The 54,664-nt window shown below is 60.9% G+C and carries 56 protein-coding genes, 1 tRNA gene, 2 pseudogenes and 1 riboswitch (2 of these 60 only partly in view); of the genes and pseudogenes, 27 read left to right on the forward strand and 32 right to left on the reverse strand.

Annotation, left to right across the window (positions count from 1 at the left end; all coding sequences use genetic code 11):
- Positions 1-188, reverse strand: partial view of a uracil-DNA glycosylase gene (gene ung, locus ACYP2Q_RS24150; RefSeq protein ID WP_459732780.1) — the 5' portion only. The gene continues 505 nt to the left of window position 1, outside the view; the window shows 188 of its 693 coding nt (coding positions 1-188); the start codon lies at positions 186-188; its stop codon lies beyond the left edge, outside the window.
- Between the two features lie 133 nt (positions 189-321).
- Here ung and ACYP2Q_RS24155 point away from each other — a divergent pair, with 133 nt between their 5' ends.
- A complete protein-coding gene (locus ACYP2Q_RS24155; RefSeq protein ID WP_459732781.1) occupies positions 322-1,434 on the forward strand; it encodes an enoyl-CoA hydratase/isomerase family protein in 1,113 nt (370 codons plus the stop codon).
- Between the two features lie 119 nt (positions 1,435-1,553).
- Here ACYP2Q_RS24155 and ACYP2Q_RS24160 read toward each other — a convergent pair whose 3' ends face one another.
- A complete protein-coding gene (locus ACYP2Q_RS24160; protein WP_459732782.1) occupies positions 1,554-1,994 on the reverse strand; it encodes a hypothetical protein in 441 nt (146 codons plus the stop codon).
- A 336-nt stretch (positions 1,995-2,330) separates the two neighbouring features.
- A riboswitch (guanidine-I (ykkC/yxkD leader) is annotated at positions 2,331-2,431 on the forward strand.
- 60 nt (positions 2,432-2,491) lie between these two features.
- On the opposite strand from ACYP2Q_RS24160, the gene ACYP2Q_RS24165 reads away from it, so the two are divergent.
- The 19 genes and pseudogenes from ACYP2Q_RS24165 to ACYP2Q_RS24255 form a co-directional block, all read left to right on the forward strand.
- Positions 2,492-3,559, forward strand: coding sequence for a putative urea ABC transporter substrate-binding protein (locus tag ACYP2Q_RS24165; RefSeq protein WP_459732783.1), 1,068 nt, complete (start codon positions 2,492-2,494; stop codon positions 3,557-3,559).
- 15 nt (positions 3,560-3,574) lie between these two features.
- Entirely contained in the window at positions 3,575-4,390 is an 816-nt protein-coding gene (locus tag ACYP2Q_RS24170) for an ABC transporter permease (RefSeq protein ID WP_459732784.1), read from the forward strand.
- Positions 4,387-5,175: an ABC transporter ATP-binding protein gene (locus ACYP2Q_RS24175; RefSeq protein ID WP_459732785.1), complete on the forward strand. Its 789-nt coding sequence runs from the start codon at positions 4,387-4,389 to the stop codon at positions 5,173-5,175. The genes ACYP2Q_RS24170 and ACYP2Q_RS24175 overlap by 4 nt, the downstream gene beginning before the upstream one ends.
- A 13-nt stretch (positions 5,176-5,188) precedes the next feature.
- Positions 5,189-5,914: an urea amidolyase associated protein UAAP1 gene (locus ACYP2Q_RS24180; RefSeq protein WP_459732786.1), complete on the forward strand. Its 726-nt coding sequence runs from the start codon at positions 5,189-5,191 to the stop codon at positions 5,912-5,914.
- An 11-nt stretch (positions 5,915-5,925) separates the two neighbouring features.
- Positions 5,926-6,567, forward strand: coding sequence for an urea amidolyase associated protein UAAP2 (locus tag ACYP2Q_RS24185; RefSeq protein WP_459732787.1), 642 nt, complete (start codon positions 5,926-5,928; stop codon positions 6,565-6,567).
- Between the two features lie 253 nt (positions 6,568-6,820).
- Positions 6,821-10,447 carry an urea carboxylase gene (gene uca / locus ACYP2Q_RS24190; RefSeq protein WP_459732788.1) on the forward strand — a complete coding sequence of 1,209 codons (3,627 nt, stop codon included), beginning with the start codon at positions 6,821-6,823 and terminating at the stop codon, positions 10,445-10,447.
- Between the two features lie 24 nt (positions 10,448-10,471).
- Positions 10,472-12,250 (forward strand): allophanate hydrolase, encoded by a 1,779-nt coding sequence (gene atzF / locus ACYP2Q_RS24195; RefSeq protein WP_459732789.1) that lies wholly within the window; start codon positions 10,472-10,474, stop codon positions 12,248-12,250.
- Positions 12,251-12,395: 145 nt separating this feature from the next.
- Positions 12,396-13,889, forward strand: a complete 1,494-nt coding sequence (locus tag ACYP2Q_RS24200) for a sensor domain-containing diguanylate cyclase (RefSeq protein ID WP_459732790.1) — start codon at positions 12,396-12,398, stop codon at positions 13,887-13,889.
- Positions 13,876-14,094, forward strand: coding sequence for a cysteine-rich CWC family protein (locus tag ACYP2Q_RS24205; RefSeq protein ID WP_459732791.1), 219 nt, complete (start codon positions 13,876-13,878; stop codon positions 14,092-14,094). The genes ACYP2Q_RS24200 and ACYP2Q_RS24205 overlap by 14 nt, the downstream gene beginning before the upstream one ends.
- Positions 14,095-14,129: 35 nt before the next feature.
- A complete protein-coding gene (locus ACYP2Q_RS24210; RefSeq protein WP_459732792.1) occupies positions 14,130-14,822 on the forward strand; it encodes a pseudouridine synthase in 693 nt (230 codons plus the stop codon).
- A 312-nt stretch (positions 14,823-15,134) separates the two neighbouring features.
- Entirely contained in the window at positions 15,135-16,019 is an 885-nt protein-coding gene (locus ACYP2Q_RS24215; protein ID WP_459732793.1) for an alpha/beta fold hydrolase, read from the forward strand.
- Between the two features lie 173 nt (positions 16,020-16,192).
- Positions 16,193-16,266 (forward strand) — tRNA-Gly (locus tag ACYP2Q_RS24220).
- Positions 16,267-16,568: 302 nt separating this feature from the next.
- On the forward strand, positions 16,569-18,116 hold the full coding sequence (locus tag ACYP2Q_RS24225) for a Fic family protein (protein ID WP_459732794.1): 1,548 nt from the start codon (positions 16,569-16,571) through the stop codon (positions 18,114-18,116).
- Between the two features lie 68 nt (positions 18,117-18,184).
- Positions 18,185-18,367 (forward strand): annotated as a pseudogene (locus ACYP2Q_RS24230) (helix-turn-helix domain-containing protein); the annotation flags it as partial.
- Positions 18,368-18,715: 348 nt separating this feature from the next.
- Positions 18,716-19,579 (forward strand): RHS repeat-associated core domain-containing protein, encoded by an 864-nt coding sequence (locus ACYP2Q_RS24235; RefSeq protein WP_459732848.1) that lies wholly within the window; start codon positions 18,716-18,718, stop codon positions 19,577-19,579.
- 260 nt (positions 19,580-19,839) lie between these two features.
- Positions 19,840-20,019 carry a type II toxin-antitoxin system HicA family toxin gene (locus ACYP2Q_RS24240; RefSeq protein ID WP_077184214.1) on the forward strand — a complete coding sequence of 60 codons (180 nt, stop codon included), beginning with the start codon at positions 19,840-19,842 and terminating at the stop codon, positions 20,017-20,019.
- Positions 20,020-20,054: 35 nt separating this feature from the next.
- A complete protein-coding gene (locus tag ACYP2Q_RS24245; protein ID WP_274073492.1) occupies positions 20,055-20,462 on the forward strand; it encodes a type II toxin-antitoxin system HicB family antitoxin in 408 nt (135 codons plus the stop codon).
- A 413-nt stretch (positions 20,463-20,875) separates the two neighbouring features.
- Positions 20,876-21,145 (forward strand): short-chain dehydrogenase, encoded by a 270-nt coding sequence (locus ACYP2Q_RS24250; RefSeq protein WP_459732795.1) that lies wholly within the window; start codon positions 20,876-20,878, stop codon positions 21,143-21,145.
- A gap of 63 nt (positions 21,146-21,208) precedes the next feature.
- Positions 21,209-21,463: pseudogene (locus ACYP2Q_RS24255) on the forward strand (type II toxin-antitoxin system HicB family antitoxin); the annotation flags it as partial.
- 58 nt (positions 21,464-21,521) lie between these two features.
- On the opposite strand, the gene tam reads toward ACYP2Q_RS24255, so the two are convergent.
- Positions 21,522-22,292: a trans-aconitate 2-methyltransferase gene (tam, locus tag ACYP2Q_RS24260; protein WP_459732796.1), complete on the reverse strand. Its 771-nt coding sequence runs from the start codon at positions 22,290-22,292 to the stop codon at positions 21,522-21,524.
- A 439-nt stretch (positions 22,293-22,731) separates the two neighbouring features.
- Between tam and ACYP2Q_RS24265 the strand changes: the two genes are divergently transcribed.
- Positions 22,732-23,142 carry a low affinity iron permease family protein gene (locus ACYP2Q_RS24265; protein WP_323626666.1) on the forward strand — a complete coding sequence of 137 codons (411 nt, stop codon included), beginning with the start codon at positions 22,732-22,734 and terminating at the stop codon, positions 23,140-23,142.
- Between the two features lie 45 nt (positions 23,143-23,187).
- On the opposite strand, the gene ACYP2Q_RS24270 is transcribed toward ACYP2Q_RS24265, so the two are convergent.
- The 5 genes from ACYP2Q_RS24270 to ACYP2Q_RS24290 all read right to left on the reverse strand — a co-directional run bounded on the left by ACYP2Q_RS24270 (position 23,188) and on the right by ACYP2Q_RS24290 (position 26,990).
- Positions 23,188-23,691 (reverse strand): DUF4142 domain-containing protein, encoded by a 504-nt coding sequence (locus ACYP2Q_RS24270; protein WP_459732797.1) that lies wholly within the window; start codon positions 23,689-23,691, stop codon positions 23,188-23,190.
- Positions 23,692-23,765: 74 nt separating this feature from the next.
- Positions 23,766-23,921, reverse strand: a complete 156-nt coding sequence (locus ACYP2Q_RS24275; RefSeq protein WP_077184220.1) for a KGG domain-containing protein — start codon at positions 23,919-23,921, stop codon at positions 23,766-23,768.
- Positions 23,922-24,038: 117 nt separating this feature from the next.
- Positions 24,039-25,385 carry a sensor domain-containing protein gene (locus ACYP2Q_RS24280; protein WP_459732798.1) on the reverse strand — a complete coding sequence of 449 codons (1,347 nt, stop codon included), beginning with the start codon at positions 25,383-25,385 and terminating at the stop codon, positions 24,039-24,041.
- Between the two features lie 16 nt (positions 25,386-25,401).
- Positions 25,402-26,040 (reverse strand): LysE family translocator, encoded by a 639-nt coding sequence (locus tag ACYP2Q_RS24285; RefSeq protein WP_459732799.1) that lies wholly within the window; start codon positions 26,038-26,040, stop codon positions 25,402-25,404.
- Positions 26,037-26,990 (reverse strand): LysR substrate-binding domain-containing protein, encoded by a 954-nt coding sequence (locus tag ACYP2Q_RS24290; RefSeq protein ID WP_459732800.1) that lies wholly within the window; start codon positions 26,988-26,990, stop codon positions 26,037-26,039. Before ACYP2Q_RS24290 ends, ACYP2Q_RS24285 begins: the two co-directional genes overlap by 4 nt.
- A gap of 77 nt (positions 26,991-27,067) precedes the next feature.
- On the opposite strand from ACYP2Q_RS24290, the gene ACYP2Q_RS24295 reads away from it, so the two are divergent.
- On the forward strand, positions 27,068-27,556 hold the full coding sequence (locus ACYP2Q_RS24295; protein WP_459732801.1) for a DMT family transporter: 489 nt from the start codon (positions 27,068-27,070) through the stop codon (positions 27,554-27,556).
- Positions 27,557-27,634: 78 nt separating this feature from the next.
- Here the strand turns inward: ACYP2Q_RS24295 and ACYP2Q_RS24300 are convergent, their stop codons facing one another.
- The 4 genes from ACYP2Q_RS24300 to ACYP2Q_RS24315 form a co-directional block, all read right to left on the reverse strand.
- Positions 27,635-28,966 carry an MFS transporter gene (locus ACYP2Q_RS24300; protein WP_416127962.1) on the reverse strand — a complete coding sequence of 444 codons (1,332 nt, stop codon included), beginning with the start codon at positions 28,964-28,966 and terminating at the stop codon, positions 27,635-27,637.
- A 173-nt stretch (positions 28,967-29,139) separates the two neighbouring features.
- Positions 29,140-30,066 (reverse strand): hydroxymethylglutaryl-CoA lyase, encoded by a 927-nt coding sequence (locus ACYP2Q_RS24305; RefSeq protein ID WP_459732802.1) that lies wholly within the window; start codon positions 30,064-30,066, stop codon positions 29,140-29,142.
- The gene (locus ACYP2Q_RS24310) at positions 30,063-31,256 is read right to left on the reverse strand and encodes a CaiB/BaiF CoA transferase family protein (protein WP_459732803.1); all 1,194 of its coding nucleotides are present in this window, start codon (positions 31,254-31,256) and stop codon (positions 30,063-30,065) included. Before ACYP2Q_RS24310 ends, ACYP2Q_RS24305 begins: the two co-directional genes overlap by 4 nt.
- 222 nt (positions 31,257-31,478) lie before the next feature.
- Entirely contained in the window at positions 31,479-32,387 is a 909-nt protein-coding gene (locus ACYP2Q_RS24315; protein ID WP_459732804.1) for a LysR family transcriptional regulator, read from the reverse strand.
- Positions 32,388-32,522: 135 nt separating this feature from the next.
- On the opposite strand from ACYP2Q_RS24315, the gene ACYP2Q_RS24320 reads away from it, so the two are divergent.
- On the forward strand, positions 32,523-33,542 hold the full coding sequence (locus tag ACYP2Q_RS24320) for a DUF4917 family protein (protein ID WP_459732805.1): 1,020 nt from the start codon (positions 32,523-32,525) through the stop codon (positions 33,540-33,542).
- Positions 33,543-33,620: 78 nt separating this feature from the next.
- Here the strand turns inward: ACYP2Q_RS24320 and ACYP2Q_RS24325 are convergent, their stop codons facing one another.
- From ACYP2Q_RS24325 to ACYP2Q_RS24335, 3 genes are all read right to left on the reverse strand, one after another.
- Positions 33,621-33,965: a YegP family protein gene (locus ACYP2Q_RS24325; protein ID WP_459732806.1), complete on the reverse strand. Its 345-nt coding sequence runs from the start codon at positions 33,963-33,965 to the stop codon at positions 33,621-33,623.
- Positions 33,966-34,142: 177 nt separating this feature from the next.
- Entirely contained in the window at positions 34,143-34,448 is a 306-nt protein-coding gene (locus ACYP2Q_RS24330; protein ID WP_274073475.1) for a ribbon-helix-helix domain-containing protein, read from the reverse strand.
- Between the two features lie 14 nt (positions 34,449-34,462).
- A complete protein-coding gene (locus ACYP2Q_RS24335; RefSeq protein WP_459732807.1) occupies positions 34,463-35,044 on the reverse strand; it encodes a DJ-1/PfpI family protein in 582 nt (193 codons plus the stop codon).
- Positions 35,045-35,256: 212 nt separating this feature from the next.
- Here ACYP2Q_RS24335 and ACYP2Q_RS24340 point away from each other — a divergent pair, with 212 nt between their 5' ends.
- Complete coding sequence (locus ACYP2Q_RS24340; RefSeq protein ID WP_459732808.1) at positions 35,257-36,147, forward strand: DMT family transporter; 891 nt, start codon at positions 35,257-35,259, stop codon at positions 36,145-36,147.
- A gap of 6 nt (positions 36,148-36,153) precedes the next feature.
- Here the strand turns inward: ACYP2Q_RS24340 and ACYP2Q_RS24345 are convergent, their stop codons facing one another.
- The 3 genes from ACYP2Q_RS24345 to ACYP2Q_RS24355 all read right to left on the reverse strand — a co-directional run bounded on the left by ACYP2Q_RS24345 (position 36,154) and on the right by ACYP2Q_RS24355 (position 38,140).
- Positions 36,154-37,368, reverse strand: coding sequence for a class I SAM-dependent methyltransferase (locus ACYP2Q_RS24345; protein WP_459732809.1), 1,215 nt, complete (start codon positions 37,366-37,368; stop codon positions 36,154-36,156).
- Positions 37,369-37,496: 128 nt separating this feature from the next.
- Positions 37,497-37,859, reverse strand: a complete 363-nt coding sequence (locus ACYP2Q_RS24350) for a hypothetical protein (protein WP_459732810.1) — start codon at positions 37,857-37,859, stop codon at positions 37,497-37,499.
- Between the two features lie 2 nt (positions 37,860-37,861).
- The gene (locus ACYP2Q_RS24355) at positions 37,862-38,140 is read right to left on the reverse strand and encodes an Ogr/Delta-like zinc finger protein (protein ID WP_459732811.1); all 279 of its coding nucleotides are present in this window, start codon (positions 38,138-38,140) and stop codon (positions 37,862-37,864) included.
- Positions 38,141-38,440: 300 nt separating this feature from the next.
- On the opposite strand from ACYP2Q_RS24355, the gene ACYP2Q_RS24360 reads away from it, so the two are divergent.
- Entirely contained in the window at positions 38,441-38,866 is a 426-nt protein-coding gene (locus tag ACYP2Q_RS24360) for a helix-turn-helix domain-containing protein (protein ID WP_459732812.1), read from the forward strand.
- Positions 38,867-38,918: 52 nt separating this feature from the next.
- On the opposite strand, the gene ACYP2Q_RS24365 is transcribed toward ACYP2Q_RS24360, so the two are convergent.
- The 5 genes from ACYP2Q_RS24365 to ACYP2Q_RS24385 form a co-directional block, all read right to left on the reverse strand.
- The gene (locus ACYP2Q_RS24365; RefSeq protein ID WP_459732813.1) at positions 38,919-39,275 is read right to left on the reverse strand and encodes a putative holin; all 357 of its coding nucleotides are present in this window, start codon (positions 39,273-39,275) and stop codon (positions 38,919-38,921) included.
- Complete coding sequence (locus ACYP2Q_RS24370; protein ID WP_459732814.1) at positions 39,262-39,564, reverse strand: helix-turn-helix domain-containing protein; 303 nt, start codon at positions 39,562-39,564, stop codon at positions 39,262-39,264. The genes ACYP2Q_RS24365 and ACYP2Q_RS24370 overlap by 14 nt, the downstream gene beginning before the upstream one ends.
- Before the next feature lie 134 nt (positions 39,565-39,698).
- Positions 39,699-40,316, reverse strand: coding sequence for a TPM domain-containing protein (locus ACYP2Q_RS24375; RefSeq protein ID WP_459732815.1), 618 nt, complete (start codon positions 40,314-40,316; stop codon positions 39,699-39,701).
- 42 nt (positions 40,317-40,358) lie between these two features.
- Positions 40,359-41,111: a TPM domain-containing protein gene (locus tag ACYP2Q_RS24380; protein ID WP_459732816.1), complete on the reverse strand. Its 753-nt coding sequence runs from the start codon at positions 41,109-41,111 to the stop codon at positions 40,359-40,361.
- 71 nt (positions 41,112-41,182) lie between these two features.
- On the reverse strand, positions 41,183-41,788 hold the full coding sequence (locus ACYP2Q_RS24385; protein ID WP_459732817.1) for a LemA family protein: 606 nt from the start codon (positions 41,786-41,788) through the stop codon (positions 41,183-41,185).
- Between the two features lie 260 nt (positions 41,789-42,048).
- Here ACYP2Q_RS24385 and bglX point away from each other — a divergent pair, with 260 nt between their 5' ends.
- Positions 42,049-44,340 (forward strand): beta-glucosidase BglX, encoded by a 2,292-nt coding sequence (gene bglX / locus ACYP2Q_RS24390; protein WP_459732818.1) that lies wholly within the window; start codon positions 42,049-42,051, stop codon positions 44,338-44,340.
- 131 nt (positions 44,341-44,471) lie between these two features.
- Here bglX and ACYP2Q_RS24395 read toward each other — a convergent pair whose 3' ends face one another.
- The 9 genes from ACYP2Q_RS24395 to ACYP2Q_RS24435 all read right to left on the reverse strand — a co-directional run bounded on the left by ACYP2Q_RS24395 (position 44,472) and on the right by ACYP2Q_RS24435 (position 53,767).
- The gene (locus tag ACYP2Q_RS24395; protein WP_459732819.1) at positions 44,472-45,629 is read right to left on the reverse strand and encodes a phospholipase D-like domain-containing protein; all 1,158 of its coding nucleotides are present in this window, start codon (positions 45,627-45,629) and stop codon (positions 44,472-44,474) included.
- A 1-nt stretch (position 45,630) separates the two neighbouring features.
- The gene (locus ACYP2Q_RS24400; RefSeq protein ID WP_459732820.1) at positions 45,631-46,221 is read right to left on the reverse strand and encodes a YceI family protein; all 591 of its coding nucleotides are present in this window, start codon (positions 46,219-46,221) and stop codon (positions 45,631-45,633) included.
- A 72-nt stretch (positions 46,222-46,293) separates the two neighbouring features.
- A complete protein-coding gene (locus ACYP2Q_RS24405) occupies positions 46,294-47,064 on the reverse strand; it encodes an IclR family transcriptional regulator (RefSeq protein ID WP_459732821.1) in 771 nt (256 codons plus the stop codon).
- A 69-nt stretch (positions 47,065-47,133) separates the two neighbouring features.
- On the reverse strand, positions 47,134-48,576 hold the full coding sequence (locus ACYP2Q_RS24410) for an amidase (RefSeq protein WP_459732822.1): 1,443 nt from the start codon (positions 48,574-48,576) through the stop codon (positions 47,134-47,136).
- 2 nt (positions 48,577-48,578) lie between these two features.
- Complete coding sequence (locus tag ACYP2Q_RS24415; protein ID WP_459732823.1) at positions 48,579-49,889, reverse strand: citrate-proton symporter; 1,311 nt, start codon at positions 49,887-49,889, stop codon at positions 48,579-48,581.
- An 81-nt stretch (positions 49,890-49,970) separates the two neighbouring features.
- Positions 49,971-51,146, reverse strand: coding sequence for a M20 aminoacylase family protein (locus ACYP2Q_RS24420; RefSeq protein ID WP_459732824.1), 1,176 nt, complete (start codon positions 51,144-51,146; stop codon positions 49,971-49,973).
- Positions 51,147-51,294: 148 nt separating this feature from the next.
- Positions 51,295-51,618 (reverse strand): amidase, encoded by a 324-nt coding sequence (locus ACYP2Q_RS24425; protein WP_459732825.1) that lies wholly within the window; start codon positions 51,616-51,618, stop codon positions 51,295-51,297.
- Positions 51,615-52,709 carry a serine hydrolase domain-containing protein gene (locus ACYP2Q_RS24430; RefSeq protein WP_459732826.1) on the reverse strand — a complete coding sequence of 365 codons (1,095 nt, stop codon included), beginning with the start codon at positions 52,707-52,709 and terminating at the stop codon, positions 51,615-51,617. The genes ACYP2Q_RS24425 and ACYP2Q_RS24430 overlap by 4 nt, the downstream gene beginning before the upstream one ends.
- Positions 52,710-52,888: 179 nt before the next feature.
- Positions 52,889-53,767: an acyl-CoA dehydrogenase middle domain-containing protein gene (locus ACYP2Q_RS24435; protein WP_459732827.1), complete on the reverse strand. Its 879-nt coding sequence runs from the start codon at positions 53,765-53,767 to the stop codon at positions 52,889-52,891.
- A 155-nt stretch (positions 53,768-53,922) separates the two neighbouring features.
- Between ACYP2Q_RS24435 and olsB the strand changes: the two genes are divergently transcribed.
- Positions 53,923-54,664: the 5' portion of an L-ornithine N(alpha)-acyltransferase gene (gene olsB, locus ACYP2Q_RS24440; protein ID WP_459732828.1), read on the forward strand. Its footprint extends 14 nt past the window's final position; 742 of the gene's 756 nt are visible here — the first part of the coding sequence; its start codon is at positions 53,923-53,925; its stop codon lies off the right edge, out of view.

The raw sequence follows: 54,664 nt of genomic DNA on the forward strand, positions 1-54,664 counted from the left end.
TTGACCTTGTCCAGCGGCGTGGAATTGAGCGCGTTGAAAATCATCGGGCCCGGCGGATAGATCTCCTTGCCCGCCGCCCGCTCGTCCTGGAGGAATTTGCGCAACTCTGCCATGTAGGGCTGGTCGAATTCGGCACGCAGTGCCTCCTTCCAGCTCGGTTCGAGTTTGATACGGTCGTCAGCAGTCATGGTTACATCCGGCAAAAACAATGGGGCGAACCCTAGGAAAGCCCATCACGCTTGTCAATTGATCTGACGCAGATCCGGCACTTTCCCCCACAGCGATCATACTTAACCCTCAAATTCCCCAGCGAGGTCACCGATGAATCTGCATTTCGAAGAACTCACCGGCACTGACGGCGCCCGTATCGGCATTGCCACCCTGGATGCCGAGCAATCGTTGAACGCCCTGTCCCTGCCGATGATCAACGCCCTGCGCGACCGGTTGGACGCCTGGGCCAAGGAACCGCAAATCGTTTGCGTCATGCTGCGCGGCAAAGGCATCAAGGCCTTCTGCGCCGGGGGTGAAGTGCGCAGCCTGGTCGAGGCCTGTCGTGCCCATCCGGGTGAAGTGCCGCCCCTGGCCGCAAGTTTCTTCGCCGCGGAGTATCGGCTGGACTTCAGCCTGCATACCTATCCCAAACCGCTGATCTGCTGGGGTCACGGCTATGTGCTCGGCGGCGGCATGGGGCTGTTGCAGGGCGCGAGCATCCGGATTGTCACACCGAGCAGCCGGCTGGCCATGCCGGAGATCACCATCGGCCTGTACCCGGACGTCGGCGCCAGTTGGTTCCTGTCACGCTTGCCTGGCAAGCTCGGATTGTTTCTCGGCTTGACCGGTGCCCACATGAACGGTCGCGATGCAATCGACCTGGACCTGGCTGATCGTTTCCTGCTCGATGAGCAGCAACCAGACCTGATCGAAGGCCTGCTGCAGTTGAACTGGCAGGAACAGACGCCGATGCAGCTCAACAGCCTGCTCAAGGCCTTGCAGCAGGAGGCCGTTGCGCAGATGCCCGAAGCCCAGTGGCTGCCACGTCGCCAGCAGATCGATGCATTGCTGGATGTCAGTGATGTGCGCTGCGCCTGGAAGGCCATCAGCACACTGCGCGATCACACCGACCCGCTGCTCAACCGCGCCGCGCGCAACCTGATCGAAGGCTCGCCGCTGACCGCGCATCTGGTCTGGGAGCAGATCAAACGGGCCCGGCACCTGTCGCTGGCGCAAGTCTTCGAGATGGAATACACCCTGAGCCTCAATTGCTGTCGCCATCCCGAATTCAGCGAAGGCGTGCGCGCGCGGTTGATCGACAAGGACCAGAAACCCCACTGGCACTGGCCGGACGTCAGCAACGTGCCGGATGCCGTGGTGGAGGCGCATTTCCACAAAGTCTGGGAAGGCCGTCATCCGCTGGCGGATCTGTCGAATTACTGAAACAAAATGTGGGAGCGGGCTTGCTCGCGAAGAGGGAATATCAGTCGACATTACCGTTGTCTGACACTCCCTCTTCGCGAGCAAGCCCGCTCCCACAGGTATTGCGTTAATGCATGAGACTAGCGGTGGTTGCCCCGGCCGTTGTGGTCGCCGCGGCCGTTATGGTCAGCTCGACCGCCACGGTTGTTGTTGCGTCCACCCCGGTCATTGTTGTCCCAGCCGCCACGGTTACGGCCGTCCCAACCATGCGCCCGGTAATCTGGGCGAGCCTGGTAATAACGCGGTGCCGGTTGGTAATAACGCGGCGCCGGTTGATAAACCCGCGGCTGGTGGTAATAGCGCGGCGTTGGCTGGTAATACCGTGCAGGCGGCGCGTAGTACCTGCGCGGTGGCGTGTAGTAACCGCCACCGTTGGAGTAGTAGGAGCCTCCACCGGCGTAATAAGGTGCTGGCGAGGTGTAGACCTCGGAACTGTAGTAACTGGCTCCTCCATCGTAATAAGGCACGCAACCACTCAGGAACAAACCCAACACGGCAATCAGAAGAATTTGTCGATGCATAGCGGCCTCCTGGACCGCGAATGAGCCAAACCAGCGACGCTGGCAGGCGACAGTCAAATGTTCCAACTGTCGAAAGATCAGACCTTGAATTCGAGATCTGGTGCGTTCTTGCAATACGCTGAAACATCTCGCCGATGAAAGGTTTTTCATCTATCACGTTAGCCAACACGTTCCATTGCGGTGCGCCCGCGCACCATCACAAGGCATGCGAATGCAGCCTTCCTACTGAATCAGTCGACCAATCCCGCATGCCAGAGCGCTTCAACCGACTTGGCACGGCTCTCGCTTTAGCAAGTCCGTGCAGGAAGTCATCACAGGTTCGCGGCACCACAATTTGCAATGGCTGACTAGGGTTCCGGCTCGCAAGCGCGAGTGGCTGGTCCGAGAGTTGGCGACCTCCAGTTGAGGTTACACGGCGGGACAAAAGCCCGGGAGACAAGCCACCGTTCGCGGTGCCGCTGCCTTCCTGTCCGCCCTTGATCAACTGGAGAACCACCATGTCCCAGCATCGTTTACCCGCCCTGCTCGCCGCTGCCTTCGCAGCCCTCGTGAGCCTCTCATCCCACGCCGCCCAGAAAGACCAATTCAGCGTCTGCTGGACGATCTACGCCGGCTGGATGCCCTGGGAATATGCCGGCAGCCAAGGCATCGTCGACAAGTGGGCAAAGAAGTACGGCATCAAGATCGATGTGGTGCAACTCAATGACTACGTCGAATCGATCAACCAGTACACCGCCGGCCAGTTCGACGGTTGCACCATGACCAACATGGATGCGCTGACCATTCCGGCTGCTGGCGGCGTCGACAGCACTGCGCTGATCGTCAGCGATTTCTCCAACGGCAACGACGGCATCGTGCTGAAGGGCGAAGGCAAGAAAGTCGCCGACCTCAAGGGCACGGACGTCAATCTGGTCGAGCTTTCGGTGTCGCACTACTTGCTGGCCAGGGCCCTGGATTCGGTGGACCTCACCGAGAAAGACCTGAAAGTGGTCAACACCTCCGACGCCGATATCTCCGCCGCCTTCAACACCGATCAGGTCAGCGCCGTCACCACCTGGAACCCGATGCTTTCGGACATCAAGGCCAAGCCCGGGGTGACCGAGGTGTTCAATTCCAGCCAGATCCCCGGCGAGATCATGGACATGATGGTGGTCAACTCCCAGACCCTCAAGGACAACCCGGCCCTGGGCAAGGCGCTGACCGGCGCCTGGTTCGAAGTGGTCGAGTTGATGAACGCGAAAAACGCCGCGGGCAAAGCCGCACTGGAACACATGGCCAAAGCCTCGGGCACCGACCTGGCCGGTTTCCAGGCGCAACTGGACACCACCAAACTGTTCGCCACCCCTCAGGAAGCCTTGGCGTTTTCCACCAGCAAGCAACTGCCGGAAACCATGCGCAAGGTGGCCGAATTTTCCTTCCAGCACGGCTTGCTCGGTGAAGGCGCCAAAGACACCAGCGCGGTCGGCATGGCCTTCGCCAACGGCGTGACCAGCGGTGACAAGGGCAACCTCAAGCTGCGCTTCGACCCCAGTTACGTGCAGATGGCTGCCGACGCCAAGTTGTAACCAGAGGACTTGGCCATGCGCCTGATCAATCGCCACCCGGATCGCCCGAGTCGCCTGCTGCTGGTAATCCTGCCGTTCGCCCTGCTGTTGTGCGTCTACTTCATGGGCTCGACCGAGCGCCTGGCGGACAACCCCAACGACAAACTGCTGCCCAGCGCCGTGCAGATGAGCGACGCGGTGCAGCGCCTGGCCTTCGTGGCCGACAGCCGCACCGGCGAATACCTGCTCTGGCAGGACAGTGCATCGAGCCTGCGACGCCTGGCCATCGGCCTGGGCATCAGCGCGCTGGCCGGACTGTGCCTGGGCATCGCCGCCGGCACCCTGCCGTTGTTCGGCGCGCCGTTGTCACCCTTGCTGACCGTGTTGTCGATGGTGCCACCGCTGGCCATCCTGCCGATCCTGTTCATCGTCTTTGGCCTCGGGGAATTGTCGAAAGTGATGCTGATCGTGATCGGCATCACCCCGGCCCTGGCCCGCGACCTGGAACAGCGCGCCCGGGAAATCCCCGTGGAACTGTTGATCAAGGCCCAGACCCTCGGTGCATCGACCTGGACCCTGATGCTGCGGGTGGTGCTGCCGCAATTGCTGCCACGCCTGCTGATCTCGCTGCGCCTGATGCTGGGTTCGGCGTGGCTGTTCCTGATTGCCGCCGAAGCCATCGCCTCTACCGACGGCCTCGGCTACCGGATTTTCCTGGTGCGCCGCTACCTGGCGATGGACGTGATCCTGCCGTACGTGGTGTGGATCACCCTGCTCGCCTGGCTGATGGATTGGGGCCTCAAACGCCTGACCCTGCGTGCATTCCCCTGGTATGAAGGAGCGCGGGCATGAGTTTCATCACGGTGAAAAACGTCTGGCAGCAATACGCCGATCAGGTGGTGCTCGAAGGCTTGAACCTGACTGTCAACGAGGGCGAGTTCTGCACCCTGGTCGGCGCTTCCGGTTGCGGCAAATCGACCTTCCTGCGCCTGCTGCTCGGCCAGGAACGCGCCAGTCGCGGTGAAATCCTGCTCGACGGTCAGCCCTTGGCCGCGGAGCCGGACGCCAGCCGTGGCGTGGTGTTTCAGCGCTATTCGGTGTTCCCGCACCTGAGCGTACTGGACAACGTCGCCCTCGGCCTCGAACTGCCGCGATCGCCCTTGCTCGGACGCTTGTTCGGCAGCGCTAAAAAAGAAGCCCGGGAACAGGCTGCGGTGCTGCTGCACAAAGTCGGTCTCGGTCATTCGCTGGACAAGTACCCGGCGCAACTGTCCGGCGGCATGCAACAACGCCTCGCCATCGCCCAGGCGCTGATCATGAAGCCTCGGGTGTTGCTGCTCGACGAACCCTTCGGCGCCCTCGATCCGGGCATCCGCAAAGACATGCACGCCCTGCTGCTGGAGCTGTGGCGCGAGACCCGACTGACGGTGTTCATGGTCACCCATGACCTGTCCGAAGGTTTCAGCCTCGGTACCCGCCTGCTGGTGTTCGACAAGGTCCGCCTCGACCCGCACGCCCCCGGGGCCTATGGCGCGCGCATCACCTACGACATCCCTTTGAACAGCGACCGCCGCACCTGCCGTGCCGCCGTCGACGCCTTGCCCGTGCAACTGGCAGGCGCCCTTCGAACCGCTTGAGAGGACTTTCGACATGACTGATTCGACCCAACTGTTCCCGCCCTTCGCCGAAGAACTGCTGCCCGGCGGCGGCCATCGTTCCTTTGTATTGAAACGCGGCCAATTGCTGCGCCTGACCGACCTGCGCGGCGGCGCCAACGTCAGCCTGACGTTGCTCAACGCCCATGAAAAAACCGAACGCCTGAACCTGCCCGACAGCCTCAAATGCCAACACACCGCCAAGCTCACCGCCGGCCATTGCCTGTACTCGGACATGGGCCGCGTGCTGGCCGCCATCACTGCCGACACCTGCGGTTGGAGCGACAGCCTCGGCGGCGTGCTCTGCGCCGACGAAGTGGCAGAAAAATACGGCCAGGGCCGCTATCAGGAGTTGCGCAACGGCTTCTTCCGCAACGGCACCGACAACCTGTTGGTGGAACTGGGCAAGTGGGGGCTGGGCCTGTCGGATCTGCTGATGACCCTCAACCTGTTCAGCCGCGTCAACGTCGATGACGCCGGGCGCTTCCACTTCGTCGAGGGCAACTCCAAGGCCGGTGATTACATCGAGTTGTACGCACCAATGGACACCCTGGTGGTGCTCACCGCCCTGCAACACCCGATGGACCCGTCGCCGCAATACGCACCGAAACCATTGAAGTTGAGCTGGATGAACGCCGACCCCAGCGTCGCCGAACACTGCCGCACCTCACGCCCGGAAAACGAGCGCGGCTTCATCAACACCAACCGTCTGTTCGCCTGAGGATCGCTGCCATGTCACTCGCAATCGCCACCGCTCCACAGTCGCCTGAAACGGCCGTCTACCGCGCCACCATCCCCGCCGGCGAACCCTGGCTGATGGAGATCAAGGCCGGCCAGACCTTGCGCATCCTCGATCTGGAAGGCAACCAGGCGGTCGATACCCTGTTCTACAGCGTCGCCAATCCCAAGGAACGCTACGACGTGCAGCGCACCCTGCGCCGCCAGAACAGCGTGTACCTCACCACCGGCAGCGTGCTGTATTCCAACCTCGGCAAGCCGATGCTGACCATCGTCGCCGACACTTGCGGGCGCCACGACACCCTCGGCGGCGCCTGCGCGCAGGAGAGCAACACCGTGCGCTATGCCCTGGAAAAACGCCATATGCACAGCTGCCGCGACAACTACCTGCGCGCCTGCGTGCATGACGGGCGACTGGGTAAAGGCGACATCGGGCCGAACATCAATTTCTTCATGAACGTGCCGGTCACGGCGGATGGCGGGCTGACGTTCGAAGACGGGATTTCCGCACCGGGCAAGTACGTCGACCTGCGGGCCGAGATGGACGTGATCGTGCTGATCTCCAACTGCCCGCAACTGAACAACCCGTGCAACGCCTACAACCCGACCCCTGCGGAGCTGCTGGTATGGAACTGAAACTCGATCGCTTGCGCCGCTGGTTGTTTGCCCTGTGCCAGGCCCGCTCGAGCCAATGCCTTGTAGGAGCTGGCTTGCCAGCGAATGGGCCAGCACATTCAACAATGGTGTGACTGACACACCGCTTTCGCTGGCAAGCCAGCTCCTACAGGGGGCGGTGGTGTTTGAAGAAAGTTGATTTTCCCGTCGGGGACGACCCCGGCGCTCATCAAAAAACTGCGGGACGGCCCGCATCCCCTCCAGGGGTTATGCCATGTTCGAAAAAGTCCTGATTGCCAACCGTGGCGCCATCGCCTGCCGCATCCTGCGCACCTTGCGCGAACTGCAGGTTGCAGGCGTTGCCGTGTACTCCGAAGCCGATGCCGCCAGCCTGCACATCCTGCAAGCCGACGAGGCCCACTGCCTCGGTGAAGGCGCGGCGGCGGGCACCTACCTGGCGGTGGAAAAAATCCTCGCCATCGCCAAAGCCACTGGCGCCACGGCGATCCATCCCGGCTACGGTTTTCTCTCGGAAAACGCAGCCTTTGCCGAAGCCTGCGAAGCCGCCGACATCGCCTTCATCGGCCCGACGCCCGAACAGCTGCGGGTGTTTGGCCTCAAGCACACCGCCCGCGCCCTGGCCAAACAACACGGCGTGCCGATGCTCGAAGGCACCGAACTGCTCGACAGCCTCGACGCGGCACTGATCGCCGGCGAGCAAGTGGGTTATCCGGTCATGCTCAAAAGCACCGCCGGCGGTGGCGGTATCGGCATGCGCGTGTGCCGCAGCGCGACCGAGTTGAGCGAGTCCTTCGAAGCGGTCAAGCGCCTGGGCCAGAACAATTTCAGCGACGCCGGCGTGTTCATCGAGAAGTACATCCAGCGCGCCCGGCATCTGGAAGTGCAGGTGTTTGGCGACGGCCGTGGCGAGGTGATTGCCCTTGGCGTGCGCGACTGTTCGGTGCAGCGGCGCAATCAGAAAGTCCTCGAAGAAACCCCGGCGCCGAACCTGCCCGAGGGCATGGCCGATGAACTGTGCGCGGCAGCAATTAAACTGGCCAAGGCAGTGAATTACCGCAGTGCCGGCACCGTCGAGTTCGTCTTCGACAGCGAGGCCCAGCGGTTCTACTTCCTGGAAGTGAACACCCGGTTGCAGGTGGAGCACGGCGTCACCGAGCAAGTCTGGGGCGTCGACCTGGTGCGCTGGATGGTGCTACTGGCAGCGGGTGATCTGCTGCCGTTGAGCGTGTTGAGCCGAAGTCTGAAAGCTGACGGCCATGCGATTCAGGCACGACTGTATGCCGAAGATCCGGGGCGGGATTTTCAACCGAGTCCGGGCTTGCTGACTGCCGTTGATTTCCCCGTCGCCGACGGTAAACAGCTGCGCATCGACACCTGGGTCGAGGCCGGTTGCGAGATCCCGCCCTACTTCGATCCGATGATCGCCAAGGTCATCAGCTGGGCGCCGACCCGCGAAGAAGCCCGCGCCGAGCTGCATCAGGCATTGGGTGAAAGCCTGCTCTATGGGGTGGAAACCAACCGTGACTACCTGAGGCAGATTCTGCTCGATGTGCCTTTCGCCAGTGGTCAACCGTGGACCCGCTGTCTGGAAGGCCTGGTGTATCAAGCCAACACCTTTGAAGTGCTCAGCGCCGGCACCCAGACCAGTGTCCAGGACTACCCCGGCCGCCTCGGCTATTGGGCGGTCGGCGTGCCGCCATCGGGGCCGATGGACAGCCGTGCGTTGCGCCTGGGCAATCTCCTGCTGGGCAACGACGAAGGCGCTGCCGCGCTGGAAATCACCATGAGCGGGCCGTTGCTGCGGTTCAATTGCGATGCGGTGGTGGTGGTGACCGGTGCGGACATTGCGCTCACGCTAAACGGCGAATCGGTGCCGATGAACACCGCGCTGCTGGTTCCGTCCGGTGCGTCTTTGAGCCTCGGCACGATCGTAGGCGCTGGCGCGCGCAGCTATCTGTGCCTGCGCGGCGGCTTGCAGGTTCCGGATTATCTGGGGAGCAAAAGCACCTTCACCCTCGGCCAGTTTGGCGGGCATGGCGGACGTGCCTTGCGGGCAGGTGATGTGTTGCATCTGCCGGCGTTGAACGACCGTAGCGTCGGTGCGCAACTGCCTGAAATCGCTGAGTTGCCTGCCGTACGGCAAATCCGCGTCATCTACGGCCCCCACGGCGCACCGGAATACTTCACCGAAAACTACATCGGCACTTTCTTCGCCACACAGTGGGAAGTGCATTTCAACTCCAGCCGCACCGGCGTACGCCTGATCGGACCAAAGCCGGAATGGGTGCGTGCCGATGGTGGTGAAGCCGGCTTGCACCCATCGAACATCCACGACAATCCGTATGCGATCGGCGCAGTGGATTTCACCGGTGACATGCCGGTGATCCTCGGCCCGGACGGCCCAAGCCTGGGCGGTTTCGTGTGCCCGGTGACCGTGATCGAGGCGGATCTTTGGCAGCTGGGCCAGCTCAAGGCCGGGGACAAAGTGCAATTCACCCCCGTCGACATCAAGACCGCCCGCGATCTCGCCTGCAAATGGGACACCTGTAGGAGCTGGCTTGCCAGCGATGAAGTTGATGCGGTGTCTGGTCGGGCCTCATCGCTGGCAAGCCAGCTCCTACAGGGGGTTGTGTCGCCTGTGGTGCTGGATTTGGGTCAGGGGGATACGCAACTGGTGGCGAGGCTGTCGGGGGATACTCACCTTCTTCTCGAAATCGGTGCCCCCGAACTCGACCTCGTCCTGCGCTTTCGCGCCCACGCCCTCATGCAAGCCCTGGAAAGCAAACACCTGCACGGTGTGATCGACCTGACCCCGGGCATCCGCTCACTGCAAGTGCACTACCAACCCGAGCAATTGCCGCTCGCTGATCTGCTCGGCATCGTGGCCGGGGAATGGGACGCCGTGTGCGCCGCCAAGGACCTGCAGGTGCCCTCGCGCATCGTCCACCTGCCGTTGTCCTGGGACGATCCGGCCTGCCAGTTGGCGATCGAAAAATACATGACCACCGTGCGCAAGGACGCCCCCTGGTGCCCGAGCAACCTGGAGTTCATCCGTCGCATCAACGACCTGCCGAACCTCGATGAAGTGCAACGCACGGTGTTCGATGCCAGCTACCTGGTGATGGGCCTGGGTGACGTTTACCTCGGCGCGCCGGTTGCCACCCCGCTCGATCCGCGCCATCGCCTGGTGACCACCAAGTACAACCCGGCGCGCACCTGGACGGCGGAAAATTCGGTGGGTATCGGTGGCGCCTACATGTGCGTGTACGGCATGGAAGGCCCCGGCGGTTATCAGTTCGTCGGGCGTACGCTGCAGATGTGGAATCGCTACCGCGAAGTCGCCGCGTTCGATGGCAAACCCTGGCTGCTGCGCTTCTTCGACCAGATCCGTTTCTACCCGGTCAGCGCCGATGAACTGCTGCGCATTCGCCGGGATTTCCCCCTCGGCCGTTTCGATCTGGACATCGAGCACAGTCAGCTGAACCTGGCGGATTACCAGGCATTCCTGGCGCAGGAAGCCCAAAGCATCAACGCGTTTCGCGATCAGCAAAAAGGCGCATTCAACGCCGAACGAGAACGCTGGATCGCCAGCGGCCAGGCGCATTTCGACAGCGAAGAACTGGTTGCAGAGGCGAGCGAAGACGCGCCCCTGGCCAGCGGTCAACAGAGCGTCGACAGCCACATCGCCGGCAACCTCTGGCAAGTCCAGGTGCAGGCCGGCAGCCGGGTCGAAGCCGGTGATGTGCTGGTGATCCTGGAGTCGATGAAGATGGAAATCCCGCTGCTCGCGCCAATGGCCGGCGTGGTGCGGGAGATTCGCGTGCAGCCGGGTTCGGCAGTGCGCGCCGGACAGCGCGTCGTGGTGCTGGAACTCGACTGAACCCCTTTCGAAAGGACGAATACCATGAACATCAATCTGCAACTCGACGCCCTGCGCAACGCTTATCGCGACGGCAGCACCACGCCTCGTCAATTGCTGTTGAGCCTGCGCGACAAAGCAGCGGCACTGAACCCGGACTATCACCTGTTCATCCATTTGCTCAGCGCCGAAGAGCTGGAGCCCTACCTCGCCGCCCTCGACGGCCGCGACATCGACAGCTTGCCCCTGTACGGCGTGCCATTCGCGATCAAGGACAACATCGACCTGGCGGGCATTGCAACCACGGCGGCCTGTCCGGCGTTTGCCTACGTGCCGCGACGTTCGGCGACCATCGTCGAGCAACTGCTGGCGCTGGGCGCCGTGCCTCTGGGCAAGACCAACCTCGATCAGTTTGCCACCGGCCTCAACGGCACGCGCTCGCCCTACGGCGCGTGCCCCAACAGCGTGTTGCCGGAGTATCCGTCGGGTGGCTCCAGCGCCGGCTCATCCCTGGCGGTGGCGCTCGGTGTCGCGAGTTTTTCCCTGGGCACCGACACCGCGGGCTCCGGACGCGTGCCGGCGGCGTTGAACAATCTGGTGGGGATGAAAGCCACCAAGGGCCTGATTTCCACCGCGGGCGTGGTGCCGGCCTGTCGCACACTCGATTGCGTGACGACCTTTACCGCGACCGCCCGGGAGGCGAGTCAGTTGCTCGCATTGACCGCGAGACTTGATCCACGGGACGAGTACAGCCGCGCTAATCCACTGTGGAATGACGGCTCGGCATTCGGCGCCGTGCGGGCGTTCCGTTTCGGTGTGCCGCGGGCGCAAGACCTGGAATTTTTCGGCTGCGCTGAAGGGCCGCATTTATTTGCCGATGCGATCGAGCGACTCAAGGCCCTCGGTGGTGAAGTGGTGGAACTGGACCTGTCGCCCTTTCTCGAAGCCGCGCGTTTGCTTTACGAAGGCCCGTGGGTGTCTGAACGCTACAGCGTGGCCGGCGAATTGATGGAGCAAAATCCCGAGGCCGTACTGCCAGTCATTCGCGCCGTATTGGCCAAGGCCCCGGCCGTCACGGGCGTACAGACTTTCCGCGCACAATACCGACTGCAAGCGCTGAAAGCCTTGTGCGACAAAGCCCTGCAAGGTCTCCATTGCGTGGTCACACCCTCCATTGGTCGCCCGGTCACACTCGCAGAACTCGAAGCCGAACCGGTACGGCGCAACAGCGAACTGGGCTACTACACCAACTTCATGAACCTGCTCGACTACGCTGCCGTCGCGGTGCCCAGCGCGTTCATGGACAACGGCTTGCCCTGGGGCGTGACCCTGTTCGGGCGGGCGTTCACCGATCAGTATCTGTTGAGCCTGGCCGATGGCCTGCAGCGCCAGCAAGGACTGGCGGCCCCGGCACCGACCGCGGTTGCGCGCAATGACCAGGCGCGGCTGGTGGTCTGTGGCGCGCACCTCGATGGCCTGGCGTTGAACTGGCAGCTCAAACAACGCGGCGCACGCCTGGTGGAATCGACGTTCAGCTCGGCCGATTATCAGCTGTATGCCTTGGCCGGTGGCCCGCCGTTGCGTCCGGGCATGGTTCGGGTGCAGCACGGCGGCGTGGCGATTGCCGTGGAAGTCTGGGAATTGCCGAGCAGCGAACTGGGTTCGTTCCTCACCGGCATCCCGGCACCACTGGGGCTGGGCAAGGTGCAGCTGGCGGATGGTCGCTGGGAAAGCGGGTTCATCTGTGAGGCCTATGGGTTGGAGGGCGCGGTGGATATCAGCCATCTGGGCGGATGGCGCGCCTACCTCAAAACCCTCGCTTGACCTCCCAGGGGATCGTTCCCACGCCCCGCGTGGGAACGATCTGCGCCAGAACACAGGAACGACCATTCGCGACGCACATGGAGCAGTTATTTCCCGCGACAGCCCTTAGAATGCCTGCCATCGGATTGCTGACAATGGAACTGCCATGCCACTTCGCTCGCCGCTGTATTCCCAACGCTCGTTGGTCCTCACACTGATTGCGTTGCTGGGCGCGGGCTTCCTGGCCACCTCCTTTCTCAGTTACTACGCCTCGCGAGCGTCGATCCGCGACAACATCGTCAACACCGAGCTGCCGCTGACATCGGACACCGTCTACTCGGAAATCCAGAAAGACCTGGTCCGGCCGATCCTGATTTCCTCGATGATGTCCCGCGACACCTTCATGCGCGACTGGGTGGTCAACGGCGAACGCGACACCGGGCAGATGACCCGCTACCTCGACGAGGTCATGACCCACTACGGTGCCTACACGGCGTTTTTCGTCTCCGAGGCCAGCCTGACCTACTACCACGCCAAGGGAGTGCTCAAGCAGGTCAAGATCACCGAACCCCGCGATGCCTGGTACTTCCGTGTCCGTGACATGAAGGATCCCTACGAGATCAACGTCGATCCAGACCTCGCCAACAAGGACAACCTGACCGTCTTCATCAACTACAAGGTCTACGACTACAACAACCGCTTCATCGGCGCCGCGGGTGTCGGCCTGACGGTCGATGCCGTGATCAAGCTGATCGACAAATACCAGCAGCGCTACCAGCGCAGCGTGTACTTCGTCGACACCTTCGGCCGCCTGGTGCTCACCGGCGCCGAGGGCGGGCCGCAAGGTGCCCTCGCCGGGCAGACCCTGGCCGAACTCGACAGCATGAAAAACCTGCTCAGCCAACTGCCCAAGCCCCACAGCGGCAGCTACGAATATTCCGGCCAGGGCCAGGGACACTTCCTCAACGTGCGGTTCATCCCGGAGCTGAACTGGTATCTGTTCGTCGATAAGCGCGAAGACGGCGACCTCAGCGACATCCGCCGCTCGCTTTACCTCAACCTGCTGATTTGCCTGGTGGTCACGCTGACCGTGCTGGCCCTGCTCAACCGCGTGATCAACCGCTACCAGAGTCAGATCCAGACCCAGGCCACGCTCGACAGCCTGACGGAACTGCCCAACCGCCGCGGCTTCGACCTGCTGGCCGCGCAAGCGCTGCACGAGGCCCAGCGTGAACCCAGGCCGCTGACGGCGCTGCTGCTGGACCTGGACCACTTCAAGGCCTTGAACGACACCTACGGCCACCTGGCGGGCGATCAGGTGCTGATCGGCTTCGCCCGGGACCTGGAAAGCTGCCTGCGCCACTCCGACATCGTCTGTCGCTGGGGCGGTGAAGAATTCATCGTGCTGCTCAAGGACACCGACGCTGACAGCGGTCAGGTGATCGCCGAGAAAATACGCCAGCATGTGCAACGACAGCCCTATGCGTACAATGGCAGCCGCTTGCAACTGACCGTCAGCATCGGCCTGACCACCCTGCAGCCCGATGACACCTTGCATACCCTGCTGTCTCGGGCCGATCATGCGATGTATCGGGCCAAACAATCGGGCCGCAACCGAATCTGCGTAGAGCTACCGCATCCTGCCTATGACAAAGCCTGACCTCTGCCCGGCCTGCGGCGCAGCCAACGACTGCACCCTGGCCGACCCGCGAACCGCTGACCGCGCGTGCTGGTGCTACGGCGTCAGCATCGACCCGGCGGTGCTCCAGGCGCTGCCCGCCGAACTGCGTAACGCTGCCTGCCTGTGTCCGCGTTGCGCCGAGGTCGAAGCGCAGTTGCAAGCAACGCCGCCGTCGATCAAGTAAGATGCGCGCCCCCTTTCTTCACTGATCCTCACGTCATGCGCGTCGACCGCTTTCTCAGCAACCTGCCCTGCTTCAACCGCAAGCAGGTGCGCCTGTTGCTGGTGAAAAAACGCGTCAGGATCGACGGCAAAACCGTCAGCGATCCCCACGCCGACGTCCGCGAATTCAGTCGCGTCGAAGTCGACGAGGAGGTGCTGCAAGCCGGCAAACCGCTGCGCCACTTCATGCTCAACAAACCCGCCGGCTGCGTCAGCGCCACCCGCGACCCACAGCACCCCACCGTCCTCGACCTGATCACGGAGCCGGACAAGGATGACCTGCACATCGCCGGACGCCTGGATTTCAATACCACCGGGCTGATGCTCATCACCAACGATGGCAGTTGGTCGCGACGCCTGACCCAGCCGCAGACCAAACTGGCGAAGGTCTACTACGTTGAAACCGAGCAGGACATCGGCCCCGAATACGCGATCACCTTTCGCGAGGGGCTGTACTTCGCCTTCGAAGACCTCACCACCCAACCCGCCGGGCTAGAGCTGCTGGGCCCAAAATGCGCACGCCTGAGCATCGTCGAAGGGCGCTACCACCAGGTCAAGCGCATGTTCGGCCACTTCAACAACAAGGTGACGCGCCTGCATCGCGAATCCATGGGTCCACTGAAGCTCGACAACGCGTTGAAACCGGGTGAATACCGCCCGCTGAGCTTTGATGAGATCGAATTGATCTAAGCAGCCTACCGCTGAGCAGAAGTTGTCGAACAATTTGCCAAAGGCACTTGCGCGATGACGTGACCCCTGCTTGAATCAGGACGTCGGCCGAAATGTGACCGATGAGTCACAAGACGTATCTAAGAAACTTTTTGCCGGTAGGGACCCTTGGGTTCCGGCCTCACCCGGCAGACTGCCCGCCAATAACAATACCCGTCGACCGGACTGCAATGGATCGACATGGGCTAACAATTTCCAAGGCGTATGCCTACCTGTCACAAAGCTCGTGCAATCTCTTTTGCGCGCATACCCGCTTGCCAGGAGTCTTATGACATGAGGCCAGAAATCGCTGTGTTGGATATACAGGGTCAGTATCGGGTTTACACGGAGTTCTATCGCGCAGACGCCGCAGAGAAGACCATTATTCTGGTCAACGGCTCGATGGCCACGACTGCGTCGTTTGCTCAAACCGTGAAGAACCTCCACCCGCAGTTCAATGTGGTCTGCTACGACCAGCCCTACGCGGGCCGGTCCAAAGCCCACAACCTGCATGAGAAATTGCTGACCAAGGAAGTCGAAGGGCAGATCCTCCTGGAGCTGATCGACCACTTCGCCGCCGAACACGTGCTGTCGTTTTCCTGGGGTGGCGCCGCGACCCTGGTCGCCTTGGCCCAACAGCCTCGGCGCATCGAAAAAGCCGTGATCAGCTCGTTCTCCCCGGAGATCAATGCGCACATGCTCGATTACCTCGAGCGCGGTGTCGATTACCTGGGCAGCCGTGACGGTGATCGGGTCGGCAACCTGGTCAACAGCACCATCGGCAAACACTTGCCGACGCTGTTCAAGCGCTTCAACTACCGCCACGTCAGCAGCCTGGCCGATCACGAATACGGGCAAATGCACTTCCACATCAGCGACCTGCTGCACAGCGACCGCCAGTGCTTCTTCAAGGCGGCGCAGAAAATCAACGTACCGGTGCTGTTCATGAACGGCGAATGGGACGAATACACCGCCGCCGATGGCGCCCGGTTGTTCGCCGACCACGTGCAAGACGCCACCTTCATGACCCTGGGCGCTACCGGCCACTTTCTCGACATGGAACACAAAGCCGCCTGCCGAGACAGCCGCAATGCACTACTGGGGTTCCTGAAGCCGGCACAGCACGATAGCCGACCGCGTTACCACCACGTTCAGGACCACCATGCATTGTCCCTCTGAAACAGCGTCATCGCGAGCAAGCCCCGCTGCCCTTACGTAATCTGTAGGCGCGAGGCTTGCCCGCGAACGACCGTCAGAGGGTCCGTGCATGTGCTTCACCCGCGCTAAAGCCATCAAACGCAAAGAAAAACTTCATTTCCACGCGCACATCTGGTACAAAGTCACCGCTCTGAGCGGGTGTCGTATAATGGCATTACTCCAGCTTCCCAAGCTGATAACGAGGGTTCGATTCCCTTCACCCGCTCCAACCGAATTTTTGTCTCACGTTGTTTTTTGACGGGGGATACAGGTAAATAAAAACCGGCCTTTATGGCCGGTTTTTTTGTGCCTGGGGTTTGGATATCCGGCTTGTCATTCCGCTGGTCGACCAGCAAGTACGCCCACTGCTGTCGTGACTACTCTAAGTTCGTTAGCGTTTTTTTCTAAAAATCCGGTTTCAGTATCAATTTTCATCACGCATTAGCATTTTCACACCTGCGGAAATTAGCGTTTTCGCATAGGATCGACGTTCCGTTAGCGTTTTTCTCGCCTCAGTAAAGGATTTCGTCAATGCAAGTCGGTTTCAAGACCCTCGCTAACCGCTACGACATCGCCTTGGCGCAGCCCCTGCGCGTCGAGTCCATGATCGGCAGCACACGGGTCAGCCGCGAAAGCGATGGGCATGTGGAGAACCGGTATCCGCCAAGCTACCGGCCCGCAGACGACTTTGCAGGACATTTCGAATTCGGTCTCAAGTACGAAGACATTCATCTTGAGTTCTTTGCCCGCCTGTTTGCGGCCATCGGGTCGCAGCCTGTCGAAGACTGGTGTCGACGGGAGCCTTTCGGCCAGTACGCCCGTCGCACAGGATTCCTTTATGAATGGCTGACAGGGGAACATTTGGATGTGCCTGATGTGAGCAATGGCGCCTACGTTGATGCACTTTCGCCAAAAAATTACCTGACTCGTCGCGAGTCGTTACGAATTCGGCGTTGGCGCATCAATAACAATCTGCCGGGAACGGCTCAGTTCTGTCCCGTGATTCGCCGTACGGCGCCCGTGCAGGCAGCACTGCAATTCGAACCGCGAGAAGCATTGGCTGAGCTGGATCAGGCCTTTGGCGCCAACATCCTGATGCGTACGGCCAGTTGGCTGACGTTCAAGGAATCGCGTGCAAGCTTTCTCATCGAAAAGGAAGCCGACCAGGCTGATCGCATCCAGCGGTTTGCCCATGTCATTGCCCAATATTGCGGTCATATCGAAAACCCGTTGAGCAACGACAGCCTGCAGTCCCTGCAAGCCGGCATTCTGGGACATGACGCCATCGGCCTGGGCTTGCGGCACTCTCCCGTATTTGTGGGGCAAGCCACGATGCGCGAGGACATCGTGCACTACATCGCCCCTCACTCCAGCGACCTTGACCAGCTACTGGCGGGTCTCAACGAATTTGAGGTCGCAACGCGCGGTGCGGAATCGTTGGCACGTGCCGCTGTGTTGGCATTTGGCTTCGTCTATATCCACCCCATGCGCGATGGCAATGGCCGGATCCACCGCTTCCTGATCAACGACACCCTGATTCGAGACAAGGCAGTGCCCGACGGCGTCATCCTGCCGGTGTCAGCCACCATCACCAGCTCGATCGACTTCCGTGCCGGCTACGATCGTACGCTCAAAGTGTTCTCGCGACCTTTCATGCGACGTTACGCGACGGCCTATCGCTTCGGCGAACTGGTGACCTACGAGGACGGAACGCTCAGCAACTTCATCTTCGATGAATACGAGGATGCCTGTTTTGCCTGGCGGTATCCGGACCTGACCGAACACGTCCTGTACACCGCACGCGTCGTCGAGCACACGATTCGCACGGAAATGGCGGATGAAGCGCGCGTGCTGGTGATCTTTCAGCGAGCGCAGGAGCAACTGAAAGAGGTGCTGGAGATGCCCGACCAGGATGCGAACCGAATCATCCGTTCGATCAAGGAGAATGGTTGGGTGGTGTCGGGCAAGCTGAAGAAAGGGTATGCGCAGCTTGAAGATGAGCGCTTGGCGGAACGGGTTGTGGAGGCTGTGCGTTCGGCGTTTGAAGATCGGGAGATGGGAGGCAGTGAAGAGGAATAAACTCGTCACCTTTTCCAGCCTGTCACATCAGTTGCCCACTATGATCAGATCAATGCGGAGACCGTGTAATGGACATTAAACCTATCCGCAGCCAAGAGGGCCTGACCGCTGCATTTGCGCGCGTGGAGCAACTGTGGGGTGCAAAAATGGGTTCGCCTGAAGGCGATGAGCTGGAAATTCTGGCGTTGCTCATCGAGAAGTACGAAGACGAGCATTACCCGATGCCACCCTCAGATCCGATTGAGGCAATCTAATTTCGCACGGTGGGTTGCGAATTCCTTACGAAAGTTTGCTCGCGCGCATTGCCTGACGAGTACTCCTGCTTTGTCCCGGTCTGGATTTTTGACTGGGACTAGCGATACAGACAACCGGTCCGAAGTGGCCGATTTTTTGTGTCTCGGATCAAGGCACTATCAGTTCTGCTAGTACGGGCGCGCAATCAGATACTGTAAAACAACAGTACCGTCCTTATAAGTATCCAGAAGCCTTCCATGGTCACGCCCACTCAAGTCGAGATAAACGAACGAAAAACGATTCTACTTGCGACCAATCAGAACCAATCCATTCTGTCGCAAGTGAGTCAAGGTGATGTGAGTCCAATGGCATACACCGCCTATGGGTTCCGTTCAGCCGATCGCCGTTGTTCAACCCGTCTTGGTTTCAATGGTGAGTTTCAGGAATCACAGACTCATTGGTACTTATTGGGCAACGGTCATCGAACCTACAACCCGGTGCTGATGCGGTTTCATTCACCTGACAAATTCAGCCCATTTGCTGCGGGTGGATTAAACCCGTACACCTATTGCGTCGCAGATCCCGTAAATAATCGTGATCCCACAGGGCGATTCGCGATACCGGCTATTGTGAATCTTCTATCAGGCGTTGGAGGCGCGACATCATCGATCGGAGGAATGGGTCTTGCCCTGTCAACAAGTGGTCGTTTTCGTAGGCAGGGAATTTTGGCTCTGGGTACGGGAGTGACAGGCGTGCTGCTCGGTGCCGCGGCGATTGCAAACCCTGCCTCGGTAATAGCACCCGTTCTGGCGGGTGCGAGTGTTACCGCAGGGGCTGCCACCCTAACGCTGGCTTACAGAGCGGCAAGAGAAGCAACGGCAAGAAGCACTCAATGGTTTCAATCGGTGGATAGGGTCCTAGACCGTCCGCCTCGATATTCAACTTTGTCATTTCTGGATTCGCCGCCATCGTTCTCCACCTTGAACCTTGGTCCACCGCCACCATACAGTCCACCGATAGCCCTGACTCCCATTGCCCCCATGCATTCAACCGCACGCGGTGCATCGCCTCAAGCTGGACGTCTATCGCAAAGCACACGGCTTGCGAGAGACCAGGAGAACCTCTTGAATCACCTCGAGCTTCACACAGCCCGGATGAGCGAGCTTCCTCAACTGCAATTCATAGATGAAACCACCTCCGCAGCCAGGACAATCAGACGCCCAAACTAGACGTGGATTTACTCTCGAATCTCATCAGGCATTAGCCTTTCCACGAGCACTGGATCTATAGATGCCGGCTTCTCCTGCACGCAAAACCTCGCAATACATCAACTCTCTCCTTTCAGGCTTGCCCAAAGCCATGTCCGCAGCGGCCTTATAGACTCGATTCCTATCGCTGTCCCACCGATCCCGGACGACTTGGTGGTTATAGTGTTGATTAAAAAAAATCAGTGGGTATAGTAACCACAAGCACGCCACAGGGAGGTGATGTGAATAGCCGATTTTTGATTAGCCAACTCGTTGCGGACGGCTGGTATCTGGTACGAATCAGAGGCAGCCATCACCACTTCAAGCATCCGACGAAACCGGGGCTGGTGACAGTCCCTCACCCGAAGAAAGATCTTCTCAAGAAAACGGCCATCAGTATTTTGCAACAGGCGCTGCTCTGACAAACGCTGCGCTGAGTCCTCGGAGGACAATGACAATGCTTTACCCGATTGCGATTTCAATGGGAGATGAGGAGCACGCCTGGGGCGTTGAAGTCCCTGACATTCCGGGCTGCTTTTCCGCCGGAGAAGATCTGGATGATGCGATGGCGATGGCCCGAGAAGCCATTGAAGGCCATTTCGAGATTCTGGCCGAAGGGGGTTCAGCGATTCCTCCCGCGAATAAAGTGACACTGCACGCAGCCAACCCAAAGTACGCCGGGTGCGCATGGGCACTGGTGGACATCGACGTTACCAAATATCTGGGCAAGGCCCAGAAGCTGAACATCACACTGCCTGGGTACCTGCTCAACCGTATCGATGAGTATGTGCTGCACCACCCGGAAGAAAAAAGCCGTTCAGGCTTTCTGGCTTCGGCAGCACTCAAGGTATTGCAGCAGAGCTGATAAGCTTATTGCACCGATCTATCAACCGGCCCGAGTGGCCGGTTTTTTGTGGCCGGAGTTTAATGAATGCTGGATCTCAGGCGACACCATTGCTAAAAAAAGTAAGGTCCTACAATAGTATGGGAAATGTCCGTACACTCGCGCGTTGCTGTGCCTTAGTCATGAGACCTATAGTCCGAGCGCGCCCCAAATGGCGTATCGGGTTTGGCGACTCGATGGCAAGGCACAGAAATCTCCGAGCCAGCTCGGAGCGTTTCTGAACGTACTTGGCTACCTGTTTTTTGGTGGCTGTGCGTGGGAGATCTTCGGGTCTGCCGGTTTGTGCCTTGTCCGGTTCGCCAACCCGCGTACAGCTACCACCCTTTGTTTGGCGACGATGAGTGGTAGTTCACCTAACTTCAAGGTAATCACTCATGAACGAATATATGGCTTTAACCAGTAACGCCGACGATCTCCCCTCGTTTTACATCAACACCACTCAACCGTTGCATTCGCTGCTCAGCAGTGCTCGTTACCGAATCGGCGCCGTGACGCAAGTTCTCGAAAACCTCGCGATGCGCGGTGAGATCAGCACAGACTCAGTCATCCTCAGCGACTTCGCATTGTTGTGCAGCATTCCTTTGCGCGATGGCTGCGATGTGCTGGATGTCATCGCTCGGCGCATGGATGCGCAACCGTCGTGACGATCGATCGGGCGCCTTTCCAGGCGCCCTTTTTGTTTCCGATGTACAGGGAGGACAATGAACATGCTTTACCCGATTGCGATTTCAAAGGGCAATGATGACCACGCGTGGAGCGCAGAAGTCCCCGACATACCAGGTTGTTTTTCTGCCGGTGAAGATCTGGATAATGTGATGGCCATGGCCCGCGAAGCCATTGAGGGTCACTTGGAAATCCTCGCAGAGGATGGGGTCTCTATCCCCTTAGCCAGCGACGTTACACTGCATGAGGACAATCCAAAGTACGTAGGTTGTACGTGGGCGTTGGTGGACATCGATGTGCGCACCAAATGGACTCACTGGAGCGTCCGACTTATGACTCATCTCTGCCTTTGTCACCTCAGCGCGTCGCCACCAGAAACAACCGCGGGAACGGCAGCAATACCGAACCGTCGTCCAATGCCGGATAGGCCTGTTCGATTGCAGCCTGATACTGCTTCAGAAATTGCACGCGTTGCGTCTCATCCAACGGTTCGAGGAACGGCCGCAAGCCGCTGCCCTTGAACCACTCCACCACACCCGACGCGCCGCCCGTTAGCGGATGATGGTAAGTGGTGCGCCATACATCGACGCGGGTGCAACAGGCTTTGAGCATCGAGTAATAAACGTTGGCATCGGCCATTTCAGTCCGTTGCTTGGCGGCGCCTGCCAGTTTTTCGGCCCACGGGCCTTGTGCCGCGACTTCGCGCATCAAGCGGTGCGAGGGTTGATTGAGGTTGTCCGGCATCTGGATCGCCAGGCTGCCACCGGGCGCGAGCTTGCTCACCAGCGCAGGCAGTAATGTGGCGTGATCGGGTACCCATTGCAGCACCGCGTTAGCGAAAATCACGTCGAACGGGCCAGTGTCATTCCAGGTGTCGATGTTCGCGATGTCGAACTGCACCTGGGGCAGGCGCTTGCGCGCGGCCTCGATCATGTCGGTTGAACTGTCCAGGCCACGTACGGTGGCGTCGGTGAAGCGCTCCACCAGCAATTCGGTCGAGTTACCCGGACCGCAACCGATGTCGATGGCCGAGCGCACCGTCCCGGTGGGGATGGCGGCCAGCAGGTCGCGGGCTGGACGGGTGCGCTCATCTTCAAAAGCGACGTATTGTATGGCGGACCACCTCATTGCGTTCTCCTGTTGGTGCGTTGTCTGGGGCTTGGCTGACAACCGGTTCGCTACGATACATCGACTGGTGGGTAGTGCTCTATTGCACCTTTGGTGGGAATTGTCGGTGCGGGGATTCGACTTGCTGGCGAAGGCGGCCTTGAAGATTGCGATGATCTTGCGGCCGTCATCGCTGGCAAGCCAGCTCCTACAATGGATCGGGTGCGGCCGCTAGAAATTGGTCGGCTGTCAGGCCGTCATCGCTGGCAAGCCAGCTCCTACAGTGGATCGGGTGCGGCCGGCAGGGATTGGTCGGCTACGAGGCCGTCATCGGTGCGATGCGGCGGTCCGACAAGCCAGCCCCTACAGGATTTTCCATCGGGTAGTGGGTAAAAAGCCGAATTTTCATCTCGTCACCGATGTCTGAATTCCAGGTGCATCCCCAATAAGGAAAACGGCCATGAAATTCGCAAAAATCGCCCAGAAACTTGCCCTCTGGACCGGCAGCCCCACGACGTTCCTGGGGGCGATCATCCTGATTTTAGTGTGGGGGGTGAGTGGGCCAATTTTTGGTTTCAACGATACCTGGCAGCTGGTCATCAACACCTCGACCACCATCATCACCTTCCTCATGGTGTTCCTGATCCAGAACACCCAGAACCGCGACACGGACATCCTGCACCTGAAGGTCGATGAGTTGCTGCGGGTGACAAAGGAGGCACAGAACGCGATGCTGGGCCTTGAGGCGCTGGACCTCAAGGAGCTGGAAGCCTTGAGAAAGCACTACCGCAGCCTTGGCGAAGGCCAGACCATTTCCATTGATGGCACCGTGGTCCAGGAAAAAGGCAAACAGGACCTGAATAAATGCTGACCGAAGTTACGCGGGTAACCCAGCGTTACCCGCGTACGCGAAGGGTCAGCGACTGGCTTGCAGGGCCCTGGCCATTTGCAGGTGATTTTGCAGTTTTGGCAGGGTTTCTTCAGCGAACGCCTTGATTTGCGGCACGTCGGTGGTCTGCGCCGTTTGCTCGAGTTGCTCGATGGCTTGCTCGGTGGTCTCGACCTGACTGGCCGCGTAAGCCTCATCGAAAGACGCGCCTTCCGAGACTTGCGGCATCAGGGTCTTGGCTTTTTCCACCACCTCTTCGCGAGGCGCCACCGGCAGATCCAGTTGCTTGGCGATTTTCGCCAGGTGCTGGTTGGCGGTGGTGCGATCATTGATCACCACGATGGTGTAGTCCTTGACCTCTTTGGATTCGGACTTCTGGTGTGCCAGGCGACTGGCTTCGATGTCGGCAATGCCCTGGGCCGATGCATCGTTGATGAATTCGGTGGGGGACTGGGCGAAGGCACTGGTGGCACACAGGCCCAGTAATGCGGCCAGGCCGCCATTGCGTAATCGGGTGGCCATGCGGTTCATGGTCGCGCCCTCCTCGGTAAAAATTCAAACGGGAGCTTTCGCTCCCGCTTCTCGATCAAAACCACCTGCATCGATTACTTGGACTTCTGCCCAGGCTTGCGGCCCATGGGTTTCGTAGGCTCTTTATCGACAGTCGTGGTGGTGGTTTTCCCACCTTTGCGACCGGCTTCAGACGCCTTCGTTCGATCATTGGCGAAGTTTCCAGAGTTCGAGTTTCTTGAGTTAGGCATGATTCTCTACCTCTTGATGATGATCTCGGCGAGCTGTAGCCCGCATAGAATCTGAATTTCCACGCTTCAAAAGGTTTAGAAAACCTGGAATCGTCACGACGAACGGTGGCGATATTTTCAGACGAGCCGCAGGTGATGCGCGCGCTTGGCGGTGTACATCGCTTCGTCGGCGTGCCTGAACAGCTGTGCTTCTTCGGTGCCATGCTCGGGGTATTGGGCGACGCCGATGCTGGGGTGGATGTGCAGGCTGTGCCCGTCCAGGCGCAGCGGTGCCGCCAGCACCTGGCGGATTTTCCCGGCCACACAGTCGGCATCGCCCGAAGCGTTGATGCTGTGCAGCAACACCACGAATTCGTCACCGCCTATGCGCGCCACCGTGTCGGTTTCCCGCACGCAGCCCTTGAGCCGATTGGCCACGGTTTGCAGCAACATGTCGCCGACCGCGTGGCCGTGGGTGTCATTGACTTGCTTGAAGCGGTCGAGATCGACGTACAACAGGGCCATGCGTCCGCATTCCTCTCGCGCCGATTCCAGGGCCGCCTTTAGACGATCACGCAGCAGTTCGCGGTTGGGTAGCTGGGTCAGTTGGTCGTACTGGGCCATACGCTGCAGGCGTGTGTGCAATTGCTTGCGCTCGATCGCGGTGGCGACTTGCGCGCAAACGTATTGCAGCAACTCCTTGTCCTGCTCGGTGTAGCGCTCGCCGCCCGGCACGCTCTTGACGATCAAGGCACCAATGGTGCCGTTTTGCGAGTTCAGCGGCACGCCCAGCCAGCAGGACGAAAGCTGCCCGGCCACCAGCCCCTCGAACGCCGGGGGCGTGTCGTTCCGGTCCGGCGTGAGCAAAATCGGCAGGCCACTGCGGATGACCTCCGCGCACAGGCGTGCGGTGATGGTGCCGGGCTGTTCGGGTTGCGGCTCGTGGTCGCCGACGTGATAGGGAAATTGCAGCTGCGCACACTGCTCGTCATACAGCGCCACGGAAAAATTCAGCGCCGGCAGCCATTCGCCGATGATCAGGTGGACACGCTTGAACAGCGCCAGCAAGTCTTCCGCCGCATGGGCCGCTTCGGAAATGGCATACAGCGCCGCTTGCCGGGATTCGGCCTGCTTGCGCTCGGTGATGTCGCGGGCCACGGCGATGCGCAGTTGATCGACCTCGGACCAACGCGCCGACCACAGGATATTGACCACCCGGCCATCCTTGCGCAGGTAGCGGTTCTCGAAATTCAGCTTGGGCTCGCCGCCCATGATTTCCCGCGCGGCGTCGAGGGTGCGCTGGCGATCGGCCGGGTGCACCAGGTCAATCATCGGCTGGCCGATCAGCTCTTCGGGGCTGAAGCCGAAAATGCGCTCGCACGCCGCGCTGACAAATACGAAGCGGCCTTGTTTGTCGACCGCGCAAACGGCGTCGAGCAACAGATCGATGTAGCTCGCCAACGGAGCGGAATTTTTGGAGGTCATGTTTCTGCTGGCAGCCTCAAGCCTTGTTCGTCACCAGCCCCGGCAGCGCATGCACCAGGGCGTTGATGGCGAAACCGATAAACATTACCCCGCACAACCGGGTGATAGCCAACTCATGGCGTTGATACAAGGTGCGTACCTGACGCGCCCCGACGATGCCGATGAGGATAGCGTAGGCCATCAGGCCACCGACGAAGCTCAACATGATCAGCCACGGCAACATCGACCAGGTCAGCAACTCCGCCCGGCTGGACAATAGCGCAGTGAAGGTGGCCACGGCCACCGGGTAAGCTTTCGGATTGGTCAGGCCGAACAGGATGCCGTGCCAGAACGGCTGCCGCGCCGGGCCCTGCGGCGCCTCGACACCCCTTTGACGCGCTCGCACCGCCCGCCAGCCGAGCCAGAACAGGTAGAGCCCGCTGAGCACGCCCAGCACATCGAACGCGGTGCTGCCGATTTCCCGCGCACCGACGATCGCCACCAGCGCCGTGCTGCACCAGACCACGTCGCCCAGCAAATGCCCGCAGAGGAACCCCGCCCCCGCCCGCCGCCCATGCGCCGCGCCAATGCCGAACACCGCCAATACACCGGGCCCTGGCGTGATGCCATAGATGAAGCCCGAGGCTAGAACGGCCATTAGCAGCGAGGGAGTCATGGGGAGTCCTTATGAGTTGTCTTGTTGAATGGGCGCCAGTCTATATCACCTGAGGTACGCTCGATTTGCCCATTCAACCAGTTCAAGGCCTGATCCCCACCCCGCCGCTTGTGCCACACCAGGACAAAGGTGAACGAGGGAATGTGAAACGGTGGCGCAACGACGATCAATGACGACTCATCGATGTCGCGCAACCCCCGAGAAGCGACGGTGAGGATCAGATCCGTTCCGCTGATGAACTGCGGGGCGACGCTCCAGTGCGGCAGGCTGATCGCGACTCGACGGCGTTCGCGCAAGGCGGTCAGGGCTCGTTCGATTTCCGGGGTACCGCTGCCACGCATTTCCAGCAGCACGTGCGGGCGCGCCAGGTAGCTCGGCAGGTCGAGGACTCCGTTGTCGGGCAGGCTGTGGCGGTCCACCAGGCAGGCGTAGTGCTCCTCGAACAGCGCCGTGCTGCGCAGCTCGTTGAGCATTTCCGGAAACACCCCGGCGGCGACATCAATCTCACCGTTGAGCACCCCTTCGAGCATGCCTTCACGACTGGCGTGGCTGATTTGCAGGTCGATGCCCGGCGCTTCGCGACGCAAGGTGCGGATCAGACTAGGCAGGACCATGGCAGCACCGTAATCGGACATCGCCAGGCGAAAAGTGCGTTTGGCCGTGGACGGGTCGAAGGCATTCGGTGCCAGCAGCAATTGCACCTGGGCCAGGGCTTCGGCCAGCGGCGCCATCAGTTCCAGCGCTCGCGGAGTGGGCACAAGACTGGCGCCAGCGCGTACCAGCAGCGGATCGCCGAGCAAATCACGCAACCGCGCCAGGGCATGGCTGACGGCAGGCTGGCTCAGGTGCAGACGTTCGGCCGCACGCGTCACGTGTTGCTCATTGAGCAAGGCGTCGAGAATCACCAGCAGGTTGAGGTCGATGCGGCGCAGATCATTCATTTGATGCATGTTCCGGATAACAAAACGGAATTTAAATCTGCGCGACGAATACCCTAGAGTCCAGCAAAACCTGTTGGAGCATGAATATGAGTACGTTGCATTGGGCGGGTCTGTTGCTGCTTGCCGCGTTCGCCGGTGCGGTGGTGCCGTTTCAGAGTGCGATCAACGTCAATCTCGGGCGAGGCCTGGGACATCCGTTGTGGGCGACCCTCGCTTCTTTGGTAGTGAGCATTTTGGTGTTGTTGCCGATCATGCTGGCGATGCGCTTGCCGTTGCCATCACTGGCGTTCATCGGCAAGGCGCCGATGTGGATGTGGGCTGGCGGGGCGTTTGGGGTGTGCTTTATATCGTTGGCGCTGGTTTTGTTGCCCAGGCTTGGCGCTTCGGGGTTCATGGCGTTGGCGTTGGCGGGGCAAGTGGTGGCATCGCTGTTGCTGGATCACTTTGGGTGGTTTGGGTTGGTGGAGCGGCAGGTGACATTGCCCAAGGTGTTGGGGGCGGTGTTGTTGATTGGCGGGGTGGTGTTGATTCAGTTTGGTGATTCAGCTGGAAAAGCGATTACAGCGACATCTTGAAGATCAAGAGATCGCAGCCTACGGCAGCTCCTGCAAGGATGCGTGGTCCTTGCGGGAACTGCCGTCGCCTGCGAATCGTTAAAACTTGTCGAGGGTGCGCAGCTTTTGCGGCAGTCCCCACATCAGCAACGCCACGGCGATCAGCGCGCAGACTCCAATGACATACAGCGCCGGAGTGGTGCTACCGGTCAGGTCCTTGATCCGTCCGACCATGACCGGGCTGACGATGCCACCAAACTGCCCCAGGGTGTTGATCACCGCGATCCCGCCCGCTGCACCCGCGCCGGCACCGGCCAGCAGTTTCGGCGGCAGGGTCCAGAAGCTCGGGATGGAGGCAATGATGCCGGCGCCGAGCAAGCCCAGGGCGACGATCAGGAAGGTCGTGTGGTTGGCGAAGATCCCGGCACAGAAGAAGCCGATCGCACCGACGGCGACCAGGCCGGCGACAAACTTGCGTCGCTCGCCAGAGGCATCGGACAAGCGCCCGATCACCACCATGCTGATGGCGCCGCAGATGTACGGGATGGCCGTCAGCAGACCGATCATCACCGGACTCTCGGTACCCGCGCTGCGGATCAGTTGCGGCGCCCAGAAGTTCAGGCCGTAGGACGCCACCTGAATCAGGAAGTAGATCAGGCCCAGGGTCAGGAAGCCCGGAATCCGCAGCGCGGCGAGCAACGAGCCGCCACTCTTGTGCGGTTCATGGTGGGCGATGCGACTGGCCAGCAGGGTTTTCTCCGACGGGGTCAGCCAGTGGGCGTCTTCGATGCGGTCCTTGAGCAAGGTCAGTACCAGCAGGCCGAGGCCGATGCACGGCACGCCGCCGAGCAGGAACAACCAGTGCCAGCCACGCATGTCCATGAAGCCGTCCAGGTGTTGCAGCACCAGGCCGGAGAACGGTGCGCCGACCAGGCCGGCGAAGGCCGACGACAGGAACAGCATCGAGGTGATGCGCCCGCGATAGTGCTGCGGGAACCACAGCGTCAGGTAATACAACACGCCCGGGGCAAAACCCGCCTCCATCGCGCCGATCACGAAACGCAGGGTGTAGAACTGCCATTCGCTGTTGACGAAGACCATGAGCGCGGTGGCCAGGCCCCAGGACATCATGATCCGGGCGATCCATCGCCGGGCGCCGACCTTGTACAGCATCATGTTGCTCGGCACTTCGAAAATCACATAACCGACCACGAACAACCCGGCGCCGAGGCCGTAGGCGGTGTCGCTCAGGCTCAGGTCGGTCTGCAGCTGAAACTTGGCGAAGCTGATGTTGATGCGGTCGAAAAACGCGAACAGGTAGCAGACCATGATCAGCGGCATCAAGCGCCAGGCGACTTTGCTGACCAGGGCTTTTTCTTCATCGTGGCTAACGGCCGGGCTCGCGCCGGCCTCCAATGCATTGAGGCTCATTGCGGTTCTCCAGGCGGACTGCCCTTGGGGTGTCCGATTGTTTTTGTTGTCTGGTTGGTGACCATGTTCTTCTGTAGGAGCCGGCTTGCTGGCGATGCGGTGGGTCAGTCGACATTGATTTTGACTGGATGGGCCTCATCGCTGGCAAGCCAGCTCCTACAGGTTCGCGGTGGTCAGGAGGGCACGGGATGCAAATCGCAATTGCGTCCGGCCTTGGCCAGTTGGCCCGGCACTTCGTGGCCGAGCAGCGCCGGTAGTCCTCGGGACAGCTTGAGCAACAGCGGTAAGTCGATGCCGGTGGCAATGCCGATTTCATCGCACAGGTTCACCAGGTCTTCAGTGCAAATGTTGCCCGAGGCGCCCGGTGCAAATGGGCAGCCGCCGAGGCCGCCGAGTGCCGCGTCGAAACGTCGGGCACCGGCCTCGTAAGCGGCCAGCACGTTGCACAGGCCCAGGCCGCGGGTGTTGTGGAAATGCAGGGTCAGGTCCGCTGGCGATACCCGCTGCAACACCCGTCGCACCAGGCGGTCGACCTGCCGCGGATTGGCCATGCCGGTGGTATCGGCCAGGGTGATGCCCTGGATGCCGAGCTCCTGATAGGCCTCGACGATCTGCAACACCCGGTCCTCATCGATCTTGCCTTCGAACGGGCAACCAAAGGTCGTGGCGATACTCGCGTTGAGGCGCACAGGCGTGCCCTGCGCAAACTGGACGATCTCGCCAAACGCCGCCAACGAGTCTTCGCAGCGCATGCGCATGTTCGCCAGGTTGTGGGTCTGGCTGGCGGACATCACCAGGTTCAATTCATCGGCACTACAGGCCAGTGCCCGTTGCGCGCCCTTGAGATTGGGGATCAACGCGACATAGATCACCCCCGCTTGGCGGGTGATGCCCTTGAACACCAGTTCTGCGTCACGCAATGCCGGAATGGCCTTGGGCGACACGAACGAACCGGCCTCGATACGGCTGAAACCGGCCAGCGACAGCTGATCGATCAGTGCGATCTTGTCGACGGTTTCCACCCAGGTCGGCTCGATCTGCAAACCGTCGCGCGGGGAGACTTCCTGGACGATCAGGCGCTCGGAATAATCAGTGATCATTGCACCACTCCTTCGACTTTCAGGCGTTCGATGTCCGCCACGGTGAGGCCCAATTGCGCAAGGATGCCGTCGGTGTGCTGGCCCAGTCCCGGACCGGACCAGTTGACGCCGCCTGGGGTCTCCGACAGTTTCGGCACGATGCCCGGCATCTTCACCGTGGCGCCACCCGGTAGCTCGGCACTGAGCAGCATGTCCCGCGCCTGATAATGCGGATCGGCAACGATGTCGGCCACCGAATAGATGCGTCCGGCCGGCACCTCGGCGGCTTCCAGCGCCGCCAGTACGTCGTTGATCGGCAGGCTGCTGGTCCAGTGGGTGATCGCCGCATCGAGCAGGTTGCTCTTGGCCGCACGCCCGTCGTTATGGGCGAATTCGGGGGCGTCGGCCAGATCCTGGCGGCCGATGGTGTGCATCAGTCGCTTGTAGATCGGGTCGCTGTTGCCGGCGATCACCACGTAGGCACCATCGGCCGTGAGGTAAGTGTTGGAGGGCGCGATGCCCGGCAAGGCACCGCCGCTGCGCTCACGTACATGGCCGAGCATGTCGTATTCCGGCACCAGGCTTTCCATGACGTTGAACACGCTTTCGGCCAGCGAAACATCGACGATTTGCCCACCGCCCTGCCCGGTCTTGACCCGCAGCAGCGACATCAGTGCGCCGATCACGGCGTGCAGCGAGGCGAGGGAATCTCCGAGGCTGACACCCACCCGCGCCGGTGGCGAACCGGGGGTGCCGGTGGTGTAGCGGATGCCGCCCATGGCTTCGCCTATGGCACCGAAACCCGGACGGTCACGGTACGGGCCAGTCTGGCCGTAACCGGAAATCCGCACCAGGGTCAGGTTGGGGTTGAGGGCATGCAGCACGTCCCAACCCAGGCCGAGTTTTTCCAGCGCGCCGGGACGCAGGTTTTCGATCAGCACGTCGGCACTGGTCGCCAGTTGCTTGACCAGCTCGATGCCTTCGGCGGACTTGAGGTTCAGCGCCAGGGACTTCTTGTTGCGCGATTGCAGGTACCACCACAGCGAGGTGCCCTCGTGCAGCTTGCGCCATTTGCGCAGGGGATCGCCCTGGCCCATGGCTTCGATCTTGATCACCTCGGCGCCGAACTCGGCGAGCATGCGCGCGGCGAACGGCGCGGCGATCAGCGTGCCGATCTCGATCACCTTGATTGCACTTAAGGGGGCAGTCATCGCGGGGTACCTCTTGTTCTTGGAATATGAGCCAAGGCTAGAGGACAGGGGGCCTGGGAATCCAACCTTCAGTTGGCAACGGGCGTTCGCGAAACGCGAATGCTTTGGGAGATTGTCGTGACCTCAGGGCCGCCTTCGCGAACAAGCCCGCACACATTTGGAATGCATTTCCCTGTGGGAGCGGGCTTGCTCGCGAAGACGCCGGCCCGGCCAATGAAAAACTCAGAGTTGCCCCCGCAAATGCTCAAACAACATCCGGCTCACCGGCGACAGCAATGCCTGATCACGCACCACCACGATCAAGGCACGATCCGACCACTCATCGGTCAAGGGAACGGCCGTCAGCCCCAGGGCCCGACCAAACAATTCATAGGCCCGCTGCGGGAGGACGCCAATCCCCATGTTGGCCTGGACCATGCGGCACATGGCGTCGAATCCTGGCACATGAATCCGCACCCGCAGCACCCTGCCGGCCTCACGCGCCGCCGCATGGGTGCGCATGTTGATTGAACTGGCGGCGTGCAACCCGACGTAATCGCTGTCCAGCGTATCGGCGAACGCCAGGCTCGACCGGCTTGCCAACGGATGATGCGGCGGCATCAGCACCACCAGCTTGTCCTGGCGATACAGCACGCTGTGCAGGCCCTTGATGTCGCTGTCGATGGAGCAGATTCCGAGATCCGCCACGCCATCCAGAACGCCCTGGATCACCCCGGCACTGGGCCGCTCCTCAAGGTCTGTCTTGACCTGCGGATGACGCTCGGAGAAATCGCGCAAGTCTTCCGGCAGGAACTGAATGATCGCCGACAGATTGGCAAGCATGCGCACATAGCCCCGCACACCGTGGCTGTGCTCTCCCAGTTCCAGGCCCATTTTCTCGACGTTGAACAACATCTGCCGTGCGTGGTGCAGCAAGGTTTCACCCGCTGGCGTCAGCGTCATGCCCTTGGCCTGGCGCACGAACAGGCTGATACCCAGCACTTGCTCCAGCTCCATCAAACGCTTGCTCGCCGCCGACACCGCAATCGCCTCGCGCGCGGCGGCACGGGTGAGCGTGCCCTCCTCGTGGACCGCGACAAACAGTTGCAGGGTGATCAGGTCGAGACGGCGGATCAGGCTTTTTTGCAGCATTGGACACTCGGCGATGGCGGCTCGGGTGAAAGTCGCAGCATAGCGCCCTTCGCCCCCGACGTGCCGTGGTTGAAGCGCCCGAGCATGATAAAGTCGCCGCCCATCAGACCTTTTTGCTTCGAGAAGACCACCGCAATGACCGATTTCCAGGATGTCGATGCCCAACTTGAAGACTGGAACGCCTTGCGCAACAGCGCTGCGTTCGACGGTCTGCTGGTGGGGAATGGGGCCAGCCGTGCGGTGTGGGACGACTTCGGCTACGACTCGCTGTTCGAAAACGCCCGCACCGTCGAAGAAAAACCCCTCAGCCCGTCCGAACTGAGCGTGTTCGAGGCACTGCAGACCCGCAGTTTCGAGCAGGTGCTCAGCGCTTTGAAAACCACCAGCCGGGTCAACAAGGCCCTGGCCGTCAGCTCCGCCGCACCGCGCAATCGCTACTACGCGATCAAGGAAGCGCTGATCAACACCGTGCACGCGGTGCACATTCCGTGGCGGTTGGTCGAGGCGTCGAGCCTGGCGACCATCAGTGAGGAACTGGGCCGCTATCGCACGGTGTTCACCACCAACTACGACTTGCTCAATTACTGGGCGATCCAGCAGCAACCCGAGGCGATCACCGACCTGTTCCAGGGTGCTGAACCGGCCTTCGACCTGAACGTTACCGCCACCGACAAGACCCGCCTGTTGTACCTGCACGGCGGCCTGCACCTGGTGCGCAATCAGGACGGCACGGCGCGCAAACTGATGTCGACCGAGGGCACGTTGCTGGGCAATTTCGCCATCAACAACACGATCAAGACCCTCGACGACGTTCCGTTGTTCATCAACGAAGGACCGAGCGCGGACAAGCTCAAGACCATCCGCAGTAGCGACTACCTGTCGTTCTGCTACGACCAGTTGCTCGGCCATGGCGACGGCTTGTGCATCTTCGGGCATGCGCTGGGCGAGCAAGACAGCCACATCGTGAACGCCTTGCGCCTGGCGAAACCGAAGGTGGTGGCGATCTCGATCTACCCGCGCAGCAAGGCTTTCATCCAGCATCAGAAACGGCATTACGCGAAGATGTTCGAGGGGACGGGGGTTCAATTGCGGTTTTTTGATTCGAAGACCCATGCGCTGGGCAGTCCTGAGCTGACCGTTCCGGTCGAGCTTTAAAATCATAAGAGCGCAGCCTGCGGCAGCTCCTACACCGATCACTTGCAGGAGCTGCCGCAGGCTGCGATCTTTTTACCTTTAAAGCACCGGCAGGGTTTTGTCCTTGATTACCTTGGTCGGCCCGTTGGCCTTCACACTGGCGATGCCTTTCTCCATGGCGGCATCGGAGGAATAGGACTCACTGCTGCCGATAATCTCGTGGTTACCGGCCCTGAGGTTGAAATAAGGATGGCCGTCCTTGGTGGTTTTCTTCTCATAGCGCTCGTCGAGCGGGCTGTTGGCCTGGATCGACGCGATGCCTTTGTCGGCCGCGGCGCGGGTGGTGTACAACTCGCTGGTCAGAATGGTTTCGGCATTCGCCGCCTTCAGCACAAACCTGAACTGACCGCTGCTGCTCTTGCTCACTTCATACCATCCGGACATGCTCTTTCTCCTTGGCGATTGGAAGTTTGCGCGCTTCAGAGTAAAGACCAGCCTGCTGTTTCTGTCGCCTGTGTGGGCCCTATCGCTAGCAGGCTAGCTCCCACATTGGACTGATGCACACAAATCCACTGTGGGAGCCAGCCTGCTGGCGATGGGGCCCGTAACTGAGCTGCAAACCTAATTGACTGAACGCTTCACCACAGACAACTCTGGAGCAGCTACCCGCCGCTGACTCAAATACCGCGTACAACTCACCCGCAAAAACGAAGCAAAATTCACCACCTCGCCGCGGTAGTCCATGACCTCTTCATACAGCTTGGCAATCAGCTGATTGGTGGTCATGCCATCGGTCTCGGCGATTTCACTGAGGATGTCCCAGAACTGATTCTCCAGCCGCAGGGTGGTGACCACCCCGCAGATGCGCAGCGAGCGGGAGCGCGATTCGTAGAGGATCGGATCGGCTTTGACGTACAACTCGCACATGGACGGTTCCCCCGTTACAACGTGATCCTGGTGCCCAGCAAACCGAGGAATCCGGCCAGCCAGCTCGGGTGGGCAGGCCAGGCCGGCGCCGTCGCCAGATTGCCTTGAACATGGCCATCCGTCACCGGGATATCGATGAACGTACCGCCCGCCAGGCGCACTTCGGGCGCGCAGGCCGGGTAGGCGCTGCATTCACGCCCCTCGAGAATTCCCGCGGCGGCGAGCAGTTGTGCGCCGTGGCACACGGCGGCGATTGGCTTGCCGGCCTTGTCGAAGTCGCGCACCAGTTCCAGGACTTTTTCGTTGAGCCGCAAGTACTCCGGCGCACGACCACCCGGTATCAGCACCGCGTCGTAATCCGCCGCCTTGACCTTGGCAAAATCAAAATTCAGGGCAAACAGGTGACCGGGTTTTTCGCTGTAGGTCTGGTCGCCTTCGAAGTCATGGATGGCCGTGCGCACGGTCTGGCCGGCGGTCTTGTCCGGGCAAACGGCATGCACCGTGTGACCGACCATCAGCAGGGCCTGGAACGGCACCATCACTTCATAGTCTTCGACGTAATCGCCGACCAGCATCAGAATTTTTTTCGCTGCCATGGGGAGGACTCCTCTGGGAAATGCGTAGGAGTATTCAAGGTAGTCCTTATCCGGCGGGTCGGGTAACAACCGGCTACTACGCCGATCACCTGTAGTTGCGAGCATTACTCGCAACTGTACTGATAACTCTCCACCTAGCTGTAACAGCGCGTTACCTTGGGTTTATGGCTAGATAACAGCACCTCTCACCCTCCACGATTCTGGTTGCCATCATGACCTCGCGCGAAAACACCGGCATGGCCCTGGGCCTGCTCGGCGTTGTGATCTTCAGTCTCACCCTGCCCTTCACACGTATCGTCGTGCAGGAACTGCATCCGCTGCTCAATGGCCTGGGCCGGGCACTGTTCGCGGCGATTCCCGCGGCTTTGCTGTTGCTGTGGCGGCGTGAGAAATGGCCAACCTGCAAGCAGGTCAAAGGCCTGACGCTGGTCATTGCCGGAGTGATCCTCGGGTTCCCGGTCTTGTCCGCCTGGGCCATGCAAACCTTGCCGGCGTCCCATGGTGCCCTGGTCAATGGCTTGCAGCCACTGTGCGTGGCGCTGTACGCCGCCTGGCTGTCCCACGAACGCCCGTCGAAAGCCTTCTGGGCCTGCGCCGCGCTGGGCAGTGCCCTGGTGCTCGGTTATGCGCTGATCAGCGGGGCCGGCAGCATTCAGGCCGGTGACTTGTTGATGCTTGGAGCGATTGCAGTCGGCGGCCTGGGCTACGCCGAGGGTGGCCGGTTGGCCAAGGAGATGGGCGGCTGGCAAGTCATCTGCTGGGCTCTGGTGCTGTCGACGCCGCTGTTGATCGGGCCGGTGCTGTACCTTGCGTTGCAACATCAGGGCGAGATTTCGGCCAAAACCTGGTGGGCCTTCGGCTACGTCTCGCTGTTTTCGCAATTCATCGGCTTCTTTGCCTGGTATGCCGGGCTGGCCATTGGGGGCATTGCCCGGGTCAGCCAGATCCAGTTGCTGCAGATTTTCTTCACCATCGGCTTTTCCGCGCTGTTCTTTGGCGAACAGGTCGAGCCGATTACCTGGCTGTTTGCCGGCGGGGTGATCGTGACCGTCGTGTTGGGCCGCAAGACGGCGGTAAAACCCGCACGCATTGCCACGGCGTAATACCTGTCAGAGGTAACCGTCAGCCCGCAACAGGGTTTCCAGGCAATGCTCGGTGATGTGGTAGAACGCCTTGAGTTCCTCGATCTTCGCCAGCAACTGGGCCGGATCACCCGGTTCGGCACGCTTGACCGCCAGGATCATCTTGTTCTTGTTGGTGTGGTCCAGCGAGATGAACTCGAACACCTTGGTCTCGTAGCCGCAAGCTTCAAGGAACAGCGCACGCAAGCTGTCGGTGACCATTTCCGCCTGCTGCCCAAGGTGCAGGCCGTATTGCAGCATCGGCTTGAGCAATGCCGGGCTCTGGATTTGCAGGCGAATCTGTTTGTGACAGCACGGCGAGCACATGATGATCGAGGCACCGGAACGAATGCCGGTATGGATCGCATAGTCCGTGGCGATGTCGCAGGCATGCAGCGCGATCATCACATCCAGCTCGCTCGGCGCCACGCTGCGCACATCACCGCACTTGAAGACCAGCCCGGAATGCTCAAGCTTGGCCGCGGCGGTATTGCACAGGGTGACCATGTCTTCACGCAACTCGACGCCGGTCACTTGTGCTTCGGCCTTCAAGGTATTGCGCAGGTAGTCATGGATCGCGAAAGTCAGGTAACCCTTGCCCGATCCGAAGTCCGCCACCCGCACCGGGCTGTCCAGCGCCAAGGGCGACGAGATCAGCGCATGGCTGAAGACCTCGATGAACTTGTTGATCTGCTTCCACTTGCGCGACATCGCCGGGATCAATTCATGCTGCTTGTTAGTGACGCCCAGGTCGGCGAGGAACGGCCGCTCCAGATCAAGAAAACGGTTTTTCTCGCGGTTGTGCCCGGCGGACGGCACTTCTCGCAATTGCTGAGGTTTGCTCTTGAACAGCGAGGGCTTGCCCTTTTTGCTGTATTCGAGCTGGGCTTCATCGGTCAATGCCAACAAATGCGCATTCTTGAACGACGCCGGCAACAAGCTGGCGATGACCGCCACACCTTCGGCCACTGGCAGGTTCTTGGTGATGTCACGGGTCTTGTAGCGATAGACGAAGGACAGGCAAGCCTGCGCCTTGACCGTCACCGGCTTGACGATGATCCGCTGCAGGTCCGCTTCATCGCCAGCGTACTTGGCCAACACCAGCTTGATGAAGGCGTTCTGGTCGAGGCTCGATTGCAGCAGGTCGATGAATTGGGCGTGATGGTCCGGCGCGAGGCTGGTGGGAGTGGCGGTGACGGACATGGAAAAACGGCCTCGGGCAGTGCGAATCGGAGAATGCCCGATATTTTAGGGGGGATGCGGGTTTTGGGCACGGGGTTATTTTCACAAGCCCGGTAATCCCCCCAGAGCTGCTTGTATTCGCCGATACGTCAGGGCTCCACCAGCCGAAGTTTGCGATTGATCGGGGAATTGATCACATACCTGACGATCAACCCCACCGGTACGGCCCACGTCAGGCCATTGGCGGGGTCAGTGATGACAGCGACAGTTTCGGAGCTTGCGCCCATGTCCAGGCGCCGTCGATCATTGCAGGACTTGAGCTCCCCGTAGGCGCGGCTGACCAGTCGCTCCGCCAGGTGCATCGGCACATCTATCCCTTGCAAGTGCTTCACGGCACGACAGAACAGCACCTGGTCATCGACAACTGCATCGCTTTCATGACGGGCCAGAAATGCCTGGGCAATGGCCAGCAATTGCTCGTTTAAATCCTCGTTTTCAACAGTTGCGGTCATGTTCATGACTCCAGCGCTGCCGGCGGCGTCGGTGCAGTCGGCTCAACCGGCCGGGCGGCGTGGCGCAAATCGGGTCCGGCGCAAGGCAAGCGCACGGCGGGGTTGGGCATTCCACTGGGTGAGAGTTCGTGAGTCATTTCGAACTCCGCCCGAACCGACCAACCGCAAGCCTCCGATGTGCATTGCAAGTAAGCCACCCGCAGAAAAATATGACGGCCTTCGCTGGTGCGAATTCGCATCCGGCTCAAGCAGTGCGGACAAACCATTTTGTAAGTACTCATACCTGGATCCCGCTGTTCATCGGGTGGTAATCAACATAATCAAACGCAATACTGCTTGGCGCGATGATCGTTGCGACCCGGCACAGCAAGTAACGCCCAGCAAAAATAAGAAAGTGCAAAGAACTAAGGCGCAATGGGTAAGAACCAAACATGTAGGAAATCACCCTGCTACCATTAGGAAGTTTCGACATCAAATTCATCTGACTCATAGTTGAAGATTGATTACTCATAATATAATAAATACTCATTGCGCATACATTAAGCACTCAAACAGCATGTGTCAAAAGGAAGAGGCTCAAATTGCGTAGCAAAAAATCTCAAGCTGTTTTAGCGCGTCTCAAGCAAATTACCGGCACGAAGAGCGATGCATCTTTGTCGTCGGCACTACAAGTCAGCCCACAGACCCTCAGTAGCTGGAAGGGTCGTGACAGCACGCCTTACTCATTATGCGTAGAAATCGCCCAGTCGCGCGGCATTTCACTCGATTGGTTGTTGCTGGGTGAAGGCCCGATCCTGCGCCACAGTGCTGCGGCCAATACCCTTGAAGACAATGAAGAAACAGCCACTCGGGAAAATACAATTCTCGCGATGTGGCGATTGCTCGGCGAAGAAGATCGCTGCGCGATACAAAATGCCCTGGAGGAAAAACGCCGCCTGCGTGAAATGGAACTCAAACTTTCAGAGATGGCGTCTATCCTGTCGACACTTCAACCGCCGAACGAATGACTTCATATGTAGCTTGCAGTCGGTTTACTTGACCCTGACAAGTTGATACCCATCAGCGTCGTCCTTTGAGGCGCTCAATGATTTCACCCAGGCCAGCGCCGTCGACCCACTGCATGACCTTGACGCTAATGGGAATAATGATCAGCGCGCAAAGAAATGCCGTTACCCCTGCGGTCAGAAAAGGCGCCAAGGGCAGCGCGACGGGGGTAAACAGATAGCCAACACCCGCCGACAGCAACCAGGAGCCGATCCGCTGCCAGGCCTTGAAATCAACGCGTGTAGTGATTACCAGCCACGCCCCCAACGATGCACCGAACAGCGCTTCGCCATCAATCGCAGGCAGTGTCGCGATCCCCAATCCCAGCAGCAGACCACTGATACTGTTGTAGGCCGAATCAGTCAGGTCCATGGGCATCTCGCTCCTCGACGCCGTCAATGTAAATGACGCCCGACTCAATCGCTTTGAGCAAAGCCGCATGCCGGGACCTGACAGCAAACTTGCGGCGAATATTGGAGAAGTGGAAATTGATCGTGGTGGGCGAGCAATCCTGGATCCTGGCGATTTCCCAGGAAGTCTTGCCTTTGTAGCACCAGATCAAGGCCTGTGTTTCTTTCACTGTCAGATGAACCGGCGGTTCGTTTTTCCCGCCGTGGGGGGCGGCACCGGCAAAATAGTCGAGCGGTAGATGCGTTGACATAATGACTCCCTCTACGTCAGAACGCCCGTCACAGGGCGTTCGCTATTGGAGGGAGATGTTGAAGACCCGGCAGGAGCCAGACAACCGGCCGCAGTTGTACCGGCAAGCGTTACAAAAGCGTTCGACGGCCAGCCTCAGCCGAGCACGACCAGGCGGTTTGGCAGCTCGTTGCGCACATGCGTCACCGGAACGTGCACCTTGAGCAACTCGCCGCACGCCTCGACGCAGGTGACAAAGCCCTGCAATGTCTGGCCCTGTCGCACCTGCCGAGTGAACTGCGCGACAATCGCGTCCCAATGGCTGTTGTCCAGCCGACTGGAGATACCCTCGTCCACCAGGATTTCCACATAGCGCTCGGCTTCAGAGACGAAAATCAGCATTCCGGTGCCGCCGATCGTATGGTGCAGGTTCTGTTCGAGGAATTGCCGGCGCGCCAGGTTCGAAGCGCGCCAGTGACGCACCGACCGCGGAATCAGGTGCGTGGTGATTTTCGGTATCCGCAATACCAGGCACAGCACGATGAAGGTGATCCATTGCACCAGCAGCAGGCTGTGCAAGGTCAGCCAGCCCGTCAGGTAATGCGCGATCCCCGGTAGCACCAGCGCCAGCAAACTGGCCCAGAGCAGCGGAATGTACACATAGTCATCGGCGCGCGCCGCGAGCACGGTGACCAGCTCCGCGTCGGTGTCGCGCTCGACCCGGGCAATCGCCTCGGCGACCTTGCGTTGTTCGTGTTCAGTCAGTAATGCCATGTCGTTGAATGCCTGCTCGCCAATGTATTTTTTTGTGCGTCATCACCAGCCGCCCGACGAACCGCCGCCACCGAAACTGCCCCCTCCGCCGCTGAACCCTCCGCCGCCACCGCCGCCGAAACCACCGCCACCAAAACCGCCACCGGAACCACCAGAGCCGCCACGACCGGCGGGAAGGATACCGAGCATTTGGCAAACAAATACTGTCAGGATGAACAACAACACCAGAAACACGAACAACCCCGGATGCCGCGAGACGAAATCATCACCCGGATCGCCATTGGACTCATAGACCGTCGAGGGCTCGTCCAGGGGATTGCCGCCCAGCACCACCAGCATCGCCGCCACCCCGTCGCTGATGCCCTTGCTGTAGTTGCCCGCCTTGAACGCCGGGGTGATGACCTGATTGATGATCACCGAGCTCTGGGCGTCGGTCAGGCGATCTTCCAGGCCGTAGCCGACTTCGATGCGCAGTTTGCGCTCATCACGGGCAACAATCAGCAGTGCGCCGTTGTTCTTGTCTTTCTGGCCGATGCCCCAGTAGCGGCCCAGTTGATAGCCGAAATCGGCGATATCGGTGCCCTGCAAGTCCGTAAGCGTGACCACCACCAACTGCTCGCCGGAGGCCTTTTCATGGGCCTGCAACTGCTGAACCAGTTGCTCGCGCACCGCTGGCTCGATCATCTGGGCGTTATCCACCACCCGCCCGGTCAATTCCGGAAATTTCAATTGGGCCTGGACCGCCAGGGCAAACAGCCACAGCAACAACACCAGGCCGATCTTCAACACTCGCATTGGTTACCTCGCACGCCTTTGCAGGAGCAGCCTGCGGTAGCGCCTACAGGGTATCTACCCGTCATCAGGATTCAGAATTTGACCTCGGGTGGCTTCTCCGACCCCGGCGTGGCCTCGAAGGTCGCGCGTTCCGGCAGGTTGCTGTACATCACGCTGTGCCACAGGCGACCGGGGAACGTGCGGATCTCGGTGTTGTATTTCTGCACCGCCAGGATGAAGTCGCGGCGGGCCACGCTGATCCGGTTCTCGGTGCCTTCAAGCTGCGATTGCAGGGCCAGGAAGTTCTGATTGGCCTTGAGGTCCGGATAGCGCTCGGACACCACCATCAGGCGGCTCAAGGCACCACTGAGCTGATCCTGGGCCTGTTGGTACTGCTTGAGCTTTTCCGGGTTGTCGAGGGTAGAGGCGTCGACCTGGATCGAGGTGGCCTTGGCCCTGGCTTCGATCACGGCCGTCAGGGTGTCCTTTTCGTGCGCGGCATAGCCCTTGACGGTTTCCACCAGGTTGGGAATCAGGTCGGCACGACGCTGATACTGGTTCTGCACCTGGCCCCAGGCAGCCTTGGCCTGCTCATCGAGGGTCGGGATGTTGTTGATGCCGCAGGCGGTCAGCAACGTGGCCAGCATGAGCAATGTGGCGACTTGCAGGCTCGACCGATAAGACTGTCGTACATTCATCAGAGTGATGCTCCCTTCACATTTCATGGAAAAAACAACCGGCGACCCTCTCGGCCGGCTCTTCGGGCATAATCGGCGCGGCACTGGATTGCGTCGGGACAAATGGGCTAAAAGATGCCCAGCAGAAACACCGCATCCGCTGTTCGACTGCCGTTTTCGGCCGTCGCTTTTTGAGTCAGCACCCGAACAACAATAGTCGCTCCCTAAATTTTGGCTGGCCGGCGTGTACATCGCCGCTTGGGCCCTTGAGAAAACTATTCATGAAGAAGCTGTGTTTGCTGGGCCTGTTCGTCAGCCTGGCCAGTCATAACGTACTGGCCGCCACGACGCCCGCACCCCTGGAGAACAAGGACGCCTTCGTCAGCAACCTGATGAAGCAAATGACCCTCGATGAAAAAATCGGCCAGTTGCGCCTGATCAGCATCGGCCCGGAAATGCCCCGGGAGCTGATCCGCAAGGAAATCGCAGCCGGCAACATCGGCGGTACGTTCAACTCGATCACCCGCCCGGAAAACCGTCCGATGCAGGACGCGGCCATGCGCAGCCGCCTGAAGATCCCGATGTTCTTCGCCTACGACGTGATCCACGGCCACCGCACCATTTTCCCGATCCCACTGGCCCTCGCGTCGAGCTGGGACATGGATGCCATTGGCCTGTCCGGGCGCATCGCCGCCAAGGAAGCCGCGGCTGACAGCCTCGACCTCACCTTCGCGCCCATGGTCGACATCTCCCGCGACCCACGCTGGGGCCGAACCTCCGAAGGCTTTGGCGAAGACACCTACCTGGTGTCGCGCATTGCCGGCGTGATGGTCAAGGCGTTCCAGGGTAGTGGCGCCAACGCCGCCGACAGCATCATGGCCAGCGTCAAGCACTTCGCCCTGTATGGCGCGGTCGAGGGTGGTCGCGACTACAACGTGGTCGACATGAGTCCGGTCAAGATGTACCAGGACTACCTGCCGCCCTACCGCGCTGCGATTGACGCCGGCGCTGGAGGGGTGATGGTCGCGTTGAACTCGATCAACGGCGTGCCGGCCACCGCCAACACCTGGCTGATGAATGACCTGCTGCGCAAGGAATGGGGCTTCAAGGGCCTGGCGGTCAGCGACCACGGAGCGATTTTCGAGCTGATCAAGCACGGCGTCGCTCGCGACGGCCGTGACGCCGCGAAGCTGGCGATCAAGGCCGGCATCCACATGAGCATGAACGACACCCTGTACGGCAAGGAGCTGCCGGGGCTGCTCAAGGCCGGCGAGATCCAGCAGAGTGACATCGACAATGCCGTGCGTGCAGTGCTGGACGCCAAGTACGACATGGGCCTGTTCAAGGACCCGTACCTGCGCATCGGCAAGGCCGAGGATGACCCGGTCGACACCTACGCCGACAGCCGTCTGCACCGTGCGCAGGCCCGTGATGTGGCGCGTCGCAGCCAGGTGTTGCTGAAGAACAGCAACGAAACCCTGCCGCTGAAGAAGACCGCGAAAATTGCCCTGGTCGGCCCGCTGGCCAAGGCACCGATCGACATGATGGGCAGCTGGGCGGCTGCCGGTAAACCGGCGCAATCGGTGACTCTGTTCGACGGCATGACCAACGCCCTGGGCGCACAATCGACGCTGATCTACGCCCGTGGCGCCAACATCACCAGCGACCCGAAGATCCTCGGTTATCTGAACTTCCTCAACTTCGACGCCCTGGAAGTAGTGGATGACCCGCGTGCGGCGAACGTGTTGATCGACGAAGCGGTGAAAGCGGCCAAGGATGCCGACGTGGTGGTTGCCGCCGTGGGCGAGTCCCGCGGCATGTCCCACGAATCTTCCAGCCGTACAGACCTGAACATCCCGGAAAACCAGCGCGCGCTGATCCGCGCCCTGAAGGCCACCGGCAAACCGTTGGTGCTGGTGCTGATGAACGGCCGCCCGCTGTCGATTCTCGAAGAGAACGAACAAGCCGATGCCATCCTGGAAACCTGGTTCAGCGGCACCGAAGGCGGCAACGCCATCGCCGACGTGCTGTTCGGCGACTACAACCCGTCGGGCAAACTGCCGATCACCATCCCGCGCTCGGTGGGTCAGATTCCGACCTACTACAACCACCTGACCATCGGCCGGCCGTTCACGCCGGGTAAACCGGGCAACTACACCTCGCAATACTTCGATGACACCACCGGCCCCCTGTTTCCATTCGGCTATGGCCTGAGCTATACCGATTTCAGCCTGAGCGACATGGCGCTGTCGTCGACCACGCTGAACAAGACCGGCCAGCTCGACGCCAGCATCACGGTAAAAAACACCGGCAAGCGCGACGGCGAAACCGTGGTGCAGCTGTACATCCAGGACGAGACCGGCTCGATGATCCGCCCGATCAAGGAGCTGAAAAACTTCCAGAAGATCATGCTCAAGGCTGGCGAACAGAAAGTCGTGCACTTCACCATCACCGAAGACGACCTGAAGTTCTACAACACCCAGCTCAAGTACGCGGCGGAGCCAGGCAAGTTCAACGTGCAGATCGGCCTGGATTCCCAGGATGTGACGCAGCAGAGCTTCGAACTGCTGTAACCCCCAAAACGCCGCGATCCCCTGTAGGAGCTGGCTTGCCAGCGAAGAGGCCATAACATTCAACATCTTCGTTGGATCTTATGCCGCTTTCGCTGGCAAGCCAGCTCCTACAGGGGTATTTGGTGTAGCGACTACCCGCGTCGATCCAGCAGATTGACCACCAACCGGTCCACCCAGCCCCACACCCGCTGCTTCACCCGCTTCCACAGCGGGCGGCGTTGCCATGCCTCCAGGCTGACTTCCTGGCTCAGCGAGAAGTCCTTGTTGAAGCTCGCCACCACGTCACGGGTCAGTCCGGGGTCCAGCGCTTCAAGGTTGGCCTCCAGGTTGAAGCGCAGGTTCCAGTGGTCGAAGTTGCACGAACCGATACTCACCCAATCATCGATCAGGACCATTTTCAGGTGCAGGAAGCACGGCTGGTATTCGAAAATCTTCACCCCGGACTTGAGCAGTCGCGGGTAATAGCGATGCCCGGCGTAACGCACCGACGGGTGATCGGTGCGCGGGCCGGTCAACAGCAGCCGCACATCGACGCCGCGGGCCGCCGCCCGGCGCAGTGAGCGACGGACTTTCCAGGTCGGCAGGAAATACGGTGTGGCCAGCCAGATCCGTTTCTGCCCGCTGTTCAACGCACGAATCAACGATTGCAGGATGTCCCTGTGCTGGCGGGCGTCGGCATAGGCGACGCGGCCCATGCCCTCGCCCGTGGACGGCACGCGGGGCAGGCGCGGCAGGCCGAAATGCGAAGCCGGGCGCCAGGCGCGACGATGGCGGTTGGCGATCCATTGGCGGTCGAACAGCAATTGCCAGTCGAGCACCAGCGGGCCGGTGATTTCCACCATCACTTCGTGCCACTCGCTGACGTCTTCGTTGGGCGTCCAGAATTCATCGGTCACACCGGTGCCTCCGACCACCGCCAGGCTCTGGTCCACCAGCAGCAGCTTGCGGTGATCGCGGTAGAAATTGCCGAACCAGCGCCGCCAGCTCAGGCGATTGTAGAAGCGCAGTTCGACGCCGGCGGCCGTGAGTCGTTGGCGCAGGGTCAGGGTAAAGGCAAGGCTGCCGTAATCATCGAACAGGCAGCGCACCCGCACACCGCGCTCGGCGGCCTGGACCAGTGCCTGGACCATGGCTTCGGCACAGGCGCCCGCCTCCACCAGGTACAGCTCCAGCTCGACCTGTTCTTCGGCGCGGGCAATCGCCACCAGCATGCGCGGGAAGAATTGCGGGCCGTCGACCAGCAATTGGAAACTATTGCCTTCACGCCAGGGAAAGATCGGGCCGGCCATGTCAACGCGCCGTGAAGATCAGCACCGCACCCACCGGCACTGACAGACTGATGGCCGACAGGCCGGCGACCTTGCGCAACGCTTCCAGGCCCGGCGCCAGGTCGAAGTCTTCGGCACTGACCACCACCGGCTCCAACGTCACCACCTGGAAACGCCGGTCATCGAGACGGGTGGCCAGCAGTTCGGCGTTGTAGGTGTGTTGCTTGCCGTGCAGGTCGACGGTCAGCGGCAGGCGCAATTCCAGTTGCGCACCAGGCGCCAGGTCGTTGATCGGGCGCAGGTCGATTTGCGTGGTGATCAGGGCTTCGGGAAATTTCTCGATCTCGAACAGCTCCTTGCGCATGCGTTCATCGCGCAAGGGAATGCCGCTGTTGATCGAGTCCAGCTCGACCTCCACTTCGGCTTTTCCGCCGGGGTCGACTTTGCCGTGCAACACCAGGAAGCGCTGCACTTCGGACACATTGGCGTTTTTGGTGCTGACGAACGACAGCCGCGAGGATTCGCCGTCCAGGTACCAGTTGGCCTGGGCCGACAAGGAAGCGCCGGCCAACAAAAGGCAGGCGAGGGTTTTGCAGACAGACCGCTGGAACATAGACACTCGGGGGGCAGATAAACCTGTGCTGAACCTTAACTGCCCGCAGCGCTATTGCAAATCCTTTAAATGTCAGGCCATCGCCTGCTGCACATTGCCAATGGTCGCGGCGAGGCTGCTCAGGTGCAGGCTCAGCACCCGTTCAACTGGCGCCTGATCCATCGGCCAGTGCAACGCCATGCTGCCGACCAGCCGGCCATCGGTGTGAATCGGCAAGGCCACCGCGCGGATCAGGAAGGGTAACCGCACCGGGTATTCCCAGTAGCCCTCGGTGCGCTGGCCGAAGCCTTGATGCAACGCCTGCTCGGTGGCACTGAACAGCGATTCGTCGTTCAGTCGTTCACGCTCGGCCAGGCGCTGCACTTCATGGCTTTGCAGCTCACCCAGGCAGGCCCGGCCCATGGCCGAATGGAACAGGCTGGCGTGCTGGCCGACAATCTGGCAGTTGTTCGGATAGCGCTTGCGCAAAACCTGCGGGATTGCACTTTCCATCACCTCCACCCGCTCGCCATCGAAGCACGACAGGTCCGCCACCAGCCCGGTGCGCTCGCTCAACTCCAGCAACAGCGGCGCGGCGTTTTCCACCAGGCGCCGCTTGAAGCGCTGCCGGCTGTCACCGAACAGGCGCTTGGCACATAGGCGGTAACGCCGGTCGCTCAATCCGCGATAGATCCAGCCTTGCTCCTGCAAGGTCAGCAACATGCGCGACACCGTCGCCTTGGGTAGTTGGGTGAGGTAGTGCAACTCCTCCAGGCCCAGCGCCTGATGCTCGCCCAGCAACTCGATGATCGCCAGGGCGCGCTCGACCGAACGTACGCTGCCGGTTTCAGCCTTGCTGTCCATGTGTTCGATCTCCTTGGGCGCTAATGGATGATCGATTTTTGCAGCAAGATGTGGGCCTGCCTACAGGTTTCACGCACTTTGCAGACAGCCGGGCGGCCGGCGATTGACCCACTGGGTCAGTTGCTCGTGGGCATAAGCCAGTTGCAACACCGCGCGATCGGCCTGGGCCGGGCCAATAATTTGCAGGCCCATCGGCAGTCCGGCCGGGTTGAAGCCCACCGGAACGTTCATGCTTGGCAAACCGGCCAGGGTAGGTCCGATCACCACCTCCATCCAGCGGTGATACGTGTCCATGCCCTGCCCGCCGACGACGCGCGGCCAAGGGGTTTGTGCATCAAAAGGGAACACTTGGGCAGTGGGTAGCAGCAAGAAATCGTAACGTTTGAACAAATCGTTCAGGGCGCGATACCACTCGCTGCGACTGACCGAGGCCTGATACACATCCGCCGCCGTCAGGCGCAGGCCACCCTCGATTTCCCATTGGGCTTCGGGTTTGAGCTGTTCGCGTTTGTGCGGATCGGCATACAGGCTACCGAGGCCGCCCTGCACCAGCCAGTGGCGGTGCACCAGCCAGGTCTGCCACAGGCGCTCCATGGAAAAATCCGGCTGGCAGGCTTCGACCTTGCAGCCCAAGGCCGTGAAATCCTGCAACGCGGACTCGCACAGACTCATGACGCCAGGGTCCATCGGCAGGTAGCCGTTGTAGTCACCCAGCCAACCCACGCGAACCTCGCTGAAATCCTGCGCCAGCGACTGATGGAAAATCTCCGGATCCTGAGTCAGCGACAACGGCACGCGCCGGTCGTACCCGGCCTGTGTGCCAAGTAACCGCGCAACATCGGTGACCGTGCGACCCATCGGCCCTTCCGTGGCCAGTTGCTGGACAAACACCTCGGGCTGCGGGCCGTGGGGCACACGGCCCTGGGACGGGCGAAAACCGAATACATTGTTGAACGCCGCCGGGTTGCGCAGCGAACCCATCATGTCACTGCCGTCGGCCACCGGCAGCATGCGCAACGCCAGCGCCACCGCCGCCCCGCCACTGCTGCCGCCGGCCACCCGCGACGGATCGTAGGCATTGGTAGTGGTGCCAAACACGCTATTGTAGGTCTGCGAGCCGAGGCCGAATTCCGGCACGTTGCTCTTGCCGATGATGATCGCGCCGCAATCACGCACCCGCGCCACGCTGATGGCATCGTGCTGCGGCACCTGCTCGGCGAACAACGGCGAGCCCATGGTCGTGCGCAAACCGGCGGTGGCCGCCAGGTCCTTGATCGCTTGCGGCATGCCGTGCATCCAGCCCCGGGACTGGCCCTGCTCCAGTTGTCGGTCGCAGGCGTCGGCCTCTGCCAGCAGCTCCTCGGCCGGGCGCAGCGACACCAGCGCATTGACCAGCGGATTGAAGCGCTCGATCTGCGCCAGATAGGCCTGCATCACTTCCCGGCAGGACACCTGCCGCCCGTGGATCGCCCGGGACAATGCATCGGCGTCCATTTCTACAATCGGATTCATGCTCAAGGTTTCACCCCAAGGTCAAGTGCAACGGATTTCTTCGCCCGTGGTGCTTCCTGCATGCAGTAAGTGCCCAATAGCGTCAGCACGCAAGCGAACAACACGTAGAACGATGGCGCCACCGGCGTACCCAGGGCCTTGCTCAGCCAGGTCACGATCAGCGGGGCAAAACCGCCGAACACCATGACCGCGACGTTATAGGCCACCGACACCCCGGTGGAGCGCACTTCGATCGGAAACTGCTCGGCCAGCGCCGTCGGTGCCGGGCCGAAAAATCCGCCGATCGCCGTGCACAGCAGCAGTTGCATCACCAGCAAGCGCTCCACCGAGGGCGCCGCCGCGACCCACACGTACAGCGGATACACCATCAGGAAAAACGCCAGGGTGAAAGCCATCAACACCGGACGGCGGCCGAGGCGGTCCGACAAAGCGCCGGACAGCGGAATCACCACGGTCATCACCGCTACCGCGAGCATCTGCACCAGCAGCACCTGGTCCAGCGGCAGGCCGAGGTTTTTGTGGGCGAAGGTCGGCATGTTCACCAGCACCACGTAGAACGACACCGTCGCGCCACAGGCCAGGCCCATCGACACCAGGATGGCGCGGCGATGTTCGCGGATCACTTGCAGCAAACCCGGGCTTTCGCCCTTGGCCTGTTTGCGCGCCTCAAGAAACTCTTCCGGTTCCTCCATGTGCTTGCGAATCCACAGGCCAACCGGGCCGATCAACAGGCCGATCATGAAGGGAATCCGCCAGCCCCAGCTGTCCAGGGCCTCGGGGGTCAGCAGATGGGTGAACAGCGCCACCATGCCCGCCCCGGAAAACACCGCCAGGCATTGCCCGACCAATTGCCACGAACCGTACAGGCCCTTGCGGTGCGCCGGTGCGCTTTCCACCAGGAAGGCCGTGGCGCTGGCATATTCGCCCCCGGTGGCGAAGCCCTGGAGCATCCGCGCGACCACGATCAACAGCGGTGCGCCCATGCCGATGGCGGCGTAGTTCGGCGCGAAGGCGATCAGCGCGATCGACACGGTCATCAGGCGGATGATCATCTGCATCGCCGCCTTGCGGCCTTTGCGGTCCGAATACATGCCCAGCAGAATGCCGCCTACCGGGCGCATGAAGAAGCCGACGCCGAAGGTCGCCAGAGCCATCAGCAGCGACGCGTATTCGTCCTCGGAGGGGAAAAACTGCCGGGCGATGATGCTCGCCAGGAAGCCATAGACGATGAAGTCATACCATTCCAGCGCGTTGCCGATAACGGCAGCGACCACCTGCCGGGTGCGCGAAACACCGGTGCTCGAAGTGTGCATGGGGAACTCTCCAGAAACCTGTTGGGTGATGCCGGGCGCGACGTGACGCGCCCGGTCCAGCGGCAGTAGAAAGTGAAAGGCTCAGGCCGGCTTGAGCCAGCTCTCGGCCAGCGCGCCCCAATACGCCGCGCCGGTCAGGAGGATGTCGTCGTTGAAGTCGTAGGCAGGGTTGTGCACCATCGGCCGCGATACGCCGTTGCCGATGAACAGGTAGGCGCCGGGGCAGCGTTGCAGCATCCAGGCAAAGTCTTCGCTGCCCATCAACTTGGGCGTATTGCCGTCTACCGCGTCGGCGCCGATCAGCTCGACGCCGACTTGGCGGGCGAACTCGGTTTCGGCGGCGTGGTTGACCAGCACCGGATAGGCCGGGCGGTGTTCGATGGTCGAACTGCAACCAAAACTGCGGGCCTGGGCTTCGATGATCGCGCGCACTCGCTCGAGAGTCTGCTCGCGCACCTGGGCATTCAATGCACGCAGGCTCAGGCGCAGGATCGCCTGCTGGGGAATGACGTTGGCCGCCTCCCCGGCCTGCAATGCACCGACCGTCACCACCGCCGCCTGTTGCGCATCGATGTTGCGCGCGACCACGGTTTGCAGGGCCATCACCACGCTGGCCGCCGCCACCAAGGGGTCTACCGCCAGATGTGGCATGGAACCGTGCCCGCCGACGCCTTCGATGACCACAGTGAGCAAATCCTGCGACGCCATCATCGGCCCTTCGCGAAAGCCCAGGTGCCCCGCTGGCAGGCCTGGCATGTTGTGCATGCCGAACAATGCGTCGCAGGGAAAGCGTTCGAGCAAGCCATCGGCGAGCATCGCTTGCGCGCCGCCCTGACCTTCTTCGGCCGGCTGGAAAATCAGGGTCAGGGTGCCGTCGAACTGGCGAGTCGCCGCCAGGTAACGGGCCGCGCCCAACAACATCGTGGTGTGGCCGTCGTGCCCGCAGGCGTGCATGCAGCCCTGGTGCCGGCTGCTGTAGGCCGCACCGGTATTCTCGATGATCGGCAGCGCGTCCATGTCCGCGCGCAAGCCGAGTTTGCGCGGGCTGTTGCCGTTGCGCAGGACGCCGACTACGCCGGTCTTGCCGATGCCCGTGTGCACCTCGTAGCCCCACTCCGCGAGGGATTTGGCCACCAGCGCCGAGGTGCGGTTTTCTTCGAAGCCGAGTTCCGGGTGGGCATGGATATCCTGGCGAGTGGCGTGCAGGTCGCTGGCGACGTCGTTGAGCCAGGCAAGAATGTGCTGATGTCGGGTCATGACGATTTCCTCGGGCCGGGTGTGTTCCCGTTCTTTTTGTTCGCTATGATTTCGCGACGCTTGAAAGGCAGGTCGCGCTCGCCACCAGATAACCGCGACTCGCGCGCGAGGACAATCGAATGTGGTTCCACCAGATGGAACCTGCAGGTCAGGGGTTCAGGCGACAGCCTTGATGATCATTGATCCATGCCGCGCTGTTGCTACGGCCCAGGCCACTGACCGACACACGCTTGCTGGCAGCGTCATCGGTAAAGCCGCTGAAAGGCAGCCATTGCTTGACGTAGCCAAGGCAATATTCGGCGTCGTTGTTCATCACGTAGCGGCACGAACAGTATTCCTTGGCGGTGTAGGCGCTGATGATGTCCGGGAATGCCCAGAGCGCCACCCGCTCCTGCCAGATCCACCCAAGCAGGGCGAGCAGCAGGATCGACAACAATGAACTGATCGGTCGGCGCCTCATGAAACCGCTCATGGTTTCACCGTCCCGGCAAAGGCCTTCAGCGCGAGCTTGAGCAGCTCGTTGTGCTGGTACTGGCCATCGCGATCATCGCCATAACGCACGATCACCAGGTTTTCCCCGGGAATCACGTACAGCGCCTGGCCCCAATGGCCCAGGGCGGCGAACGTATCGGCGGGCGCATCGGGCCAGGGTCGGGCTACCCCGTCTGCGGCCCGATTGAGCCACCAGTGGCCGCCAGGCACCGCATCGTCCTGGTTGGCGCGATAGTGCGCGAAGGGCTCGCGATTGAAGGCCACCCAGTCCTTGGGCAGCAGTTGTTGATCGCCCCAGCGACCGTCCCGCGCCATTAACAGGCCGATGCGGGCCAGATCCCGAGCGGTAAGGTAGGCATAGGACGAGGCGACGAAGGTGCCCGTGGCGTCGGTTTCCCAGATCGCTCGGCGAATGCCCAGGGGTTCGAACAGCGCAGTCCACGGGTAGTCCGCGTAGCGCTGCGTACCGACGATGGTTTTCAGCGCGGCGGACAGCAGATTAGTGTCGCCACTGGAATAACGAAACGCCTGCCCCGGCGCGGCGTAGGTGCCGTGATCGGCGGTGAAGGCAGCCATGTCCCGGTGACCTCGGGTGTAGAGCATGGCCACCACCGAGGAATTAAGCGGTGCGTATTCGTAATCCTCCTGCCAGTCGAGACCCGAGGCCCAATGCAGCAAGTCGGCCATGCTCAGGTCCGGGTGTTTTTGCAGTGGCGCATAGAACCTGGCCACCTTGTCCTGCAGCTTGAACCGGCCTTCGCCATACGCCACGCCGAGTACCGTGGCCATCAGGCTTTTGCTGATGGACCAGATGAGGTGGGGTGTCCCGGCGGTGGTCGGGCCGGCGTAGCGCTCGTAGATCAACTGGCCGTCGCGGATCACCAGAAAGGCGTCGGTGCGGATGCCTTGGCGGGTGGTGTCGTTGCGGGGTGGGAAGGCGTAGTTTTCCAGAGCCTGGAGCGCTGGCCCGGTGACGGTCGGGCCGGGCGACCATTGTTCGGCAGGCCAGTTTTCAGCGCGGGCCGTGAGGCTGAGCAGCAGCATGAAGATCAGGGACAAGCCTTTGAACATGGCGTGGGCTCGTGGGGATGAACTGCTGAGCCTAGTAGAGGTTGATGACAGTTCCGGGATTGGTGTTGTTAATGCGGCCGCCTTCGCGAGCAAGCCCGCTCCCACAGGAGAACGCCTTTCAAAATGTGGGAGCGGCGGTGCGACGATTCGACTTGCTCGCGAAGGGGCCAGTCAATTCACTAAAAATTCACGAGTGCCTTAGCCAATCGCTTGCCCCGCGCTTCAGCCGCCAGATCCATCACCCCCTGATCCCGCTGCCACATGGCCGCCCACTCCGGCGGCCCCTTGGCCAGCGCTTCATTAACCTCAGCCTTCAACCCCTCAAACTGCGCAAACAACCCACCCAGCAACACATGCCCCGCCGGACTGACGGGAGGCTGTCGACTCACTTCCGCACACCCGGCCAGCAGCGCCAGCAAGCGCAATTGCAAGGCTTGTGGCCAGTCACAGTCCTGGCCGACGCCGTACAGCCAGGCGGTCATGGCACTCAATACGTAGATGTCTTCCAGGGTTCGGAACGGCTTGACGTAGGCATCCCAGCCATCCCCCGCCAGCAGTTCGCACAGTGCGTTATCGAGAAACAGCCGGCCGTGGCTGATGTCCGGCATCAACGGGATCGGCGGCAGTTTTTCCACGCGCACGCCTGGCTCATCCGGGTAGACCACCGCCAGGCTCAGGCGCGGCGTTTCGCCGGGCTGTTCGCTGCGGGCGGCAATCAGCAGCCAATCGGCGGCATCGCCCGCGGTGACGAAATCCTTGCGCCCACTCAAGCGCAAATCGTGCAGGCGGGTCTGCATCTCGGCCACCCGCAGGCTGCGTTGCTCGGTCGCGCACAACGCGCCAAGGCTCGGCGGCGCGCTTGGCCAGAGCATGCGCAACGCCGCCTGATAACCCACCAGGAACGCCAGCCCGGGCGTCGCCATCATGCGTGCGCCGACCACGGCCAGTTCAAACGGGGTGACGTTGCCCAGCTGCTGCAACAATGCGGCGAACCCCTCGCCCAGATCCGGGTTGGCGGGCAAGCGAGCGTGGCGATTCAACAGGGTTTGCCAGGGCATAAGAGGCTCCTTGTGGGCTGTCATACAAGCATCACCAAAGCTTAATGGCGATGACACCGGGGCTACATAGCCTGACTTTGCACAACAAGGCTGGATAAAGAAAGTCGATTCGCTGTAACCCAAAGACGGGTGAGCAGCCCGCACGGAGATTCGCCATGACCCAGATCGCCCGTATCAGCGACACCGGCAACGAACGCCGCCTGCAAGCCGAACGCCTGGTGGGCGCCGAGGCGTTGCAGCAAGCCCAGGCCCTGCGATTCAACGTGTTCAGCGGCGAATTCAACGCCAAGCTCAAAGGCGCCGAGCTGGGTCTGGACATGGACGACTATGATGTCCACTGCACCCACATCGGTGTGCGCGACCTGAATACCGGACGCCTGGTGGCCACCACCCGACTGCTCGACCACACCGCCGCCAGCAGCCTGGGCAAGTTTTACAGCGAAGAAGAATTCAGCCTGCACGGCCTGGTCCATCTGCAAGGCCCGATCCTGGAAATCGGCCGCACCTGCGTCGACCCGGCCTACCGCAACGGCGGCACCATCGCCGTGCTCTGGGGTGAGCTGGCCGAAGTCTTGAACCAGGGCGGCTACAGCTACCTGATGGGGTGCGCGAGCATTCCGATGCAGGACGGCGGGATCCAGGCACACGCGATCATGCAGCGTCTGCGCGAACGCTACCTGTGCACCGAGCACCTGCGCGCCGAACCGAAAAAGCCGTTACCGACCCTGGATATTCCCTCGAACGTGATCGCCGAAATGCCGCCGCTGCTCAAGGCCTACATGCGCCTGGGCGCGAAGATCTGCGGCGAGCCATGCTGGGACGAAGATTTCCAGGTGGCCGATGTGTTCATCCTGCTCAAGCGCGACGAACTCTGCCCGCGTTACGCCAAACACTTCA

This window comes from Pseudomonas sp. MHK4 (assembly GCF_054600775.1).

Excerpts from the sequence above, each read along its gene's own strand:
- ACYP2Q_RS24435 (WP_459732827.1), bottom strand. The coding sequence starts at position 53,767 with ATGCCCTGGCAAACCCTGTTGAATCGCCACGCTCGCTTGCCCGCCAAC.
- ACYP2Q_RS24215 (WP_459732793.1), top strand. The coding sequence starts at position 15,135 with ATGAGGCCAGAAATCGCTGTGTTGGATATACAGGGTCAGTATCGGGTT.
- ACYP2Q_RS24285 (WP_459732799.1), bottom strand. The coding sequence starts at position 26,040 with ATGACTCCCTCGCTGCTAATGGCCGTTCTAGCCTCGGGCTTCATCTAT.
- ACYP2Q_RS24410 (WP_459732822.1), bottom strand. The coding sequence starts at position 48,576 with ATGAATCCGATTGTAGAAATGGACGCCGATGCATTGTCCCGGGCGATC.
- ACYP2Q_RS24370 (WP_459732814.1), bottom strand. The coding sequence starts at position 39,564 with ATGTCAACGCATCTACCGCTCGACTATTTTGCCGGTGCCGCCCCCCAC.
- ACYP2Q_RS24280 (WP_459732798.1), bottom strand. The coding sequence starts at position 25,385 with ATGACCTCCAAAAATTCCGCTCCGTTGGCGAGCTACATCGATCTGTTG.
- ACYP2Q_RS24420 (WP_459732824.1), bottom strand. The coding sequence starts at position 51,146 with ATGACCCGACATCAGCACATTCTTGCCTGGCTCAACGACGTCGCCAGC.
- ACYP2Q_RS24175 (WP_459732785.1), top strand. The coding sequence starts at position 4,387 with ATGAGTTTCATCACGGTGAAAAACGTCTGGCAGCAATACGCCGATCAG.
- ACYP2Q_RS24185 (WP_459732787.1), top strand. The coding sequence starts at position 5,926 with ATGTCACTCGCAATCGCCACCGCTCCACAGTCGCCTGAAACGGCCGTC.
- ACYP2Q_RS24335 (WP_459732807.1), bottom strand. The coding sequence starts at position 35,044 with ATGGCAGCGAAAAAAATTCTGATGCTGGTCGGCGATTACGTCGAAGAC.
- atzF (WP_459732789.1), top strand. The coding sequence starts at position 10,472 with ATGAACATCAATCTGCAACTCGACGCCCTGCGCAACGCTTATCGCGAC.
- ACYP2Q_RS24305 (WP_459732802.1), bottom strand. The coding sequence starts at position 30,066 with ATGATCACTGATTATTCCGAGCGCCTGATCGTCCAGGAAGTCTCCCCG.
- ACYP2Q_RS24315 (WP_459732804.1), bottom strand. The coding sequence starts at position 32,387 with ATGCTGCAAAAAAGCCTGATCCGCCGTCTCGACCTGATCACCCTGCAA.
- ACYP2Q_RS24210 (WP_459732792.1), top strand. The coding sequence starts at position 14,130 with ATGCGCGTCGACCGCTTTCTCAGCAACCTGCCCTGCTTCAACCGCAAG.
- ACYP2Q_RS24265 (WP_323626666.1), top strand. The coding sequence starts at position 22,732 with ATGAAATTCGCAAAAATCGCCCAGAAACTTGCCCTCTGGACCGGCAGC.
- ACYP2Q_RS24290 (WP_459732800.1), bottom strand. The coding sequence starts at position 26,990 with ATGCATCAAATGAATGATCTGCGCCGCATCGACCTCAACCTGCTGGTG.
- ACYP2Q_RS24415 (WP_459732823.1), bottom strand. The coding sequence starts at position 49,889 with ATGCACACTTCGAGCACCGGTGTTTCGCGCACCCGGCAGGTGGTCGCT.
- tam (WP_459732796.1), bottom strand. The coding sequence starts at position 22,292 with ATGAGGTGGTCCGCCATACAATACGTCGCTTTTGAAGATGAGCGCACC.
- ACYP2Q_RS24350 (WP_459732810.1), bottom strand. The coding sequence starts at position 37,859 with ATGACCGCAACTGTTGAAAACGAGGATTTAAACGAGCAATTGCTGGCC.
- ACYP2Q_RS24250 (WP_459732795.1), top strand. The coding sequence starts at position 20,876 with ATGAACGAATATATGGCTTTAACCAGTAACGCCGACGATCTCCCCTCG.
- ACYP2Q_RS24345 (WP_459732809.1), bottom strand. The coding sequence starts at position 37,368 with ATGTCCGTCACCGCCACTCCCACCAGCCTCGCGCCGGACCATCACGCC.
- ACYP2Q_RS24300 (WP_416127962.1), bottom strand. The coding sequence starts at position 28,966 with ATGAGCCTCAATGCATTGGAGGCCGGCGCGAGCCCGGCCGTTAGCCAC.
- ACYP2Q_RS24430 (WP_459732826.1), bottom strand. The coding sequence starts at position 52,709 with ATGTTCAAAGGCTTGTCCCTGATCTTCATGCTGCTGCTCAGCCTCACG.
- ACYP2Q_RS24310 (WP_459732803.1), bottom strand. The coding sequence starts at position 31,256 with ATGACTGCCCCCTTAAGTGCAATCAAGGTGATCGAGATCGGCACGCTG.
- ACYP2Q_RS24375 (WP_459732815.1), bottom strand. The coding sequence starts at position 40,316 with ATGGCATTACTGACTGAACACGAACAACGCAAGGTCGCCGAGGCGATT.
- ACYP2Q_RS24395 (WP_459732819.1), bottom strand. The coding sequence starts at position 45,629 with ATGGCCGGCCCGATCTTTCCCTGGCGTGAAGGCAATAGTTTCCAATTG.
- ACYP2Q_RS24180 (WP_459732786.1), top strand. The coding sequence starts at position 5,189 with ATGACTGATTCGACCCAACTGTTCCCGCCCTTCGCCGAAGAACTGCTG.
- ACYP2Q_RS24160 (WP_459732782.1), bottom strand. The coding sequence starts at position 1,994 with ATGCATCGACAAATTCTTCTGATTGCCGTGTTGGGTTTGTTCCTGAGT.
- uca (WP_459732788.1), top strand. The coding sequence starts at position 6,821 with ATGTTCGAAAAAGTCCTGATTGCCAACCGTGGCGCCATCGCCTGCCGC.
- ACYP2Q_RS24320 (WP_459732805.1), top strand. The coding sequence starts at position 32,523 with ATGACCGATTTCCAGGATGTCGATGCCCAACTTGAAGACTGGAACGCC.
- ACYP2Q_RS24235 (WP_459732848.1), top strand. The coding sequence starts at position 18,716 with ATGGCATACACCGCCTATGGGTTCCGTTCAGCCGATCGCCGTTGTTCA.
- ACYP2Q_RS24365 (WP_459732813.1), bottom strand. The coding sequence starts at position 39,275 with ATGGACCTGACTGATTCGGCCTACAACAGTATCAGTGGTCTGCTGCTG.
- ACYP2Q_RS24325 (WP_459732806.1), bottom strand. The coding sequence starts at position 33,965 with ATGTCCGGATGGTATGAAGTGAGCAAGAGCAGCAGCGGTCAGTTCAGG.
- ACYP2Q_RS24295 (WP_459732801.1), top strand. The coding sequence starts at position 27,068 with ATGAGTACGTTGCATTGGGCGGGTCTGTTGCTGCTTGCCGCGTTCGCC.
- ACYP2Q_RS24155 (WP_459732781.1), top strand. The coding sequence starts at position 322 with ATGAATCTGCATTTCGAAGAACTCACCGGCACTGACGGCGCCCGTATC.
- ACYP2Q_RS24170 (WP_459732784.1), top strand. The coding sequence starts at position 3,575 with ATGCGCCTGATCAATCGCCACCCGGATCGCCCGAGTCGCCTGCTGCTG.
- ACYP2Q_RS24270 (WP_459732797.1), bottom strand. The coding sequence starts at position 23,691 with ATGAACCGCATGGCCACCCGATTACGCAATGGCGGCCTGGCCGCATTA.
- ACYP2Q_RS24275 (WP_077184220.1), bottom strand. The coding sequence starts at position 23,921 with ATGCCTAACTCAAGAAACTCGAACTCTGGAAACTTCGCCAATGATCGA.
- bglX (WP_459732818.1), top strand. The coding sequence starts at position 42,049 with ATGAAGAAGCTGTGTTTGCTGGGCCTGTTCGTCAGCCTGGCCAGTCAT.
- ACYP2Q_RS24225 (WP_459732794.1), top strand. The coding sequence starts at position 16,569 with ATGCAAGTCGGTTTCAAGACCCTCGCTAACCGCTACGACATCGCCTTG.
- ACYP2Q_RS24245 (WP_274073492.1), top strand. The coding sequence starts at position 20,055 with ATGCTTTACCCGATTGCGATTTCAATGGGAGATGAGGAGCACGCCTGG.
- ACYP2Q_RS24380 (WP_459732816.1), bottom strand. The coding sequence starts at position 41,111 with ATGCGAGTGTTGAAGATCGGCCTGGTGTTGTTGCTGTGGCTGTTTGCC.
- ACYP2Q_RS24355 (WP_459732811.1), bottom strand. The coding sequence starts at position 38,140 with ATGAGTACTTACAAAATGGTTTGTCCGCACTGCTTGAGCCGGATGCGA.
- ACYP2Q_RS24200 (WP_459732790.1), top strand. The coding sequence starts at position 12,396 with ATGCCACTTCGCTCGCCGCTGTATTCCCAACGCTCGTTGGTCCTCACA.
- ACYP2Q_RS24425 (WP_459732825.1), bottom strand. The coding sequence starts at position 51,618 with ATGAGCGGTTTCATGAGGCGCCGACCGATCAGTTCATTGTTGTCGATC.
- ACYP2Q_RS24165 (WP_459732783.1), top strand. The coding sequence starts at position 2,492 with ATGTCCCAGCATCGTTTACCCGCCCTGCTCGCCGCTGCCTTCGCAGCC.
- ACYP2Q_RS24405 (WP_459732821.1), bottom strand. The coding sequence starts at position 47,064 with ATGGACAGCAAGGCTGAAACCGGCAGCGTACGTTCGGTCGAGCGCGCC.
- ACYP2Q_RS24340 (WP_459732808.1), top strand. The coding sequence starts at position 35,257 with ATGACCTCGCGCGAAAACACCGGCATGGCCCTGGGCCTGCTCGGCGTT.
- ACYP2Q_RS24385 (WP_459732817.1), bottom strand. The coding sequence starts at position 41,788 with ATGAATGTACGACAGTCTTATCGGTCGAGCCTGCAAGTCGCCACATTG.
- ACYP2Q_RS24205 (WP_459732791.1), top strand. The coding sequence starts at position 13,876 with ATGACAAAGCCTGACCTCTGCCCGGCCTGCGGCGCAGCCAACGACTGC.
- ACYP2Q_RS24330 (WP_274073475.1), bottom strand. The coding sequence starts at position 34,448 with ATGTGCGAGTTGTACGTCAAAGCCGATCCGATCCTCTACGAATCGCGC.
- ACYP2Q_RS24400 (WP_459732820.1), bottom strand. The coding sequence starts at position 46,221 with ATGTTCCAGCGGTCTGTCTGCAAAACCCTCGCCTGCCTTTTGTTGGCC.